Origin of the sequence: Streptomyces sp. NPDC050439 (assembly GCF_040655335.1) — a bacterium.
Classification (GTDB): Bacteria; Actinomycetota; Actinomycetes; order Streptomycetales; family Streptomycetaceae; genus Streptomyces.
This window is the reverse complement of sequence record NZ_JBFAJT010000001.1, coordinates 862,414-920,084: the sequence shown is the minus strand read 5'-3', so window position 1 is coordinate 920,084 and position 57,671 is coordinate 862,414. Positions and strand designations below refer to the sequence as shown.

General features: G+C 71.4%; 41 protein-coding genes (2 of these 41 only partly in view). 31 read left to right on the top strand and 10 right to left on the bottom strand.

Features of this window, described 5'->3' with window-relative positions; genetic code table 11:
* The 3 genes in view from AB0I66_RS04125 to AB0I66_RS04115 are tightly spaced (at most 33 nt apart) and all read right to left on the bottom strand, a layout consistent with a single transcriptional unit that may run on beyond the window.
* Positions 1 to 1,091: the 5' portion of a bifunctional aldolase/short-chain dehydrogenase gene (locus AB0I66_RS04125; protein WP_363206676.1), read on the bottom strand. It extends 949 nt beyond the left edge of the window; the window shows 1,091 of its 2,040 coding nt (coding positions 1–1,091); it begins with the start codon at positions 1,089 to 1,091; its stop codon lies beyond the left edge, outside the window.
* 5 nt (positions 1,092 to 1,096) lie between these two features.
* A complete protein-coding gene (rhaI, locus tag AB0I66_RS04120; protein WP_363206112.1) occupies positions 1,097 to 2,266 on the bottom strand; it encodes an L-rhamnose isomerase in 1,170 nt (389 codons plus the stop codon).
* A gap of 33 nt (positions 2,267 to 2,299) precedes the next feature.
* A complete protein-coding gene (locus tag AB0I66_RS04115; RefSeq protein WP_363206111.1) occupies positions 2,300 to 5,497 on the bottom strand; it encodes an alpha-L-rhamnosidase in 3,198 nt (1,065 codons plus the stop codon).
* A gap of 298 nt (positions 5,498 to 5,795) precedes the next feature.
* Between AB0I66_RS04115 and AB0I66_RS04110 the strand changes: the two genes are divergently transcribed.
* The 8 genes from AB0I66_RS04110 (at position 5,796) to AB0I66_RS04075 (ending at position 14,694) form a co-directional block, all read left to right on the top strand.
* Positions 5,796 to 7,292 carry a sugar ABC transporter ATP-binding protein gene (locus tag AB0I66_RS04110; RefSeq protein ID WP_363206110.1) on the top strand — a complete coding sequence of 499 codons (1,497 nt, stop codon included), beginning with the start codon at positions 5,796 to 5,798 and terminating at the stop codon, positions 7,290 to 7,292.
* Positions 7,289 to 8,329 carry an ABC transporter permease gene (locus AB0I66_RS04105; protein WP_363206109.1) on the top strand — a complete coding sequence of 347 codons (1,041 nt, stop codon included), beginning with the start codon at positions 7,289 to 7,291 and terminating at the stop codon, positions 8,327 to 8,329. The genes AB0I66_RS04110 and AB0I66_RS04105 overlap by 4 nt, the downstream gene beginning before the upstream one ends.
* On the top strand, positions 8,322 to 9,326 hold the full coding sequence (locus AB0I66_RS04100; protein ID WP_363206108.1) for an ABC transporter permease: 1,005 nt from the start codon (positions 8,322 to 8,324) through the stop codon (positions 9,324 to 9,326). The genes AB0I66_RS04105 and AB0I66_RS04100 overlap by 8 nt, the downstream gene beginning before the upstream one ends.
* Before the next feature lie 37 nt (positions 9,327 to 9,363).
* A complete protein-coding gene (gene rhaS, locus AB0I66_RS04095; RefSeq protein ID WP_363206107.1) occupies positions 9,364 to 10,467 on the top strand; it encodes a rhamnose ABC transporter substrate-binding protein in 1,104 nt (367 codons plus the stop codon).
* 57 nt (positions 10,468 to 10,524) lie between these two features.
* Positions 10,525 to 11,541: a LacI family DNA-binding transcriptional regulator gene (locus AB0I66_RS04090; protein ID WP_363206106.1), complete on the top strand. Its 1,017-nt coding sequence runs from the start codon at positions 10,525 to 10,527 to the stop codon at positions 11,539 to 11,541.
* A gap of 87 nt (positions 11,542 to 11,628) precedes the next feature.
* Positions 11,629 to 12,954 (top strand): alpha/beta fold hydrolase, encoded by a 1,326-nt coding sequence (locus AB0I66_RS04085; RefSeq protein WP_363206105.1) that lies wholly within the window; start codon positions 11,629 to 11,631, stop codon positions 12,952 to 12,954.
* A 39-nt stretch (positions 12,955 to 12,993) separates the two neighbouring features.
* Entirely contained in the window at positions 12,994 to 13,746 is a 753-nt protein-coding gene (locus AB0I66_RS04080; RefSeq protein ID WP_363206104.1) for a PIG-L deacetylase family protein, read from the top strand.
* Between the two features lie 111 nt (positions 13,747 to 13,857).
* Complete coding sequence (locus AB0I66_RS04075) at positions 13,858 to 14,694, top strand: enoyl-CoA hydratase/isomerase family protein (protein ID WP_363206103.1); 837 nt, start codon at positions 13,858 to 13,860, stop codon at positions 14,692 to 14,694.
* Between the two features lie 133 nt (positions 14,695 to 14,827).
* Here AB0I66_RS04075 and AB0I66_RS04070 read toward each other — a convergent pair whose 3' ends face one another.
* Entirely contained in the window at positions 14,828 to 15,763 is a 936-nt protein-coding gene (locus AB0I66_RS04070) for an SDR family oxidoreductase (RefSeq protein WP_363206102.1), read from the bottom strand.
* A gap of 161 nt (positions 15,764 to 15,924) precedes the next feature.
* On the opposite strand from AB0I66_RS04070, the gene AB0I66_RS04065 reads away from it, so the two are divergent.
* From AB0I66_RS04065 to AB0I66_RS04010, 12 genes are all read left to right on the top strand, one after another.
* On the top strand, positions 15,925 to 16,542 hold the full coding sequence (locus AB0I66_RS04065) for an XRE family transcriptional regulator (RefSeq protein ID WP_363206101.1): 618 nt from the start codon (positions 15,925 to 15,927) through the stop codon (positions 16,540 to 16,542).
* Between the two features lie 79 nt (positions 16,543 to 16,621).
* Complete coding sequence (locus tag AB0I66_RS04060) at positions 16,622 to 17,590, top strand: NADPH:quinone oxidoreductase family protein (protein ID WP_363206100.1); 969 nt, start codon at positions 16,622 to 16,624, stop codon at positions 17,588 to 17,590.
* Positions 17,587 to 18,768: an acyl-CoA dehydrogenase family protein gene (locus AB0I66_RS04055; RefSeq protein ID WP_363206099.1), complete on the top strand. Its 1,182-nt coding sequence runs from the start codon at positions 17,587 to 17,589 to the stop codon at positions 18,766 to 18,768. Before AB0I66_RS04060 ends, AB0I66_RS04055 begins: the two co-directional genes overlap by 4 nt.
* A complete protein-coding gene (locus tag AB0I66_RS04050; RefSeq protein ID WP_363206098.1) occupies positions 18,765 to 19,892 on the top strand; it encodes an acyl-CoA dehydrogenase family protein in 1,128 nt (375 codons plus the stop codon). Before AB0I66_RS04055 ends, AB0I66_RS04050 begins: the two co-directional genes overlap by 4 nt.
* Positions 19,893 to 20,017: 125 nt before the next feature.
* Positions 20,018 to 21,613, top strand: coding sequence for an ABC transporter substrate-binding protein (locus AB0I66_RS04045; protein ID WP_363206097.1), 1,596 nt, complete (start codon positions 20,018 to 20,020; stop codon positions 21,611 to 21,613).
* Between the two features lie 32 nt (positions 21,614 to 21,645).
* Complete coding sequence (locus tag AB0I66_RS04040) at positions 21,646 to 22,611, top strand: ABC transporter permease (RefSeq protein WP_363206096.1); 966 nt, start codon at positions 21,646 to 21,648, stop codon at positions 22,609 to 22,611.
* Positions 22,604 to 23,482, top strand: a complete 879-nt coding sequence (locus tag AB0I66_RS04035) for an ABC transporter permease (RefSeq protein ID WP_363206095.1) — start codon at positions 22,604 to 22,606, stop codon at positions 23,480 to 23,482. The genes AB0I66_RS04040 and AB0I66_RS04035 overlap by 8 nt, the downstream gene beginning before the upstream one ends.
* A gap of 41 nt (positions 23,483 to 23,523) precedes the next feature.
* Positions 23,524 to 24,438 carry an ABC transporter ATP-binding protein gene (locus AB0I66_RS04030; RefSeq protein ID WP_363206675.1) on the top strand — a complete coding sequence of 305 codons (915 nt, stop codon included), beginning with the start codon at positions 23,524 to 23,526 and terminating at the stop codon, positions 24,436 to 24,438.
* The gene (locus tag AB0I66_RS04025; RefSeq protein WP_363206094.1) at positions 24,431 to 25,117 is read left to right on the top strand and encodes an ATP-binding cassette domain-containing protein; all 687 of its coding nucleotides are present in this window, start codon (positions 24,431 to 24,433) and stop codon (positions 25,115 to 25,117) included. The genes AB0I66_RS04030 and AB0I66_RS04025 overlap by 8 nt, the downstream gene beginning before the upstream one ends.
* A gap of 127 nt (positions 25,118 to 25,244) precedes the next feature.
* A complete protein-coding gene (locus AB0I66_RS04020; RefSeq protein WP_363206093.1) occupies positions 25,245 to 26,102 on the top strand; it encodes a phosphatidylinositol-specific phospholipase C/glycerophosphodiester phosphodiesterase family protein in 858 nt (285 codons plus the stop codon).
* A 135-nt stretch (positions 26,103 to 26,237) separates the two neighbouring features.
* On the top strand, positions 26,238 to 26,432 hold the full coding sequence (locus tag AB0I66_RS04015; RefSeq protein ID WP_363206092.1) for a hypothetical protein: 195 nt from the start codon (positions 26,238 to 26,240) through the stop codon (positions 26,430 to 26,432).
* A gap of 84 nt (positions 26,433 to 26,516) precedes the next feature.
* Positions 26,517 to 28,097 (top strand): hypothetical protein, encoded by a 1,581-nt coding sequence (locus AB0I66_RS04010; RefSeq protein WP_363206091.1) that lies wholly within the window; start codon positions 26,517 to 26,519, stop codon positions 28,095 to 28,097.
* A 30-nt stretch (positions 28,098 to 28,127) separates the two neighbouring features.
* Here AB0I66_RS04010 and AB0I66_RS04005 read toward each other — a convergent pair whose 3' ends face one another.
* From AB0I66_RS04005 to AB0I66_RS03985, 5 genes are all read right to left on the bottom strand, one after another.
* A complete protein-coding gene (locus AB0I66_RS04005; RefSeq protein WP_363206090.1) occupies positions 28,128 to 29,051 on the bottom strand; it encodes a CU044_5270 family protein in 924 nt (307 codons plus the stop codon).
* The gene (locus AB0I66_RS04000; RefSeq protein WP_363206089.1) at positions 29,048 to 29,602 is read right to left on the bottom strand and encodes an RNA polymerase sigma factor; all 555 of its coding nucleotides are present in this window, start codon (positions 29,600 to 29,602) and stop codon (positions 29,048 to 29,050) included. Before AB0I66_RS04000 ends, AB0I66_RS04005 begins: the two co-directional genes overlap by 4 nt.
* A gap of 85 nt (positions 29,603 to 29,687) precedes the next feature.
* Positions 29,688 to 30,905, bottom strand: coding sequence for a phosphodiester glycosidase family protein (locus AB0I66_RS03995; protein WP_363206088.1), 1,218 nt, complete (start codon positions 30,903 to 30,905; stop codon positions 29,688 to 29,690).
* Positions 30,906 to 31,067: 162 nt separating this feature from the next.
* Positions 31,068 to 31,424: a DUF779 domain-containing protein gene (locus AB0I66_RS03990; protein ID WP_363206087.1), complete on the bottom strand. Its 357-nt coding sequence runs from the start codon at positions 31,422 to 31,424 to the stop codon at positions 31,068 to 31,070.
* A gap of 131 nt (positions 31,425 to 31,555) precedes the next feature.
* Positions 31,556 to 31,972: an ATP-binding protein gene (locus AB0I66_RS03985; RefSeq protein ID WP_363206086.1), complete on the bottom strand. Its 417-nt coding sequence runs from the start codon at positions 31,970 to 31,972 to the stop codon at positions 31,556 to 31,558.
* A gap of 238 nt (positions 31,973 to 32,210) precedes the next feature.
* Between AB0I66_RS03985 and AB0I66_RS03980 the strand changes: the two genes are divergently transcribed.
* The gene (locus AB0I66_RS03980) at positions 32,211 to 32,924 is read left to right on the top strand and encodes a TetR/AcrR family transcriptional regulator C-terminal domain-containing protein (RefSeq protein ID WP_363206085.1); all 714 of its coding nucleotides are present in this window, start codon (positions 32,211 to 32,213) and stop codon (positions 32,922 to 32,924) included.
* Positions 32,925 to 32,988: 64 nt separating this feature from the next.
* Positions 32,989 to 34,125, top strand: coding sequence for an NAD(P)/FAD-dependent oxidoreductase (locus AB0I66_RS03975; RefSeq protein ID WP_363206084.1), 1,137 nt, complete (start codon positions 32,989 to 32,991; stop codon positions 34,123 to 34,125).
* 10 nt (positions 34,126 to 34,135) lie between these two features.
* Here the strand turns inward: AB0I66_RS03975 and AB0I66_RS03970 are convergent, their stop codons facing one another.
* Positions 34,136 to 34,921, bottom strand: coding sequence for an SAM-dependent methyltransferase (locus tag AB0I66_RS03970; RefSeq protein WP_363206083.1), 786 nt, complete (start codon positions 34,919 to 34,921; stop codon positions 34,136 to 34,138).
* Positions 34,922 to 35,398: 477 nt separating this feature from the next.
* On the opposite strand from AB0I66_RS03970, the gene AB0I66_RS03965 reads away from it, so the two are divergent.
* From AB0I66_RS03965 to AB0I66_RS03925, 9 genes are all read left to right on the top strand, one after another.
* On the top strand, positions 35,399 to 38,308 hold the full coding sequence (locus tag AB0I66_RS03965) for an AAA family ATPase (RefSeq protein WP_363206082.1): 2,910 nt from the start codon (positions 35,399 to 35,401) through the stop codon (positions 38,306 to 38,308).
* A gap of 344 nt (positions 38,309 to 38,652) precedes the next feature.
* The gene (locus AB0I66_RS03960; protein ID WP_363206081.1) at positions 38,653 to 39,306 is read left to right on the top strand and encodes a response regulator transcription factor; all 654 of its coding nucleotides are present in this window, start codon (positions 38,653 to 38,655) and stop codon (positions 39,304 to 39,306) included.
* Position 39,307: 1 nt separating this feature from the next.
* Positions 39,308 to 40,597, top strand: coding sequence for a HAMP domain-containing sensor histidine kinase (locus AB0I66_RS03955; protein WP_363206080.1), 1,290 nt, complete (start codon positions 39,308 to 39,310; stop codon positions 40,595 to 40,597).
* Between the two features lie 107 nt (positions 40,598 to 40,704).
* The gene (gene aroF, locus AB0I66_RS03950; RefSeq protein ID WP_363206079.1) at positions 40,705 to 41,760 is read left to right on the top strand and encodes a 3-deoxy-7-phosphoheptulonate synthase; all 1,056 of its coding nucleotides are present in this window, start codon (positions 40,705 to 40,707) and stop codon (positions 41,758 to 41,760) included.
* Positions 41,761 to 42,146: 386 nt separating this feature from the next.
* Complete coding sequence (locus AB0I66_RS03945) at positions 42,147 to 43,136, top strand: ParB/RepB/Spo0J family partition protein (protein WP_363206078.1); 990 nt, start codon at positions 42,147 to 42,149, stop codon at positions 43,134 to 43,136.
* Positions 43,137 to 43,440: 304 nt separating this feature from the next.
* Positions 43,441 to 45,345: an ABC transporter ATP-binding protein gene (locus AB0I66_RS03940; protein WP_363206077.1), complete on the top strand. Its 1,905-nt coding sequence runs from the start codon at positions 43,441 to 43,443 to the stop codon at positions 45,343 to 45,345.
* Between the two features lie 24 nt (positions 45,346 to 45,369).
* Positions 45,370 to 51,906, top strand: coding sequence for an amino acid adenylation domain-containing protein (locus AB0I66_RS03935; protein ID WP_363206076.1), 6,537 nt, complete (start codon positions 45,370 to 45,372; stop codon positions 51,904 to 51,906).
* A complete protein-coding gene (locus AB0I66_RS03930) occupies positions 51,903 to 56,546 on the top strand; it encodes an amino acid adenylation domain-containing protein (protein ID WP_363206075.1) in 4,644 nt (1,547 codons plus the stop codon). The genes AB0I66_RS03935 and AB0I66_RS03930 overlap by 4 nt, the downstream gene beginning before the upstream one ends.
* A 117-nt stretch (positions 56,547 to 56,663) precedes the next feature.
* Positions 56,664 to 57,671 carry the 5' portion of an amino acid adenylation domain-containing protein gene (locus AB0I66_RS03925; protein ID WP_363206074.1) on the top strand. Its footprint extends 13,104 nt past the window's final position, so 1,008 of the gene's 14,112 nt are visible here — the first part of the coding sequence; the start codon lies at positions 56,664 to 56,666; the stop codon falls past the right edge of the window.

Sequence of the window (57,671 nt, the reverse complement as noted above, 5' to 3'; positions counted from 1 at the left end):
GTCTGCTTGTCCTTGCCGAAGGAAAACATGCCCACGCCCGGGACGAGGACGATGGCCGGGTCGGCGCCGCGCATGGCGGGAGAGGCCGGGTCGGCGTGGCGGGTGTAGTAGGCCGCGTACTCCTCGCGGTAGGCGGCGTGCAGCTCCTTGAGGCGGGCGACGGCCTCCGGGAGCGGGGCGGTCGGCGGCAGGTCCAGGACCAGGGGCCGGATCTTCGTGCGGAGAAAGTGGTCGGGGCAGGAGGTGCCCAGGGCCGCCAGACGCGGGTGCTCTGTGGCGGCCAGGAAGTCCAGGACGACGTCCGTGTCGGTGAAATGGCCGACCTGGGGACGGTCCTGAGAGGCCAGTGAGCGGATGTGCGGGGCCAGTTCGGCCGCACGGTCGCGGCGGTCGGCCGTGGGGAGCGGGCCATACCCCTCCAGGGCCGGGCCGAACGCCATGGGCCTGCCACGGTCGGCGAGAAACGCCTCCGCCGTGCGGATGATGTGCAGCGAGTTGCGCTCGCACTCCTGTGCCGTGGCGCCCCAGGCCGTGATGCCGTGACCGCCCAGGATGCAACCGATGGCGTCGGGGTTGGCGGCCTGCACGGCGGCGATGTCCAGGCCCAGCTGGAAACCGGGGCGCCGCCAAGGCACCCAGGCCACCGTGGGGCCGAAGCACTCCGCCGTCAGCTTCTCGCCGTCCGCGGCGCAGGCCAGGGCGATGCCCGAGTCCGGGTGCAGATGGTCCACGTGCGGAGCGTCCACCAAGGCGTGCATCGCCGTGTCGATGGAAGGTGCCGCGCCGCCCTTGCCGTGCAGGCAGTAGTCAAAGGCACCGACCATCTCGTCCTCACGGTCCGGGCCCGCGTACACCTCCTTCAGCGCGTGCAGGCGGTCGAGGCGCAGGACCGCCAGGCCTTCCTCGGTGAGGGTGCCCAGGTCGCCGCCCGAGCCCTTGACCCACATCAGGTCCGTGTCCGCGCCCGTGACCGGGTCGGGAGCCGTGCCTTTCGCCGACGCGTTGCCGCCCGCGTAATTGGTGTTGCGCGGGTCGGCGCCCAAGCGGTGCGCGCGGTCGAGGAGTTCGGTGATCCGTTCGTGCCGTGTCATGTCGCTCATGCCCCCCATCCGGCCTGCTCGCCGCCCACGCGGTCCTTGACGATCTGCTCCTGCCAGCCTGACTCCCGATAGGCCCTCATGGGATCAGGGTCGAGCCCCGAGTCCTCCCTGACTTCTGCCAGTAGGGGACGGACGTCGGTGTTGAACGCTTCCATCAAGGCCGCGTTGGCGGCGAGCACGTCGCCGGTCCGCTGCGCCTCGGCCAGCGCGTCCCCGTCGACGAGGAGGGCCTTCGCCGTGGCCTCCTGCACATTCATCACCGAGCGGATGATCGCGGGGATCTTCGCCTCGATGTTGTGGCACTGGTCGAGCATGAACGCGATGTCCGAGTCCAGGCCGCCGCCCCGGACGACCTCGTACATGATCCGGAAGAGCTGGAAGGGGTCCGCGGCGCCCGCCATCAGGTCGTCGTCCGCGTAGAAGCGCGAGTTGAAGTCGAAGCCGCCCAGGCGGCCCTCGCGCAGGAGGGTCGCCACGATGAACTCGATGTTGGTGCCGGGCGCGTGGTGGCCGGTGTCCACGACCACCTGCGCCTTCGGACCGAGTTTCAGGCAGTGCGCGTAGGCAGTGCCCCAGTCCGGGATGTCCGTCGCGTAGAAGGCGGGCTCGAAGAGCTTGTACTCGATGAGCATGCGCTGGTCGTCGCCGAGCCGGTCATAGGTCGTCCGCAGGGCCTCCGCGAGCCGGTCCTGGCGGGCCCCGAGGTCGTCCTGGCCCGGGTAGTTGGTGCCGTCGGAGAACCACAGCTTCAGGTCGCGTGAGCCCGTCGCGTCCATGATGTCCACGCACTCGAGAAGGTGGTCGAGTGCCTTGCGCCGGACCGTCGGGTCCGGGTTGGTGACCGAGCCGAGCTTGTAGTCGTCGTCCTGGAAGACGTTGGCGTTGATCGCGCCGAGCGTCACGCCGTGCTCGGCCGCGTAGTCCGCGAGCGCCGCGTAGTCGTCGACCTTGTCCCAGGGGATGTGCAGGGCGACCCTGGGCGCCACGCCCGTGTGGGCGTGCACGCGGGCGGCGTCGTCCAGCTTCTCCCGGGTCGTGCGGGGGACACCTGGCTGCGCGAAGACCTTGAAGCGCGTACCGGAGTTGCCGTACGCCCAGGACGGGGTTTCCAGGGCCTGGGTGGTGAGTGCCGCTTTCACGGCGTCCTTGCTGGTTCCGGCGGTCATCGCGCAGCCTTCCGAAAGAGCGGTCGAGGTCGGTCAGTTGGAGAATCGGTGCGTGCCGGAGGCGACGGCGAAGACGGCGCAGCCGTCTTCCATCCGCAGGAACTCCGCCGCGTCATGCGTCACTTGTGTGCGCTTGTCGGCGGGGATCCACACCTCCGCCGTGGTGTTGGCGGGCAGGGTCAGGGTGAGACGGAACCCTTCGTCGTCCGTCTTCCAGTGGGTGCTGACCGGGCCGTAGAGCGCGTCGAAGCTGCTTCGGGCCTCGGTCACGCCGCCGCCGGGCCGCGGACGGACGAGGATCTTGCGGAAGCCCGGGTCGGCCGGTGCGATGCCCGCGATGTTGGCGTACATCCACTCGCCCACCGAGCCGTAGGCGTAGTGGTTGAAGGAGTTCATGCCGGCGTCCTGGAAGCTCCCGTCCGGCTTGATGGAGTCCCAGCGCTCCCACATCGTCGTGGCGCCCTTGTCGATCTGGTAGCCCCAGCTGGGGAAGGACTTCTGGACGAGGAGGCGGTAGGCGACGTCCGTGTGGCCGGTCGCCGTCAGGACGGGGAGCAGGCGTGGTGTGCCGAGGAAGCCCGTCGACAGGTGCCAGTCCTTGGACTTGATGAGCTCCACCAGGCGGGCGGCCGCCGGTGCGCGGTCGCCGTCGGTGAGCAGGTCCATGGACAGGGCCAGGACGTACGCGGTCTGCGTGTCGCCCTTCACCCGCCCGCCGCCGGTCACGTATGCCGCACGGAAGGCTTCACGGACGCTCCCGAACAGCTTCTTGTACGGCGCGGGGTCCTTGCCCAGTGCTTCGGCCACCCGCGCCACGAGGTCCGCGCTGTGGGCGAAGTAGGCGGTGCCTATGACGTCCTTGGGGGTCTCGTCCTGGATGTTGAGCCAGTCGCCGTAGCCCTCGGCGGGACGCAGATATCCGGAGCTGTGCTTCTCCAGATAGTCGAGCCACTTCAGCATCGAGGACCAGGACTGCTCCAGGACGCGCTTGTCCCCGTAGGCCTGGTACAGCGCCCAGGGCACGGTCACGCCTGCGTCGCCCCAGCCGGCCACGCCCTTGCCGACGGTGCCGACGAACGGGGCCACATCGGGGAACGCGCCGTCCTCGGGCTGCCCGTCGCGCAGGTCGTCGAGCCACTTCGTGAGGAAGCGCGCCGACTCCATCGTGTAGGCGGCGGTCGGCGCGAAGACGTTGATGTCGCCCGTCCAGCCGAGCCGCTCGTCACGCGCGGGGGTGTCGGTCGGGATGGAGAGGAAGTTGCCGCGCTGGCCCCAGGTGATGTTGCTGTGCAGCTGGTTGAGCATGGGGACGTTCGTCTCGAAGTCCATCGTGAAGGGCGCCGACGTGTGGATGACGCGACCCGTCACGGCGTCGAGCGGTGGCGTGCCCGGGTAGCCCGTCACCTCCACGTAGCGGAAGCCGTGGAAGGTGAACCGCGGCTCGTACGTCTCCTTGCCGCCGCCCTTGAGCGTGTACGTGTCGGTGGCGCGCGCGGACCGCAGATTGGCGGTGTAGAGCGTGCCGTCGGGGTTGAGGACCTCCGCATGACGCAGCTGGACCTTCGTGCCGGCCTTCCCGGAGACCTTCAGCCGGACCGCGCCGACCATGTTCTGACCGAGGTCGAAGACGAAGACACCGGGCTTCGGCTCGCTCACCTTCCGGGCGGAGATCTCGCTCTCCACGCGCGTGTGCCCGTCGATCTGGGCCACGACGGCGGCCTCGACCTTGTCGACGGCGTCAGCGGCGACCCACTTCGAGTCGTCGAACCCGGCACGTGTCCAGCCCGCGGTCTCCAGGCGGGCGTCGTAGTCCTCGCCCGACAGGAGGTCCGCGGCGGTGACCGGGCCCGTGGCGGCGCGCCAGTCGGTGCCGGACAGCACACGGTCGGTGGAGCCGTCGGTGTACGTGACCTCCAACTGGGCCAGGAAAGCCGGGCGTTCGCCGTACTGGTGCGGACCGAACATGCCGACGTTGCCCGCGTACCAGCCGACCGCGACCGTCACACCAAGTGCGTTGGCACCGGTCTTGAGCTGCTTGGTGACGTCGTACGTCTGGTACTGGACCCGCTTGTCGTAGTCGGTCCAGCCGGGCGCCAGACGGTCGTCGCCGACCCGCTCGCCGTTCAGCCAGGCGTCGTAGAGGCCGAGGGCCGTGGAGTACAGCCGGGCCCGGGCGACCTTCTTCCCCGGCCGCAGGCGGAACTCGTGGCGCAACTGGGCGGCGGGGCAATGGTTGGCGGCGACCTTCCCCCAAGGGCCCGCACCCCAGGCCGCGGCGACCTTGGCCGCCGGCCATGAGGCGTCGTCGTATCCCGGAGACTGCCAGTCGCCGGCGGGCTCCTTGTCGGTGGTCCTCCAGGTGGCGTCGGTGGTGAGGGTGCGTACGCCGTCGGCGGTCGTCAGCTCCAGCACACCGAGCAGACCGGCGGGCCCGGTGGTGGCGTTCGTGGCGGACACGGCGATGACCGTGGCGCCCGCGCGGAGTCGGTCGGTCACGTCGACGACCGTGGGGCGGCGCCAGTTGTCGGCGGCGCTGTCCGCTTCGGTGTGCGCCACGCGCGTGCCGTCCACATACGCGGTGTAGCCGTCGTCGGCCGTCATGACCAGCCGCGCGCGGGTCACCCCTTCGGGGACATCGACGCTTCCGCGGAACCACCGGGTGGCGGCCGGAGCGCTGGTCGCGGGGTCGCCCTCGGGGAACCAGATCCAGGAGGCGTCGTCCAGGGCGGGCGCCCCGACGAGGGACGCGGGTGCGCCGATCCACCTCGCCGTCCAGTCCTTCGCCGCCACGAGCCCGGTCTCCCACCAGGAGGCCTCGCTCCAGCCGGAGGCCTTCCCCGCGGTGTCCCAGACGCGGACCGACCAGTAGTAGCGCGTACGGGACTTGAGGTCGGGGCCCGCGTACGGGACCAGGACGGAGTCGCCGGACGCGACCTTGCCGCTGTCCCATACGTCGGGCTCCGGAAGGCGGCTCGCGGCGGTGGCCACGCGCACCTGGTAGGCGCTCTGCGCCTGGCCCTCCTCGGATGACGTCAGGGGCCAACTCAGCCTCGGACGCGGCACGTCGAGACCGAGCGGGTGTCTCACGTACTCCACGGTGGGTCTGGTCACGCGCAGGGCCCGGCCGCCCGCGGAGGGGGCGGCATGGGCCGTCGGAAGGGGGCCGGCGGCCATCGCCGTTCCCAGGGCGGCCGTGGCGGTGGTGCTGAGCAGTCGTCTTCTGCTGATCACAACTCGACTCCGTAACGACTCGACGATGAATCGTTTCACGAGAGGCGAAGCTAGGGAGCGCGCCGTCCGCTGTCAAGAGCCCAGAGCTCCATGCCCCTTGGTGCAACGAGTCTCGACAGGATTTTCAAGTCCTGCCCATTGACGCCGTAGTTGGCACGGGTTTAGCTTCCTCGAAAATTGATTGAAACCTTTCACGCCAAGTGTCCGGCGGGTGACTCCCGATGACCTCCGAGGCCGCCCGACGCCTGAGCCCCCACGCCAGAAGCCGCATGCCCTTCGTGACCGATCGGTGCTACCTATGAGAGAGCCCCCCGTCCTTGCCGTGCAGGGCCTGAGCAAGTCCTTCGGGGCCGTGCGAGCCCTTCACGACGTCTCCCTGGAGCTGCATGCCGGTGAGGCGCACGCCCTCGCGGGCGAGAACGGCGCAGGGAAATCCACCCTCATCAAGACCCTCGCCGGGGTCCACCGGCCGGACGCGGGGGAGCTGTCGCTCGACGGGTCCCCGGTCGTCTTCCACGGACCGGGAGACGCAAGGGACGCGGGCGTCGCCGTCATCTACCAGGAGCCGACGCTCTTCCCCGACCTCTCCGTCGCCGAGAACATCTTCATGGGGCGCCAGCCCCGCCGCTCCTTCGGCCGCGTCGACCACAAGGCCGTGCACGCCGCGGCCGACGCGCTCTTCAAGCGCCTGGCCGTGGACCTCGACCCCGAACAGCCCGCCCGCGGCCTGTCCATCGCCGACCAGCAGATCGTCGAGATCGCCAAGGCGCTCTCCTTCGACGCCCGGGTCCTGATCATGGACGAGCCGACCGCGGCGCTCACCGGCAGCGAGGTGGCCCGCCTCTTCGGCGTCGTCCGCACCCTGCGCGAACAGGGCGCCGCGGTCCTCTTCATCTCGCACCGCCTGGAGGAGATCTTCGAGCTCTGCCAGCGCGTCACCACGCTGCGCGACGGCGGCCTGATCGCGAGCGAGCCGCTCGAAGGCCTCACCGAGGACGACCTCGTGCGCCGCATGGTGGGCCGTGACCTCGACGAGCTCTACCCGAAGCAGGACACACAGGTGGGCGACGTCGCCCTCAGCGTCCGCCGGCTGACCCGCGAGGGCGTCTTCACCGACGTCTCGTTCGACGTGCGGCGCGGAGAGATCGTCGGGCTCGCGGGACTCGTCGGAGCCGGGCGCAGCGAGGTCGCGCGGGCCGTGTTCGGCGTCGACCGGTGGGACGCCGGCACGGTCGAGGTGCAGGGGAAGGAGCTGATCAACGGAGCCCCCAGCACCGCCATGGCGGCCGGGCTCGCGCTCGTCCCCGAGGACCGGCGCGCCCAGGGCCTGGTGATGGACATGTCGATCGAGCGCAACATCGGGCTCACGGGGCTGCGTACGACGGTGCGCGCGGGCCTGATGGACCGCGGCGCCGAGCGCAGCCGCTCGCTCGACTGGGCGGTGCGGCTCCAGGTGAAGTACGCGCGCATCGCCGACGCCGTGGGCACCCTGTCGGGCGGCAACCAGCAGAAGGTCGTCCTCGCCAAGTGGCTCGCCACCCGGCCCCAGGTGCTGATCGTGGACGAACCGACCCGCGGCATCGACGTCGGCACCAAGGCCGAAGTGCACCGCCTGCTGTCCGAACTCGCCGCCGACGGGGTCGCCGTCCTGATGATCTCCTCCGACCTGCCCGAGATCCTCGGCATGGCCGACCGGGTCCTCGTCATGCACGAAGGCCGGCTCACGGCCGAGATCCCGCGCGCGCGGGCCACCGAGGAGTCCGTGATGGCGGCCGCCACCGGGAGGACGGCATGAGCGTGACCACCCAGAGCCCGGCACCCGCCGTGGACCCGGAGAAGGCCGGGGCGACCCGCCTCGTCGACCGCGTCTTCAAGATGCGCGAACTGGCCATCCTGCTGGTCTTCCTGGTGATGATCGGCATCACCCAGGCGGGCAACAGCGAGTTCCTCTCCGAGCAGGGCATCAAGGACCTGCTCCTGAACGCGACCATCCTCGTCCTGGTCGCCACCGGCCAGGCCCTCGTCGTGATCACCCGCAACGTCGACCTGTCGGTCGGCTCGACGCTCGGGATCAGCGCCTTCGCCGCGGGCAACTACCTCCAGGGCGGCGGCAACTCCACGCTCGCGATCCTGCTCGCCGTCGCGCTCGGCGTCGGCTGCGGGCTGCTCAACGGGGCGCTCGTCAGCCTCGGCCAGGTGCCCGCGCTCGTCGTGACCCTCGGCACCCTCTACATCATCCGGGGCATCGACTCCATCTGGGTCGGCTCCCGGCAGATCACCGCGTCCGACCTGCCGGACGGCTTCGTCGACTTCGGCTCCGGCGGCATCTCGGCGGTGCCCTACCTGGGGCTGATCGCGCTCGCCGTCCTGGTCGTGGTCGCGTACTACCTGCGGCACTTCGGCGGCGGACGCGAGCTCTACGCGCTCGGCTCCAACCCGGAGGCCGCACGGCTCGCCGGCATCCCGGTCCGCAAGCGCATCCTCGCCGCCTACACCGCGTGCGGGGCGCTCGCCGGGCTCGCGGGCGCGCTCTACCTGGCCCGCTTCGGCAACGTCGACTCCGCCACCGGCAACGGCTACGAACTCACGGTCGTCAGCGCCGTCGTGGTCGGCGGCGTCGTCTTCACAGGCGGCTCAGGGAGCGTCTACGGAGCGGCGCTCGGCGCCCTGCTCCTGACGTCCATCAACAGCGTGCTCCCCGCGCTCGGCGTGAGCTCCGTGTGGGTGCTCGCCATCAACGGCGTGCTGCTCGTCCTGGCCATCGCCGTCGACCGGATCGTCGCCCTGCGCGTCGCCAAGGCCCTGAAGAAGAGGAACGCTCGCCATGGCTGACTCCAACCGGCTCACTCTCACGCGCGCCATCCGCTGGGACACCGTTGTCGGCGCTCTCCTTGTCGTGCTCCTCCTGATGTCGTTCTCCTTTGTCGACGGTTTCGGGAACGCCCTCAACCTGTCGTTCCTCATCGGCAACACGCTGCCCATCGCGCTGATCGCCCTGCCGATGACGCTTCTCGTCGTCTCCGGAGAGATCGATCTGTCGGTGGCCTCGACGGCGGGGCTCTCCGGAGCGGTGATGGGCGCGCTGTGGAACGGCGGCATGGCCATCGAGACGATCATTCCGCTGGTGCTCCTCATCGGAGTCGTCTGCGGCCTGATCAACGGCCTCCTGGTGACCCGGCTCGGGCTGCCCTCGCTCGCCGTCACCATCGGCACCATGGCCGCCTACCGGGGCATCGCACAGATCGTCCTCGGCTCGGACGCCGTCACCGACTTCCCCACGCAGTACCTGGACTTCGCGGCCGGACGCATCGGCGACACCTTCCTGCCGTACGCGTTCCTGCCCTTCCTCGCGCTGCTCGCGATCGCCGTCCTCGTCCTGCACGCCACGCCCTTCGGGCGCTCGCTCTTCGCCATCGGCGCGAACGAGGAGGCGGCGCGGTTCGCCGGGGTGCGCGTCAAGCGGCACAAGCTGTGGCTGTTCGTCGCCACCGGGCTCATGGCTTCGCTCACGGGCATCTTCTGGGCCCTGCACTACGCGAGCGCCCGCTACGACAACGCCACCGGGCTCGAACTGTCCGTCGTCGCCGCCGTCCTGCTCGGCGGCATCGACTTCGACGGCGGCAAGGGAACGCTCGGCGGGGCCATTGCCGGAGTCTTCCTGCTCGGCGCGCTGCAGAACGCGATGAGCCTGCTGAACGTCTCCGCGCAGTCGCAGATCGTCGTCACCGGAGTGCTGCTCGTGGTGTCCGTGCTCGGGCCGCGCGTGGCCCGCCAGATCGCCGTCGCCAGAGCGGGCCGCCGCGCCGCCGCGGCCGCTCCCGCCCGCTGACCCCTCGTACCGTCCGCACGTCCGAAAGGGACCAACGATGCTCTCTCCCCGCCGATCTCCCCGCCGCTCCGCCCTCACCCGCGCCTGCGTGACCCTGGCAGCCGTGACCTCGCTCGCGCTCACCGCCACCGCCTGCGGAGGCACCACCAAGGAGTCCTCGAAGGACGACGACGCGGCCAAGGCCTCGAACGCCAAGGCCGACCCGAACGCGCCGACCAAGAAGGGCCTCACGGTCGCCTTCCTGCCCAAGCAGGTCAACAACCCGTACTTCACCGTCGCCGACAAGGGCGGCGAGAAGGCGCTCAAGGACCTCGGGTCCTCGTACAAGGAGACGGGCCCCAACAGCGCCACCGACACCAGCGGGCAGGTCTCCTACGTCAACACGCTCACCCAGCAGCAGGTCGACGCCATGGCGGTCTCCGCGCAGGACCCCGGCGCCCTGTGCACCGCCCTCAAGCAGGCCATGAAGAACGACATCAAGGTCGTCACGTACGACTCGGACACCAACCCGGGGTGCCGTGACGTCTTCGTCTCGCAGTCCAGCGCCGAGGCGCTCGGCCGCACCCAAGTGGAGCTGCTCGGCAAGCAGCTCGGCTACAAGGGCGACATCGCGATCCTCTCCGCCGCCCAGACCGCGACGAACCAGAACACCTGGATCCGCTACATGAAGGACGAGCTGAAGAAGCCCAAGTACAAGAACATGAAGCTGGTCAAGACCGCCTACGGCAACGACGACGCCCAGCAGTCCTTCCAGCAGACCCAGGGACTGCTGCAGGAGCACCCGAAGCTGGCCGGGATCATCTCGCCGACGACCGTCGGCATCAAGGCCGCCGCCCAGTACCTCTCCGGATCGAAGTACAAGGGCAAGGTGAGGCTCACCGGCCTGGGGACGCCCAACGACATGCGCCAGTACGTGAAGAACGGCACCGTCGAGGGCTTCGAGCTGTGGGACCCGGCCAAGCTCGGCGCGCTCGCCGCGCACACCGCCGTGGCCCTCAAGTCCGGCCAGATCACCGGCAAGAAGGGCGAGAAGTTCGAGGCCGGCGATCTCGGCAGCTTCACCATCGGTGACAAGGGAGTCGTCGATCTCGGCGAACCGACCGTTTTCGACAAGAAGAACATCGACCAGTACAAATTCTGAGGGGATCGCACGCGTCGGTGCACAATGCACCGCACGCGCAACGGAACAAGGGGACGCATGGTCGGCATCAAAGACGTGGCGAAGCACGCCGGCGTGTCGGTGGGCACCGTGTCGAACGTGATCAACCGTCCGGACGTCGTCTCCGAAGAGACGCGCCACCGGGTGCAGTCCGTCATCGACCGGCTCGGCTACGTCCGCAGCGAGTCCGCACGGCAGCTGCGGGCGGGCCAGAGCCGCATCATGGCGCTGCTCGTGCTCGACATGGGCAACCCCTTCTTCGTGGACGTCGCGCGCGGCGCCGAACGGGCCGCGCGCGACGCGGGGCTGCGCGTCATGATGTGCAACAGCGGACAGAGCCCCTCCGAAGAGGCCGAATACCTGGCGCTCTTCGCCGAACAGCGGGTACGCGGTGTCCTGCTGACCCCGGCCGACGCGACGGGCCGCAACATCGAGGCCTTCCGCAGGCACGACATCCCGTTCGTCCTGGTCGACCGGGTCGCCGAGGGTGCCACCGAGTGCTCCGTCTCCGTCGACGACGTCATGGGCGGGGCCCTCGCGGTGCGCCATCTCCTCGACACGGGGCACCGCAGCATCGCGTACGTGAGCGGCCCGCCCGGACTCAACCAGGTCAAGGACCGCAGGGAAGGGGCGCTGCAAGCCCTCGCCGAGGCGGGTCTGCCCGCCGCGGCGCTGCGGGAACTGCCCACCGAGCGCCTCGACGTGGCCGCCGGGCGTGACGCGGGCGCCCGTGTCCTCGGCCTGGCCGAGCGGCCGACCGCCGTCTTCTGCGCCAACGACCTGCTCGCCCTGGGGGTGCTCCAGGCGATGTACGCGGCAGGGGTGAGCGTGCCCGAGGACATCGCCATCGTCGGCTACGACGACATCGAGTTCGCCGCCGCGGCCGTCGTCCCGCTCACCTCGGTGCGCCAGCCCGCCATCAAGATGGGCGCGATGGCCGCGGAACTCCTCCTGGAGGAGACCGAGTCGGACACCGAAGCCGACGACCATGATCACCGGCGGGTGGTGCTCCAGCCGGAGCTCGTGGTGCGGCGCTCCAGCCTGACGCCTCGCTGAGCGCCTCCGGGGCCCGCTGACCGCCTCTGGGGCGGGTGTGCTGAACTGGGGCGAAGCGTCCCGTTCCGCATCCGCCCTGGAGCTCTCTTGACCCCCGCCGCCAGCGCCACCGCCTCCTACCGTCAGCCCGGCGTCGTCCTCACCGACCACCGCTTCTCCGTGCCCCTCGACCACGACGACCCGGCAGGGGAGCGGATCGAGGTCTTCGCCCGCGAGGCCGTGGCGAGCGCGCGCGGGGACCGCGGTGCCGACCTGCCGTGGCTGGTCTACCTCCAGGGCGGCCCGGGATTCGGGGCCAACCGGTTCGTGGGCAAGGAGGCATGGCTGGGCAGGGCCCTGCAGGACTACCGGGTGCTGCTCCTCGACCAGCGCGGCACCGGCAACTCGACGCCGGCGACGCGCCAGACGCTCCCGCTGCGCGGCGGACCCCGCGAGCAGGCCGACTACCTGACGCACTTCCGCGCCGACTCGATCGTCCGCGACTGCGAGCTGATCCGGCGCGAGCTGACCGGCGGCGCCCCCTGGACCGTACTCGGCCAGAGCTTCGGCGGCTTCTGCGCGACCCACTACCTCTCCGCGGCCCCCGAAGGACTGCACACCGCCCTCATCACCGGCGGTCTGCCCGCACTCGACGGCCACGCGGACGACGTCTACCGCGCCGCGTATCCGCGCATGGAGCGCAAGACCCGCGCCCACTACGCCCGCTACCCCCAGGACGTCGAGCGCGCCCGCCGCATCGCCGCTCACCTCGCCGAGCACGAAACGGTGCTCGACGGCGGCTACCGGCTCACCGTCGAGGCGTTCCAGTCCCTCGGCATGCTGCTCGGCATGAGCGACGGCAGCCACCGCCTCCACTACCTCCTCGAGGACGCCTTCGTGCGCACCCCGGCGGGCCACACGCTCTCCGACGCCTTCCGGGAAGCCGTACAGACCGCCCTCTCGCACCGTGCGCACCCGCTCTTCGCCCTCCTGCACGAGACCATCTACGGCCAGGGGGAGCGGCCCACCGACTGGTCGGCCCAGCGGATGCGCGGCGAGTTCCCGCAGTTCGACCCCGGCAAGGCGCTCGCGGGGGACGCGCCGCTCCTCTTCACCGGGGAAGCCGTCCAGCGCTGGCAGTTCGACTGCGACCCGGCTCTGCGGCCGCTGCGGGAGACCGCCGATCTCCTTGCCGCGCGCACCGGTTGGGCGCCCCTGTACGACACGGCGCGGCTGGCCGCGAACGAGGTGCCGGCCGCCGCCGCCATCTACCACGACGACATGTACGTCGACACCGGCCACTCGCTGCGCACCGCCCGCTCCATCCGCGGCCTGCGGTCCTGGGTCACCGACGAGTACGAGCACGACGGGCTCCGGGTGGGTCCGCCGCGCGTCCTGGACCGGCTCCTCGCCCTCGCGAGGGGCGAGGCCTGAGCCCTCCGCGACGGGGTCCCGCGAAGCTAGGCTGCGGGCATGACAGAGCCGTTGAACGAGAACGACCAGCTCACGCCCATGCCCGAGGACTGGCAGCGGGCCCTCGCCGTCGTCGCCCACCCCGACGACCTGGAGTACGGCTGCTCGGCCGCGATCGCCGGGTGGACGGACGGCGGGCGCGAGGTCGCCTACCTCCTGGCCAGCCGCGGTGAGGCGGGCATCGACACCCTCGACCCCGCCACGTGCGGCCCCCTGCGCGAGCGCGAGCAGCGGGCGAGCGCGGCCGTCGTGGGCGTGTCGACCGTCGAGTTCCTCGACCACAGGGACGGCGTGATCGAGTACGGGATCCAGTTGCGCCGGGACATCGCCGCCGCGGTCCGCAGGCACCGGCCCGAGCTCGTGATCACGCTCAACCACCGCGACACCTGGGGCGGCGTCGCCTGGAACACCCCGGACCACGTCGCCGTCGGCCGCGCCACCCTGGACGCCGTGGCCGACGCGGGCAACCGCTGGATCTTCCCCGAGCTGATCGAGGAGGACGCGCTCGAACCCTGGAACGGCGTGCGCTGGGTGGCCGTCGCCGGTTCCTCGTCGCCCACGCACGCCGCGGACGCCACGGCGGGGCTCGAACGCTCGGTGCGCTCGCTCCTCGAACACCGCACGTACATCGAGGGGTTGACCCAGGAGGACCCCGAGAAGTACTGCCGGGAGTTCCTTACCGGCAACGCACAGAGCGTGGCGCCGCGCTTCGGCGGGAAGCCCGCGGTGTCCTTCGAGGTCTTCAGCCGCTGACGGGTCTTCAGGTGCTGACGAGGTCTTCAGGCGCCGGGCCCCCGCCGCTAAGCTGACGGCGCGTCACATTACTGACGACCCGTCAGAAGTGCAGGCAGGAGCTGGTGCTGGATGATCGACACCATCGGCACGGACATCCCGGAGGGTGAGGAGCGGCTGCGCCTCGACATCGAGGACGGTCTCGGCATCCTCACCCTCTGCCACCCGAAGAAGCTCAACGCGTGGAGCTGGGAGTCCACGCGCCAGCTGGGCATCTTCGCCGACCGGATCCGTTTCGACGACTCGATCAGGGCGGTGCTGCTGCGGGCGGAGGGGCGCGCCTTCTGCGCGGGGATCGACGTCACCGCGCACGTCGGCGGCGCCGTCGAGGGCCGTTCGGGCTCCGAGCGCACGCGCAACTACTACGAGGCCCTGCGCTGGGTCCATGAACGCTTCCGTACCTTCGCCGGCCTTCCGCAGCCCATCGTCGCCGCCGTGCAGGGGTACTGCCTCGGGTTCGGCTTCGAACTCGCGCTGATGGCGGACGTACGGGTCGCGTCCGACGACGCGGTGTTCGCGCTTCCCGAGGCGCAGATCGGTGTCGCGGTGGACGCGGGCGGCGATCTGCGCATCGCGCGCGAGGCCGGTGCGGGCTGGGCCAAGCTGCTCTCGCTCACCGGGCGCCGCATCGACGCGGCCACGGCCGAACGGCTGCGGCTCGTCCAGCTCGTCACGCCCGTGGAGGAGGTGACGAAGACGGCGCGTGAGATCGCCGCGGAAGTCGCGGCGAACGGCCCGCTGGCCGTCCAGGGCATCAAGCGGGGCATCGACGCGTACGCGGACGCGGGGATGGACGCGGCTCTCGACCGGGTCGCGATGAACGCGGCGATCACGCTGACGTCCGAGGACTCGCGTGCCGGATACGCGGCGAAGGGGGCGAGGCGGACAGCGCAGTTCGAGGGCAAGTGACGGCCACGCTGCCGCGAAGGGAGCAGGGCCGAGCAGGGAGTGGGGCCGCAGGGGGCGGGGAGGAGAGGGGCCCCAGCCCGGGCCCCCAGCCCCTCTCGCCGTCACGGGGGAGGGCCCGGGCTGAGAGGGCTCGCTATCCCCCGAATCGGCCTCGCCCCATCTGCTCCCGCACCGTCACCACCTCCGGGCTCACCAACCCCCGCCGCTGCCAGTTCGCGCCGTCGACCACCAGGGTGTGCCCGGTGATGAAGCGGGCGTAGGGCGAGGCCAGGAAGGTCGCGGCCCAGCCCAGTTCGCGCGGGGCGCCGACGCGCAGGGCGGGCTGGTGCGATCCCAACTCCCGCCGCTGAATGCCTGGTTCACGTTCCTCCGTGGTCGCGGCCCGGTCGAGGTTGCCGCGGATGTCGGCGGTCATGTCCTCGTGCGGCATCAGACCCGGGACCAGGCCGTTGACCTGGATTCCGTACGGGCCCCACTCCACCGCCAGGCTCTCGACGAGGCTCTTCACGCCCGCCTTTGCCGCCGCGCTATGCGCGAAGCCGGGGCCGCCCGTCCACGCGTACGACGCCCCGATGTTGATGACGGAGCCGGGCGTGCCCGTCGCGAGATGGCGGCGGGCGAACTCCCGCGTCATGAAGAACGTTCCGTTCAGCGTGATGTCCACGACCGAGCGCCAGGCGTTCGGGGACATGTCCTCGGCGGGCACGGGGAAGTTCGCCGCCGCGTTGTTCACCAGGACGTCGGGCAGGCCGTAGGCCTCCTGTGCGGCGTCGAAGACTTCGGCGACGCGGTCCGGGTCCCGGATGTCGCACGGGGTGGCCGCCACCCGCCCGCCGAGGCCCGCGAGCTCGTCCCGCGCGGCCTTCAGGCGCTCCTCCTTGCGGCCGGCGATGACGAGATCCGCCCCGAGCCGTGCGAACTCCGTGGCGATCGCCTTGCCGAGGCCACTGCCGCCGCCGGTCACGAGGACGACTGATCCGTCGTACGTCCCCTCGGGCAGGGCGCTCGTGCCGGCCGGGGCGGGGGCAGGGAGGCCCGGCAGCATGCTTTCGCTTGCATCGTCCGTCATGGGCGCATCGATACCGCGGAACGCTTCAAAGCTCCATGCCCGTAGGGAGACTTCATGTCGGCGTCCCTCCCGCTTGCTCTCCGTCGTGACCACCTTCATGGAGACCGCCCCGCCGAACCTGCGGGATTGACAATCAAGTTTGCCGATACTGCAATAGAGAGATGACAGCGACAGAGAACGATGACGACGGCGCAAATCTCGACGGCGTGCTCGCCGAGGTGGGCCCCCGCCTGCGGAGAATCCGCAAGGAGCGGGGCGCGACGCTCGCGGGCCTCGCCGAGGTCACCGGGATCTCCGTGAGCACCCTCTCGCGCCTGGAGTCCGGCCGGCGCAAGCCCAGCCTCGAACTTCTGCTCCCCATCGCGCGCGCCCACCAGGTCCCCCTGGACGAGCTGGTCGGCGCCCCGCCCGTCGGCGACCCGCGGGTACGGGCCAAGCCGATCGTCCGGCACGGCCGCACGATGGTCCCGCTGACCCGCCAGCCCGGCGGTCTCCAGGCGTACAAGGTGTTCGAACCCCAGCGGTCCTCGGAGCCCGACCTCAAGACCCACGAGGGATACGAGTGGCTGTATGTGCTGTCCGGCCGGCTGCGGCTCGTGCTCGCCGACCACGACGTGGTCCTCACGGCGGGCGAGGCCGCGGAGTTCGACACCCGGCTGCCGCACTGGTTCGGGTCCACGGGGGAAGGGTCCGCGGAATTCCTCAGCCTGTTCGGGCCGCAGGGCGAGCGGATGCACGTACGGGCGCGGCCCTCCCGGCAGAAGAGCGAAACGGACTGACGAGACGGTTCCCCTGCCTGCAAGCGACCGCTTAGTATGCGACGGAGCCCGGTCTACGAAAGCCCCGTGGAGGCCCCGCATGCAGGCATGGCAAGTGCACCAGAACGGCGAGCCGAGCGCGGTGATGCGCCTCGAAGACGTGGACCGGCCGGTGCCCGGCGAAGGACAGCTGCTCCTCAAGGTCCGCGCCGCCAACATCAACTTCCCGGACGCCCTGCTCTGCCGCGGGCAGTACCAGGTCACGCCCCCGCTGCCGTTCACGCCCGGCGTGGAGATCTGCGGCGAGACCGAGGACGGGCGGCGCGTGATCGCCAACCCCGCCCTTCCGTACGGCGGCTTCGCCGAGTACGCGCTCGCCGACGCCGCGGCCGTACTGCCCGCGCCCGACGCCCTGGACGACGCCGAGGCCGCCGCGCTGCACATCGGCTATCAGACCGGCTGGTTCGGCCTGCACCGCCGCGCGCACCTCCAGGAGGGCGAGACCCTCCTGGTGCACGCGGCCGCAGGCGGCGTCGGCAGCGCCGCCGTCCAGCTCGGCAAGGCGGCGGGCGCCAAGGTCATCGGCGTCGTCGGCGGCGCGGCGAAGGCCGAGGTCGCGCGGGAACTCGGCTGCGACCTGGTCATCGACCGGCGCACGGAGAACGTCATCGGCGCGGTCAAGGAAGCCACCGGCGGCCGTGGCGCCGATGTCGTCTACGACCCCGTGGGCGGTGACGCGTACACACAGTCCACGAAGTGCGTCGCCTTCGAGGGGCGGATCATCGTCGTCGGCTTCGCGAGCGGCGTCATCCCGACGCCCGCGCTCAACCACGCCCTGGTCAAGAACTACGCGGTCCTCGGCCTGCACTGGGGCCTCTACAACACCAAGGACCCCCAGGCGATCCTCCGCTGCCACGAGGAGCTCACCCAGCTCGCGGCCAAGGGCGCCATCAAGCCGCTGATCAGCGAGCGCGTGCCGTTGAGCGACGCGGCCGCCGCCGTCCAGCGGGTCGCGGACGGCGTCACCACGGGCCGGGTGGCCGTGGTCCCCGGGGGAGGCGACGCATGACGGATGCCGACGAACTGCGCAGCCGTACCCAGGAGTTCCTCGCCGCGAATCCTCCCGCCACGACGGAACGCCCGGCCTTCCTGAAGGCCCGCTTCGACGCGGGACTCGCCTGGGTGCACTACCCGGAGGGCCTCGGCGGGATCGGCGCCCCGCGTTCCCTGCAGGCCGTCGTGGACGCCGAGCTGGAGGCCGCGGGCGCGCCCGACAACGACCCGCGCCGCATCGGCATCGGCCTCGGCATGGCCGCGCCGACCATCCTGCGCTTCGGCACCGAGGAGCAGAAGCGCAGCTTCCTGCGTCCGCTGTGGGTCGGCGACGAGGTGTGGTGCCAGCTGTTCAGCGAGCCCGGCGCCGGGTCCGACCTCGCCGCCCTGGGCACACGAGCCGTCCGTGACGGCGACACGTGGGTCGTCAACGGGCAGAAGGTGTGGACGTCCGGCGCGCACGCCGCCCGCTGGGCCATCCTCATCGCCCGCACCGACCCCGAGGTGCCCAAGCACCGCGGCATCACCTACTTCGTCTGCGACATGACCGACCCGGGCGTCGAGGTGCGGCCGCTGCGGCAGATCACCGGCGAGGCCGAGTTCAACGAGGTCTTCCTCACCGACGTACGCATCCCTGACGCGCACCGCCTGGGTGAGATCGGCGACGGCTGGAAGGTCGCGCAGACCACCCTCATGAACGAGCGCGTGTCCATCGGCGGCAGCCGCATCCCGCGGGAGGGCGGCATGATCGGCCCGGTCGTCGAGGCCTGGCGCGACCGCCCCGAGCTGCGCACGCACGATCTGCACCAGCGGCTCCTCAAGCTGTGGGTCGAGGCCGAGGTCGCCCGGGTCACCGGAGAGCGTCTGCGCCAGCAGCTCGTCGCGGGGCAGCCGGGCCCGGAGGGCTCGGGCATGAAGCTCGGGTTCGCCCGTCTGAACCAGGAGATCAGCGGCCTGGAGGTGGAGCTCCTGGGTGAGGAGGGGCTGCTGTACGAGGACTGGACGATGCGGCGGCCCGCGAAGGTCGACTTCGTCGGCCGTGACGCGGGCTACCGCTATCTGCGGGCCAAGGGCAACAGCATCGAGGGCGGCACGAGCGAAGTGCTGCTCAACATCGTCGCCGAGCGCGTGCTCGGACTGCCCTCCGAGCCGCGCACCGACAAGGACGTCGCCTGGAAGGACCTCGCCCGATGAGTACGCAGCCCGCACAGATCTCGCAGCCCGCCCAGCGCGACCTGCTGTACTCCGAAGAGGAGGAGGCGCTGCGCTCGGTGGTGCGCGGCCTGCTGGCCGACCACTGCGACGCCACCGCCGTGCTCGCCCGCACCGAGTCCGCCGAGCCGCACGACCGCGAGCTGTGGAAGGCACTCACGGACGGCATGGGCCTCGCGGGCCTGCTCGTGCCCGAGGCCCTCGGCGGTCAGGGCGCCACGCACCGCGAAGCCGCCGTCGTCCTGGAGGAGTTGGGCCGCGCGGTGGCGCCCGTGCCCTACCTGACCAGCGCCGTCATCGCGACCGAGACGCTGCTGGCCTGCGACGGCGAGGCGGCGGGGGAACTCCTCGGCGCGCTCGCCTCGGGACGCACGGTCGGCGTGCTCGCCGTGCCCCTGACCACCGCTCCCGGCGGCGCCCTGCCCGACGTACGTGTGGCGGGCGGCGCCCTGCACGGGAGTGTCACCGGGGTCGCCGACGCCGTCGCCGCCGACGTGTTTCTCGTCCCGACGGGCGCCGGGCTGTACGCGGTGGACGCGCAAGACGCAGGCGTGAGCGTCGCGCCGCAGACCTCGCTCGACCTGACACGGCCGCTCGCCACGGTCACCTTCGAGGGGGCACGCGCGCGCGTGGTCGGTCCCGAGGCCGGACCCGCGGTACGGCACGGTCTGCGGGCGGGGGCAGGGCTGCTTGCGTCCGAGCAACTGGGCCTCGCCGACTGGTGCTTGACCGAGACGGTCCGTCACACGAAGGAGCGGCACCAGTTCAACCGGCCCGTCGGGTCCTTCCAGGCGCTCAAGCACCGGCTGGCCCAGCTCTGGCTGGAGGTGGTCAACCTCCGCGCCGCCGCCCGCAACGCGGCCGACACCCTCGCCGCCGAGGACGAGGACGCCGATGTCGCGGCGGCTCTCGCGCAGGCCTACGCGTCACCGGCCACGGTGCACATCGCCGAGGAGGCGCTCCAGCTGCACGGCGGCATCGGCATGACGTGGGAGCACCCCGTCCACCTCTACCTCAAGCGGGCCAAGGCCGACTCGATCGCGCTCGGCACGGTGGGGCGCCACCGGGAGGAGCTGGCCGCGCGCGTGCATCTGCCGGCTCCCTGACCCCTCTCGGCGGCCCGCGCACCGTGATCCACTCGGTATGGACCGCACGTTTTACCCACCCATTACATGAGGCATAATTGCGACCCGTTCGCAATAACGTTTGATTTTCAGTAGGGGTGTGGAGCATGAGGGCCCGATCGATACGGGGTACGGGCGCGGTAGCGGCGGCCGCCTCACTGGCGGTCGCCGCATCGGCCTGTTCGGCGCCGGGCGACGGCAAGAACGCGGGCGGCGCCAAGGACTCCGCGGTCGTCGGCATCGCGTACGAGCCGGACACCCTGAGCCCGCTCCTCGGCTACGGCAAGGACGGCAACTCCAAGATCTTCGACGGTCTGCTCACGCACGACGTCGACATGAAGCTGAAGCCGGCCCTCGCGGCCGAGCTGCCCGAGGTCGGCGACGACGGCAAGACCTACACCTTCAAGCTGCGCAAGGGCGTCAAGTTCAGCGACGGCAAGCCCTTCACGTCCAAGGACGTCGTCTTCACGTACGAGACGATCCTCGACAAGAAGACGAACAACGCCGCCAAGACCGAGCTCGACGCCGTCAAGAACGTCGAGGCCAAGGGCGACGACACCGTCGTCTTCCACCTCAAGTACCCCTACGCGCCGTTCGCCGAGCGCACCGTCCTGCCGATCGCGCCCGAGCACATAGCGGGCAAGCAGGACGTCAACACCGGTGAGTTCACCACCGAGCCGGTCGGCACGGGCCCCTACAAGCTCGTGAAGTGGTCCAAGGGCGAGAAGCTCACCTTCAAGGCCAACCCCGGCTACTGGGGCGGCGCGCCGAAGGTCAAGAACTTCACCATGGCGATCATCAAGGACGACGACATCCGCGCCACCCGGCTCGACGCCGGTGAGCTCGACGGCGCGATCCTGCCGCCCAACCTCGCCAAGAAGTATGAGAGCGACGGCAACAAGAAGTCGTACGCCGCCACGACCTTCGACTACCGCGTGGTGACCCTGCCCACCGGCAACAAGGTCGCCGGGGACACCGACATCCGGCGCGCCCTGGACACCGGCGTCGACCGCAAGGCCATGGTCGACTCGATCCTGGACGGCGCGGGCAAGGAGGCCTACGGGCCGGTCCCGACGGACAGCCCGTGGTTCACCAAGGGCACGGAGCGCAAGCACGACCTCGCCCAGGCGAAGAAGATCCTCGACAAGGCGGGCTGGAAGCCGGGCAAGGACGGCATCCGCGAGAAGGACGGCGTCCAGGCGAAGTTCCCGCTCTGGTACCTCTCCGGCGACAAGCTCCGCCAGGACCACGCCCTCGCCTACGCCTCCGACGCCAAGAAGATCGGCATCAAGGTGCAGGTGCAGGCAGGTACGTGGGAGGTCATCCAGCCGCGCATGCCCAAGGACGCGGTCCTCGCGGGCGGCGGCTCCCCGGCCGACCCGGACTTCGACCAGTACACCCTCCTGAAGTCCTCGCTCGCCGGTGACGGCTTCAACAACATGGCCCACTACGACAACCCCAAGGTCGACAAGGCCCTCGACGAGGCCCGCGAGAGCGGCGACCACGCCAAGCGGCAGGCCGCGTACGACACCATCCAGCGCGAGCTGGTGAAGAACCCGGGCTACACCTTCCTCACCCACATCGACCACCTCTACGTCGTCGACAAGCGCTTCGGCGACCTGACCACCCAGATCGAGCCGCACGACCACGGCCTCGCGTCCGGTCCGTGGTGGAACGTCGAGGACTGGCAGCCGAAGCAGTGATCACCGCGCTCCGGAAGCTCCCCTGGGGGCCGATGGCGCGCATGACGGGACGGCGGGCCCTGTTCGCCGTCCCGGTCCTGCTCGCCGTGACCTTCGGCGTCTTCGCCATCGCCGCCGCGTCCCCCTTCGACCCCGTCAAGGCGTACGCGGGCACGGCCGGGCTCACCGCGTCGCAGGAGAACCTCGACCAGCTGCGCCGCAACCTCGGCGTCGACCAGCCGCTCACACAGCGCTGGTGGGACTGGCTGACGTCGGCCGTGCACGGCGACCTCGGCGATTCGAGCACCCTGCGCCAGCCCGTCTCCGACGTCATCGGAGAACGCATCGGCTGGTCCGTGCTGCTCGCCGCCACCGCGTTCCTCCTCGCGATCCTCGTCGGCACCACGCTCGGTGTCCTCGCCGCGCGCCGCCCCGGCGGCTGGCTCGACCGTGCCGTGACCTCGCTCGCATACACCCTCGAAGCCGCCCCGCCGTTCTGGATCGGCCTGCTCGCCGTCTGGCTGTTCGCCCTGAAGCTCGGGGTGCTGCCGTCCGGCGGGCTCACGGACACCGCCAGTTCGGTCGTCACCGCCGGGCAGGTCGCGAGCCATCTCGTGCTGCCCGCCGCCGTCCTGGCTATCTCGCAGCTCCCGTGGTTCGTGCTCTACGTACGCCAAGGGGTCGGCGACGCGCTCGGCGACGACCCCGTCCGCGGCGCACGCGCGCGTGGCCTCGCGGAACGGACCGTCCTGCTCGGGCACGCGCTGCGCTCGGGCATGCTGCCGGTGCTCACACTGATCGGCTCCCGCGTGCCCGAACTGATCACCGGGGCGCTCCTGGTGGAGACCGTCTTCAGCTGGCCCGGCATCGCCGCGGCCACCGTGTCCGCCGCGACCGCCGTGGACTTCCCGCTGCTCGCCGCGCTCACCGTCCTCGCCACGGCCGCGGTGCTCCTCGGCAACCTCCTGGCCGACCTGCTGTACGGCCTCGCCGACCCGAGGGTGGGATTCGATGGCTGAGACGACGACCTGGCGCGCCTCCCTAGGGAGCGCCTCGAAGACTCGCTCCACGCGCGCGTGGCGGGTGCGTTCCTCAGCGGTGATCGTCGCCGCGGTGGTCCTCGCCGTCCTCGTCGTGCCACCGCTGGTCAACCTCGACGAACAGGCCGTCGACCTGGCGGCCAAGCTGCGACCGCCCTCCTGGGAGCACCCCTTCGGCACCGACGACGTGGGCCGCGACCTGCTTCTGCGCTGTGTGTACGGGCTGCGGGTCTCGCTCCTCGTGGGCGTGGTGGCGGCCGTCGTCGCGACCGTCATCGGCACCGCAGTGGGCGCGCTCGCCGCCGCGTCGGGCGGCTGGGTCGACCGGATCGTGATGCGGCTCGTGGACGTCTTCTCGTCCGTGCCGCACCTGCTGCTCGGCATCTTCATCGTGGCGATGTTCCGGCCGGGTGTCTGGCCGGTGGTCGTCTCGGTGGCGCTCACCCACTGGCTGTCCACGGCTCGCATCGTGCGCGCCGAGGTGCTCTCGCTGCGGTCACGCCCGTACGTCGACGCGGCCATCTCCGGCGGTGCGTCGCGGATGCGCGTGACCGTGCGCCACCTGCTGCCCGGCGTACTCCCGCAGGCCGGACTCGCCGCCGTCCTGATGGTGCCGCACGCCATCTGGCACGAGTCCGCGCTGTCCTTCCTCGGCCTCGGACTGCCCACCCACCAGGCGAGCCTGGGCACCCTCGTGCAGAGCGCGCGCGGCTCGCTCCTCGCCGGGGACTGGTGGCCGACACTCTTCCCCGGCCTGTTCATCATCGTGCCCACCCTGGCGATCGCGGGCCTCGCGGGCGCCTGGCGGGAACGGATCAACCCCCGGCGCCGATCGGAGCTGATGCTGTGACTCCCGTGCTCTCCGTGCAGGGCCTTTCTGTACGTTTCCGCATGCGCGGCGACACCTTCGTCTCCGCCGTCACCGACGCCCACTTCGACCTCGCGGCGGGGGAGTGCCTCGCCCTCGTCGGCGAGAGCGGCTGCGGCAAGTCCGTGCTCGCCTCGGCGCTGCTCGGGCTCCTTCCGCAGAACGCGGAGACCGCCGGGTCCGCGCTCATCGGCGACGTCGACCTGCTGACCGCCGACGAGCGCACCCTGGCCCGCACGGTCCGCGGACGGCGCGTAGGCCTCGTGCCGCAGAGCCCGGCCGCGCACCTGACCCCGGTGCGCACCGTCCGCGCCCAGCTGGAGGAGACCCTGCGGGAGCTTGCGGACGTGCGCCGCCCGCAGCTGCGCAAGGCCGCCGAGGACGCCGCCGAGCGCGCAGCGTTCCCCGCCGGACACCTGGACCGCTACCCGCACGAACTCTCCGGCGGGCTCGCCCAGCGCGCCGCCACCGCGCTCGCGCTCATCGGCGACGCGCCGCTGCTGCTCGCCGACGAACCGACGACGGGCCTCGACCGCGACCTCGTCGACCGCACGGTGGACGAACTGCGCAAGCACGTCGGCGAGGACCGCGCGCTGCTCCTGATCACCCACGACCTGGCCGCCGCCGAGCGCATCGCGGACCGCGTCGCCGTGATGTACGCGAGCCGCATCGTCGAACTCGCCGACGCCGAGGACTTCTTCGGCACCCCGGGACCCCGACACCCCTACGCCCGCGGCCTCCTGAACGCTCTCCCCGAGCGGGAGTTCACGCCGATCCCCGGCATGCCGCCCGAACTCTCCGCGCTGCCGCAGGGATGCGCGTTCGCCGCGCGCTGCGCCGGGGCGGACGAGACCTGCGAGACCGTGCCGCGCGCCGTGGCCGGGGTCGCCTGCCACCACCCCCGTACGGCGGCCGTGCTGGAGGCACCCCGTGCTTGAACTCCTGTCGATCACCGCCGGATACGACCGCCGCGCCCCCGTCATGCGCGGCGTGGACCTCACCCTTGAGCCCGGCGCCTCCGTCGGCCTCCTCGGCCCCAGCGGCTGCGGCAAGTCGACCCTGGCCCGGGTTGCCGCGCTGCTGCACAAGCCCGACGCGGGCCGCGTCGTCATCGACGGCGAGCCCGCCCGCGGCTGGCGGCACCGCGCGCCCCGCGCCCAGCGGACCGCCTTCGGTGTCGTCTTCCAGCAGCCCCGCCTCTCCGCCGACCCGCGCCTCACCCTCACGGACCTGATCGCCGAGCCGCTGCGGGCGACCGGGCGTGGAAGCGAAGCCACAGCGCGGGTACGGGAGTTGGCGGCCACCGTCGGCCTCGGCGAGGATCTCCTGGGCCGCAGGCCGCACGAGGTCAGCGACGGCCAGTTGCAGCGTGCCTGCCTGGCCCGCGCTCTGGTGCTCCGCCCCCGCTGGCTGATCTGCGACGAGATGACGGCGATGCTCGACGCCTCGACGACGGCGGCACTCGTGCACGCCGTGGAGGAGTACCGGCGGGAGAACGACGCGGGACTGCTCGCGGTCGGCCACGACCGGGTGCTCCTCGAGCGGTGGTGCGAGCGGACCGTCCACTGGACCGAACTGGTGGGGGAGACCCCACGGGAGGCCCTGCGGGACGCGTGATGCGTTCGCGGTGAACGCGGGGCGTCGATAGCGCCAACTCCCGTCGCCAAGGGGTTTCTTGACGCGAGCATGGCCTCATACTCACTGAGGCCCGCCCGTCGTCCTCATGCCCTTTCCGGGAGTCCTCGTGGCACTCATCACCCGTCGTAGAGCCCTCACCATCGGTGCCGCACTCGCCGGCACCGCGGCTGTCCCCGCGTACGCCCAGGCAAGCGAGCGAGGGCACCACCCCCGCCCTCTGGTCCGCGCCCACGCGCACAACGACTACGAGCACCCCCGGCCTCTGCTCGACGCGCTCGACCACCGCTTCGGCAGCGTCGAGGCCGACATCTACCTCGTCGACGGACAGCTCCTGGTCGCGCACGACCCGATCGACCTCGACCCCGCCCGCACCCTCGAATCGCTCTACCTGGACCCCCTGGCGGCCCGCGTCCGCGCCCACCACGGCTCCGTGTACCGCGGCTACCACCGCACCCCCTTCCAGCTCCTCGTCGACATCAAGACCGAGGGCGCGGCGACCTACCTGGAACTCGACCGGCACCTGCGGCGCTACCGGCACCTGTTCACCACGTACTCCCACGGCAAGGTGCGCCGCGGTCCCGTGACCGCGGTGATATCCGGCGACCGGGCCGCCCGCGCGCCCATGGAGGCCCAGCGCGTGCGCCGCGCCTTCTACGACGGCCGCCTCGCCGACCTGGGCAGCGCGGCGCCCGCCTCGCTCATCCCGCTGATCAGCGACAACTGGACGCTCAACTTCAGCTGGCAGGGCGTGGGCGCGATCCCCGCAGCCGAGCGCGCCAAGCTGCGCGGCATCGTCTCGACCGCGCACAAGCGCGGCCAGCGGGTCCGTTTCTGGGCGACGCCCGACCTGGCGGGTCCGGCGCGCGACGCGGTGTGGGGCGAGCTCCTCGCCGCCGGTGTCGACCACTTGAACACGGACGACCTGGCGGGCCTCGAGGCCTTCCTCGACGCCCACGGGCAGTAGGCCCCGGCCCGGCCGAAGCAACGTCCCGGCACATAACACCCGTTCGGAGGACATGCCGGTCGCCCGGACGGTCCCTCCGCTGCGCCACACTCGGCCCAAAGCCGCGATGTTGACGTGGCGGAGGAGGTTGTCCCCATGGCCGTCTCGGTCTCTGTGGTGCTGCTGCTCGTGATCCTGGCAGTGGTCTTTCTGCGCAACGGCGCACTGAAGTTCTCGCACGCGGTGGTGTGTGCGCTGCTCGGCTTCTATCTGGCGAGTTCGAGCATGGCGCCGACCATCCACAACGGGGTCACGGCGGCCGCGGACATCGTCAGCGGCCTGCAGCCCTGACCGTCCCGCCATGGTCATTGCGTGTTCATGAACAACTGTCACGTTTCCATGGACACTTCAAGGCGCTGCCCCTAGCTTCGGCCCATGCCGCGTCGCAGAACCCTCAGCAGTGCCCTCGCCCTGACCGCTTTCACGGTCTCGGCCGCGTCCTTCGCACCCGCCGCCCAGGCGGACGACATACCGAAGGCGCCGGGCCACCGGCTCGTCGACCAGTACACCGGCGCTCCCGCCGACGCCCGCCCGCTGCCCGGCGAACAGCCGCCCCAGCACCCGTACATGGCCGCCAACGGCCGCAGCGGGATGCACGCGGACGCGGCGGGCAGCGGCACGTACCCCTGGAACGGGCCCCTGGGGAAGAAGCCCCGGGTCAGCAGCGAGAAGATGGCGGCGCTCGGGGGTGAGTGCGCCACCGTCACCTTCGACAAGGCCGGCCGCATCGTCACCGTCTGCGGCACGTTCACCGGCTTCCTGGTCAAGCTGCTCGACCCGGACTCGATGGCCACGCTCGCCGAGTACAAGCTCCCGCAGCGTCCCTCCACCGTCGAGGCCATCACACGCCTGGACTTCTCCAAGATCTTCAAGGACACATCGGGCGGCGCCTACTCCTACCTCGACGACGAGGACCGGCTCGTCCTCGCCGACTCCCGGCAGCACATCATCAGGCTCGCGCACGAGCAGACGGCGGACGGCAGTTGGCGCTTCGTCGTCGACAAGGACTGGGACCTGACGGCACACGTCCCGCATGACTGCGTGTCCTGGTCGAATCTCTACCCGAGCGGCGAATGCGACCCGGTCACGTCGGTGATGCCCGACTGGGAGGGCCGCATCTGGTGGGTGACCCGGCAGGGCCGCGTCGGCACCGTGGACCCCAAGTCCGGTGACGTCCGCTCCGTCCGCCTCGAAGGCGAGGAGATCCAGAACTCCTTCTCCGTCGCCGAGGACGGCGTGTCGATCGTCTCCGACCACGCGCTCTACAGCTTCCGGGCCGCCGCGGACGGCACCCCGAAGGCCGTCTGGCGCCAGACGTACGACCGGGGCACGGGCACCAAGCCCGGCTCGGTCAACCAGGGTTCGGGTACCACCCCCGACCTCTTCGGCCGGGGCGACGACGACTACGTGGCGATCACCGACAACGCCGACGACCGCATGAACGTCCTCGTCTACCGCAGGGGCGCGGACATCGCCGACGACAAGCGGCTCGTCTGCAAGGTCCCCGTCTTCCGCTCCGGCGCGTCCACCACCGACAACTCGCTGATCACCTGGGGCAACAGCCTCGTCGTCGAGAACAACTACGGCTACGAGAACATCACCTCGCTCACCTTCGGGCGCAGCGTCGTCGGCGGCGTCAGCAGGATCGACGTACGCGACGACGGCAGTGGCTGCGACATGGTGTGGGAGAGCGACGTCCGCGCTCCGTCGAACGTGCCCAAACTGTCCACCGCCAACGGACTCCTGTACTTCTACACGAAGGAGCCGAACAGCCTCGGCGTCGACGCCTGGTACCTGACCGCCGTCGACTTCCGCACCGGCGAGACCAAGTGGAAGCGCCTCGCCGGCACGGGCATCGCGTACGACAACAACTGGGCCCCGGTCACCCTGGGCCCGGACGGCACGGCGTACGTGGGCGTGTTCAACGGCCTGGTGGCGGTGCGGGACACCGAGTGAGGGCGTCCCGCACCGGACGGAGGTCCGGGCTCAGCCGACACGGTCTGCCGGGCCCACCTCCAGCCAGGTGTAGCGGGCCGCGGAGCCGCCCTCGCCGTGGTTCTTGTGCGTCGTCTCCAGGAGAAGGCCGGTGTCCGGGTCGACGATGTAGCGGTCCGTCATCCGGTACTTCACGTCCTTGCCGGGACCGGTCGAGAACCCGATGGTCGACCACCTGATCTCGAAGGCGACACCCGCGCGCCCCTTGCTGTCCTTGACGTCACCGATCAGCTTCACGCCGGGGGAGTCCGCGAGGACCCGGAAGAGGGCGGCACGCAGTTCGGGGCTCGCGGGTGAGTCCTCGAGCAGGGCCGTCACCTGGTGGCGGCGGCTCTCGGCGTCCTTGGGAAAGAGCGCGGTGAGCGCCTTCTGGCCCGTGGGCAGCTTGTCGAGCGCGGGCCAGGTCAGCCACTTGCTGCCCACGGGCCACTTCTTGGTCTTGCTCCCCTTGCCGGGACCGTGGACCGTGCCGTTCGCGTCCACCGTCCAGATGCGGCCCGCCCGGTCAAAGTAGGTGGTCGTCGTCGCCTCCCCGTCGTCCTGGTTCACCGTCTCCATGCGGACCTTCCAGTAGGGGGACGTGGCAGCGGCCGGTGACTGCGCCGCGACGCCCGCCATGTCGTCCAGGAACTGGGCCGCCGACGCGGTGGCCGCCGGGCTTCCGCCCACATCGAGGGCCGGGTACGCCACGGCGCCCGCGGTGATCACGGCCACCGCGGCCGCAGCGACCAGCAGCCTGCGGCGGCGCGGGACGGCGCGGTCGCGCAGTGGGACCACGGCCCTCTCGCGCCGCGCTGCCCTGGCCACCGCTGCGCGGGACGCCGCCACCACCTCGGGAGCGGGCGGCGCCACCTCACCCGCCGCGATCAGCTCTTCGGCACCAGGAAAGTCGAGAAGGTCACCGCGTTCGGTCATGACAGGTCTCCAGTCAGCTTCAGGGGGGCGCTCGCGCGCAGCCGGGTACGGGCGCGGTGCAGCCGTGAGCGGGCCGTCCCCGCGGGGATGCCGACGACCGCGGCGGCCTCGCCGGGCGTGAGCTGCTCCCAGGCGACCAGGAGCAGCAACTCCCGTTCCTCCGCCGGAAGTCCGGCCAGCAGATCGCGCAGGTGCGGCGCGACCGCCGCCGCGTCGAGGCGCGCGTCCACCGCCTCCCACGGGTCGTCGTCACCGCCGACGCCCGGCGGGCCGGTGCGCTGCCGGTCGAGCCGCCGCCAGTGCGCCGACAGCACGTTGCGGGCGACACCGAACAGCCAGGCCCGCGCGGGCCCGCGGTCCGGGTCGAAGCCGTGCCGGGCCGCGTACGCCTGGAGCCAGAGCTCGGCGACCAGATCGTCCGCGGCAGCGGGTGCCCGGCGGGCGAAGTAGCCGTGGAGAGCCGCTGAGTGGCGCACCACCAGCGGTTCGAAGGCCGCCGGGTCCCGCGCGGTGCGGGCCAGCAGCTCGTCGTCGTCCAGGTCCGTGGTCACGGGACCTCCGTATCCGTACCGCCGGTCGGCGGTCTCACCCCCTACTTGTCGAGCACCCGCATCTGCGTTCGCGCCCCGGCGCCGGTCAGCCCGAGAAGACGCCGATGCCGTTCGGGACCGGGCGTTCCACGCCGCCGCTGGGGTTGTTGCGTACGGTCACTTCGTCCGCGCCCGGGAGCTTCGCGACCAGCGTCGCGGAGGAGACCAGGGTGGAGGAACCGCCGCCGTCCAGGCTGAAGCCGTCCTGGGCGCCCAACGCCCGCAAGGTGTCGGCGACTTCGGCGATGGTCAGTCCCGTACGGAACTCGGGGGAGCCGTCCAGGGACAGGAGCAGGAGGCGCCGGCCGTCGTCGGAGATCCCGGCGGCCGTCCGCACGGCCGAGGTGGCGGTGTCGAGGCCGGGCAGCGGGGCGCCGTCGCGCAGGACGGGGAAGCCGCCGAGCGCGAAGCGGAACGGGCTGCGTGACTCGGCCGCCACCAGCCGGTGCTTGACGCCGACCCGGTCGCCGACGGAGAGCTTGCGCAGCTCCTGGGCGCCCGCCTCGCGCCCGACGAGAACCGTGGTGCCGCCGGCCACCGGACCGCTGCCCGGTGTCGCCGCGGACGCCACCACGCGGCCGCCGCGCACCGTCACCTCATGGGTGTCCGTGCTGCAGGGAGCGCCGCGGTTGGTGTCGGTGCCGCAGGTGGAGCGCACCCGCGAGGTGCTGCCCCAGTCGCTGGTGAACGCGCCGACGGAACCCACGGGCAGGGCGTACTGGTTGAGCCCGCCGAGCGGCAGCCGGGTCTGCTGGGTGCGTACTTCACCTTCCAGGCGGAGGCTGTCCAGGCGGGCCCGCCGGTCGTAGCCCACGCCGAGCACGGCCTGGGTGGTCATACCAGGAGGCATCGCGGGGCCGAAGCGCTGCCCGTTCGGCACCGCCGCCTTGAGGGCCCGGCCGCGTGCGACCGCGGGTCCGACCGGCGCGCCGGTGGCCTCGACGCCCGGATGCTGGGTCTCGGAGATGTTGAAGAAGTCGCCGTTGATCCCGCCGACCGCCCCCGCCCCGTCCGCGAGCGCGGAGACGACGGAACGGGCGCCCACCGCGCCCGGATAGAGCAGGCCGACGCTCGTGCTCTTGTTCCGCAGATCGACGTCCAGGACATGCGCGCGAGCCTTGCCGTGCGACGCCGCGATGTCGAACTGCCGGTACTCCACGCCCGGCGCGATCCGCGAGGCGGCCGTCTTCCCGTCCGCCTCCACGCCGCCGGCCGGTGCCGCTCCCAGCAGAGCCGCACCGGCCAGCGTGCCGAGTGCCGTCATGGCCGAGAGCGCCGCTCTCGCCGTTCTGAACCGTCCCAAGATGTGCCGGTGTCGTGCTGCCACCCATGCCCCCTGAAGTCTCCTGCCGACCAATCGCACCAGTCTGAGGGTCGGTCAGAAAGTGCACCAGAGGGCAGCGCCGGACGGGTGCAGGGCCAGTGGCTAGGTGCCGACCAAACGGGAACGGATGAGGAAACGTACGCCTTCGGGGGCTTCGAGGGAGAAGCCGCTGCCACGGCCGGGCACGACGTCCACGATCAGCCGAGTGTGGCTCCACACGTCGTACTGGCTGCGCGACATCCAGAAGGCGACCGGTTCCGCCACGCCCTCGACGGCCAGCGAGGCCAGGCGCACATCGGAGCCGCCGGTACGGAACTCGCCCTCCGGATAGCACATGGGTGCACTGCCGTCGCAGCAGCCGCCGGACTGATGGAACATCAGCGGACCGTGCAGGTCCCGCAGCCGCCGCACCAGATCGGCCGCGGCAGGGGTCAGCTCCACGCGTGGAGTATCGGTCATGGGCTGCCGCTCCTCGGTCACCGTCGCCGTCACTGTCACTGTCACTGCCGCCCAGTCAACTGCGGGCGACGTTGCGAGGACGTTGCGGTCGCGGACGGATGCGGATGCGGCCGGCGGCACCGTGCCCTGCGTCAGGCGAGAACCGCTCGGACCGCCTTGCCGCGCCTGCCGCTGCCGACGACCTCGAGCCGCGCCGCGAGGTGACGCACCATCGCGAGGCCACGCCCGCTGTCCCGTTCGGTGCTCGGTGCGAGCACGCGTGGGCCGTCGGGGCTCGCGTCGTGCACCTCGACGGTCACATGGTGGTCGGATACCTCGAGGCGCAGACGGCAGGGACTGCGTCCGTGCTCGGTGGCGTTGGCGACGAGTTCGGACACGATCAGCGTGGCATCGTCCACCCGTTCGGCATCCACTTCCGTCAGCTGCCGGCGGGGCCTGGTGAGGAACGCGGAGGTCAGCTTCCGCGCCCGGCCGGCCGATGCGGCTTCCTGCGGCAATGCGTACTCAACGCGGGCGACGTGCCGATGGGCGCGCTGGTGCGCACGCATGGCAACTCACTTCCCTCCCCTGGGACGACCGGCGTACTCGCGGCGACTTCCGCTCGCCGGGGCCACGCCCTGTCATGCGCGGCCGGTGCTGTCCACGCTCATGCCCGCCTCTGCTGATCGCCAACCAAGTGCCTGGGCGTGGGGCTGGTACCGGGCCCTCAAAGGCTGTGACCTGCTACTCGACGAACATGTTCGCTCCGAACGTGCTCGTAACGAACATGTTCGTTACACTGGTCGTATGACAGCTCATTCCGACGCCCCGCGCAGCCGCCGCGAGCGCCCCGCGAAGCCCGCCCTCTCCCGGGCCGGGATCGTGGCCACCGCGGTGGAGATCATGCGCGTCGAGGGCCTGGGCAAGGTGACCATGCGCCGCCTCGCCCAGGAGCTCGACACCGGGCCCGCCTCCCTGTACGTCTACGTCCGCAACACCGCCGAGCTGCACGCGGCGATCCTGGACGAACTCCTCGGGGCGGTCGAGGCACCGCCGGTCGGGGGCGACTGGCGGGAGCGCCTGGAGGGGGTCCTCACCTCCTGCACGGCGGTGCTCTTCCGTCATCGCGGCCTCGCGAAGGCCGCGCTCGTGGCACGGCCCCGGGGTGAGCACTACCTGCGCCTCGTCGACACCCTGCTCGCCCTGCTGGACGAGGGCGGGGTCCCGCCCGGCCAGGCCGCCTGGGGCGTCGACCTGCTGCTGCAGTACGCCACCGCGACCGCCGCCGAGCATTCCCCCGCCGAGCATTCCCCGGCCGACCGGGCCGCCGAGGCCAAGGAGGAGTGGGACGCGCTCGCCGGAGCCCTGCGGGACGCGTCGGACCGGACGCACCCGCACGTCGCCCGGCTCGCCGGCGATCTCGTGTCAGGCCGGCCGGAGGAGCGGATCTCCTGGGGCTTCCGGGCGCTGATCAACGGAATCGTCGGCACGCCCGTCCCGGTCGACGGAGCCCAGGGCTGAGCCCTCCCGCAGTCGAGACCCGACAGCACGACCACCGCCCGCACCACGCACGAGGAGCACCACCATGACCACACACCACCCCATAGCCATCATCGGCGCGGGCCTCGGAGGCCTCACGCTCGCCCGCGTCCTGCACGTCAACGGCGTCGAGGCGGCCCTGTTCGACCTGGAGGCCTCACCGGCCGCCCGTGGCCAGGGCGGCATGCTCGACATCCACGAGGAGTCCGGACAGGCCGCCCTGCGCGCCGCCGGTCTGTACGAGGAGTTCCGCGCGCTCGTCCACCCCGGTGGCGAGGCCGTGCGCGTCCTCGACAAGGACGCCGCGGTCCGCATGGAGGAGGCGGACGACGGCGACGGCGGCCGCCCCGAGGTCGACCGCGGCCACCTGCGTGACCTGCTGCTCGGCTCGCTGCCCGACGGTGCCGTGCACTGGGGCGCGAAGACCACCGGGGCGCGCCCGCTCGGTGGCGGCCGCCACGAGGTGACCCTCGCCGACGGCTCCGCCTTCACCACCGACCTGCTGATCGGGGCGGACGGTGCCTGGTCCCGCATCCGCCCGCTGGTCTCGGACGCCGTGCCCGCCTACACCGGCATCTCGTTCGTCGAGGTGGACCTCCTGGACGCCGACGTACGCCACCCGGACAGCGCCGCGGTCGTGGGCGGCGGCATGCTCTTCGCGCTCGGCGAGGACAAGGGCTTCCTCGGTCACCGGGAGTCCGACGGCAGCCTGCACATCTACACCGCGCTCAGGGCCCCCGAGGAGTGGATCTCCACCATCGACTTCACCGCCGACGACACGAGCCTCGCCAAGGCCTGCGTGCTGGAGCACTTCGCCGACTGGGACAAGAGCCTGCAGGCGCTGGTCGCCGACGCCGACGGAGCGCTGATCCCCCGGCGCATCCACGCCCTGCCGATCGGCCACCGCTGGGACGGCGTCCCGGGCGTCACGCTGCTCGGCGACGCGGCGCACCTCATGTCCCCCTTCGCGGGGGAGGGCGCCAACCTCGCCATGCTCGACGGTGCCGAACTCGGGGCGGCCCTCGCGGAGCACCCCGGAGACGTCGAAGCGGCACTGGCCTCCTACGAAGAGGCGCTGTTCCCGCGCAGCGAGAAGACCGCCGCCGAGTCCGCCGACGGTCTTGTCCGCTGCTTCCGCCAGGACGCCCCCCAGGGCCTGCTCGACCTGTTCGCCGGCAAGTGACCCTGCTGCGTCACCGGACGCGTGCCACCGCCGCGTAGATTCCGCTGTCCTCGGCCTCCGGGCGTGCGTCGCCCCTGAACCACTCCGTGGCCGTCACCAGGCCGGGGTCGACGAGGTCGAGACCGTCGAAGAAGCGGGCCACCTCGGCCCGGTTGCGGAAGCCGAGCTTGATGCCGCCCTTCGCGTACTCGGCCGTGACCTGCTCGGCAAGCTCCGGGAAGATGTCCGACGAGGCGTGCGAGAGCACCAGGTGGCTGCCGGAGGGCAGGGCGTCCACCAGCGTGCGCACGATGCCGTACGGGTCCTGGTCGTCGGGCAGGAAGTGCATGAGCGCGATGAGGGAGAGGGCGATCGGACGGTCGAAGTCGAGGAGCCCGCGGGCGTGTCCGAGGATCTCCAGCGGGTCGCGGACGTCCGCCTGGATGTAGTCGGTCATCCCCTCGGGGCTGCTGACCAACAGGGCCTCCGCGTGGGCCAGCACGATGGGGTCGTTGTCGGTGTAGACGACCCGTGCCGACGGCACCGCCTTCTGGACGATCTGGTGCAGGTTCGGCGCGGTGGGGATGCCGGTGCCGATGTCGAGGAACTGGTCCACGCCCTCGGCGGCGAGCCAGGCGGTCGCACGATTCATGAACGCGCGGTTCTGCCGCGCGGCGTCCTTCGCCTCGGGCGGCAGCTTCTCGCCCACGGCCTCGTCGACGGGGTAGTTGTCCTTGCCGCCGAGCAACCAGTCGTAGACACGCGCGGGATGCGGCTTGCTGGTGTCGATCGTCGGCTTGGGCGCACCTGCGGTCATGACGTACTCCGTTGCTGCGAGACGCTTGGATCGCCGCAGTCTGCCACAGCAACATCACCTTGAGCATGGGGTGTTGGGGTCGGGCGCGCGAGGGCGATGAATCAGTCACACCCCGCGCGGCCGAGCCGTGCCGTTCGCGCCATTCGTCCCGTCGGTTCAGCTGTCACGGGTGTGCGCGGCCGCCTCTGCCGTCTCTTCGCGCGGCCCCTGGAGAACCTTCCGAATTTCCATTGGTTTCCGCATCATCGGCAATACCGTGCGCGTTTCCCGGCGATATGGAACAGGGAAGTCCGGTCTTCGGCCAAGTGGCGCGTTCGCGACGGTTATTCGACATCATTGAGTCAAATGGCGCTGGTGGTTGATTTTCAGATATGGCAGAGTATTCAAGCAAGTGGCCGGGCAAGTCGAAAGGGGCGATCCGGCTGACCGTCCGGCCGCTCTGGGATCAGCCGTCAGGCGCGGGGGAGAAGTCGGCACATGGACTTGGTGGACCGTAGGGAAGAATTCACGATCATGGACGGCATGCTCAACGCCTCTTTGGCGGGGCATGGCGGAGTGCTATTGGTGAGCGGCGCGGTGGCCAGCGGGAAAACCGCCCTGCTGCAGGCTTTCGGTGAACGGGCAACTGCTGCCGGGGCGTTGTTCCTGCAGGCCACGGCGTCGGAGGCGGAGAGTGACCTGCCTCTTGGCGTAATGGGACAGTTGCTGCTCGGCGCGGATCTGCCGGGGGCCGACGCCAAGCGGGCGGCCCGCCTCGTGGACCTGATGGCGGTGGCCGCGCAGATTCGGCGGGCCGAGGGGGTGCTGCCCGCCGTCGTGATGAATGAGGTTCCCAAGCTCTGTGGGATTGTCCTGGAACAGGCCAGGGAAAGGCCGGTGGTTCTCAGCATCGACGACGTGCACCATGCCGACAGCCACTCCCTGGAATGCGTCCTGTACCTGGCGCGCCGGCTCGACGCCAGCCGCATTCTGGTGGTCCTGGGAGAGAACAGCGGATTTCTGGCCGGCAATCCGCGATTACACGTTGATTTGCTGCGCCTTCCGGGCTGCCGCAATATCAGGCTCGGACCGCTCGAGCGGCACGGAGTGGCCGAGATGATCTTCGGGTTCGGTGGCGAGGGGTGGGGGACGCGCCGGCTCGTCTCCCAGCTCCACCGGGTGGGCGGCGGAAACCCCCTCCTGACCCGCGCGTTGATCGAGGACCACCGTGCCTCGCAGGACGGCGGGTTCGGCGCCGCGGGTCCGGTGCCGGGCGAAGCCTTCGCCCAGGCCGTCGCCACGGGCCTGTACCGCAGTGACGTGTCGACGCGGCACACGGCGTGGGCGCTGGCCGTGGTCGGCCAGGACGTGCCGCTCGCCGAGCTGGTGGAAGTCCTGGGAACCAGCCGGGAGTCGGTCCACCGCAGCCTGCGCGCCCTGAACGACGCCGGACTGCTCGACTCCGGCTGGTTCCGCCACGAAGCGGGCAGGGCCGCGGTCCTGCGGAGCATGGAGCCCGCACATCGCGCCCGCCTCGAGGCCCGCGTCGCCCAAGTGCTGCACGAGCACGGCGAAGCGGCGACCGTGGTGGTCCAGCATCTGATCGCGGCCGAGCCCATCGACGCCCCGTGGGCGCTCGGCACACTCCTGGAGGCGGCCGAGCGGGCGCTCGCCGACGACGAGGCCGAACTGGCCCTCACCTGCCTGCGTGCCGCCCGCGACACCTGCACCGACCCCCGCGGGTCCACGGCCATCAGGGAGGCACTGACCCGGGCCGGCTGGCGGCTCAACCCGGCCAGCGTCGCCCGGCACCTGGCGGAGCTCACCGGCGACGCGCTCGACGGCGGACTCGGCGACCGGCAGACCGCCGAACTCGTCGGCCACCTGCTCTGGTTCGGTCAGACCGGCCCGGCCCTGGAGATACTCGACGCCGCCGAACGGGACGGCACGGGCGCCGAGGCCTGCGGGCAGCCGTCCGCGGAAGCCGGGCGTCCGATCGACTGCGTCCGGTCCTGGACGGCGTACGCATATCCGGGGCTCCCCGGCTCCCCGCGCGCCCGCGCCCGGCACGGCGATTCCGAGCGGTGCGCGCGAACGCCCGCGCGCAGTCCCCATCAGCGCGCGGCCACCCTGATGAGAGCGGTGCTCGACGGGGCGGGCGACGACGTCGTGGTCCGGGCGGAGCAGATCCTGCAGAGCACACGCCTCGACGACAACACGCTGACCGCGCTCGTCGTCGCGCTGAACTCCCTTGTCCTCGCCGACCGGCTGGACACCGCGGCCCTCTGGTGCGAGACCCTGTGCGCGGAAGCCGCCGAACGGCACGCACCCATGTGGCAGGCCCTGCTCACCGCCACCAAGGCGCGCGTCGAGCTCAGGATCGGCGCACTCGCCGCCGCGGAGGAGTCGGCACACTCGGCCCTCACGATGGTCCCGCCCGAGGGCTGGGGTGTCGCGGTCGCCTCGCCGCTCGCCACCGCGGTGTTCGCCAAGACCGCCATGGGCCGTCTCGACGAGGCAGCGGCCCAACTCGCCGTCCCCGTGCCCGAGCCGGCGTTCCACACCCCCGACGGACTGCTCCACCTCCGGGCGCGCGGCCACTACTACCTCGCCGCCGGGCGCCCGTACGCCGCGCTCGACGACTTCCACACCTGCGGCGACCTCATGACCCGGTGGGGGTTCGATCTGCCCGCCCTGGTCCCCTGGCGCACGGACGCGGCCGAGGCCCATCTGCTGCTCGGTGACGACGACCGGGCAAGGACGCTCGCCCAGGAGCAACTGGCCCTCGTCGACGCCACGAGCGCGGGGCACGCCGGGACGCGCGGTGTCTCGCTGCGGGTCCTCGCCAGCGCGCTCAGCCCCGGACGACGTCTCGTGCTCCTGGGCGAGGCCATCGACATCCTGCGGGAGCGCGGCCACCGCGTGGAGCTGGCCCGCGCGACGGACGAACTGGCCCGCGCCCACCGCGAGCTCGGCAACAGCGGTCAGGCACGGTCCCTGGCCCGCAAGGCGCAGCAACTGGGACGGGAGTGCGGGGTGCCCGTCCCCAGGGTGCTGCCGGTGGCCGACACCGCGCGCTCGCACCCCGCCGATCAGCAGTGGTCCTCCGGCCCCCGCCGCAAGGCCGACGACCTCAGCGACGCGGAGCTGCGCGTGGCGACGCTCGCGGCCCGCGGCCACACCAACCGGCAGATCGCCGACAAGCTGTTCATCACGATCAGCACCGTCGAGCAGCACCTCACGCGCGCCTACCGCAAGCTCGCCGTCCAGCGCCGGGCCGACCTGGCGGCGAAACTCAGCCCCGTTCCCGTACCGGTCGCGGGCCCCGGCAGGCGGGAGGGCGGACGGGAAGGGCGCCGGGATGGCCGGAACGACAGCGGGGCCCACAACCGGCTGCGCGTGGTGTAGACGGTGCCGGAGGTGCAGGTCGTCGCGCGGGCTCATGACCACGGCCTGCATCTCCTCTCCCGGACCAGGTGCTCCGCATGCGGTTCATGCGCTCTCCGTTTCTACGCGGCGGCCGGTCACACTGCGGTCCGTGAAGCTGTGACCGGAGGATCCGCCACCGCGGCGGTACGCTTTCGGCAGCAGCAGGTCGGACACGAGAGCGCGTCGACGGGGGGTCGTCGCCGGAGCTGTGACCGGTGCGTGACGTGGGATCGGGCAACGTGGTGCCGCATGATCAGCCTCTGCCGCGGCCCGGCCCGCGATCCCTCCCCTCCGTTCGTGACGCGCCCTGCGAGGGGTGGGCGATGAGGGTACTGGTGGTCGAGGACCACGCCGAGCTGGCGCATTCGGTGGCGCGCGTGCTCCGCCGCGAGGGCATGGCGGTCGACGTCGTCTACGACGGCTCGGACGCGCTGGAACGCACGACGGTCGTCGAGTACGACGTGGTCGTGCTCGACCGGGACCTCCCCGGAGTCCACGGGGACCAGGTCTGCGTCGCCCTGGCCGCCCAGCCCATGCACGCCCGGGTGCTGATGCTCACCGCGTCCGGCACGATCGCCCACCGGGTGGAGGGGTTCAGCCTCGGCGCGGACGACTACCTCCCCAAGCCCTTCGCGTACGCCGAACTGGTCGCCCGCATCCGGGCGCTGGCCCGGCGCTCGCAGCCCGCGCTGCCGCCGGTCCTCGTCCAGGGAGACCTGCGGTTGGACCCGGCGCAGCGGATGGCCTCGCGCGCAGGCGTGCGTCTGGCGCTGACTCCCAAGGAGTTCGCGGTACTCGAGTACCTGCTCGCGGCCCAGGGCCGAGTGGTCTCGGCGGAGGAACTCCTGGAACGGGTGTGGGACGAGGCGGCCGACCCGTTCACCACGACGGTCAAGGCCACGATCAACCGTCTGCGCCCGAAGCTCGGCGACCCGCCCGTGATCGAGACCGTTCCCCGTGGCGGCTACCGGATTTGAGATGCCCATGCGCCTGCTCACGCCCTTCGCCCTGGCACCGGGACTCACCCGCCGGCTGCTGCCGCGCCGGGTACGCGTCCGCCTGACACTCCTCTACGGAGTGCTGTTCGTCGCCTCGGGCGTGGTGCTGCTCGCCATCACCAATCTGCTCGTGGCCCGCTCACCGGCGAACCTCGTCCTCGTCAAGAACCGGGGCGGCGAACCCGTGCTCGAACCGGGCGCCGACGGCCGCCTCTACCTCGGCTACCCCGAGTCCAACTCCTCCGTGCAGCTCAACGACATCACCCAGCAGCTGCGCGACCAGGCGATCCGGCAGCACGAGATCGAGATGGACCACCTGCTGGTCCAGTCCGGCATCGCGCTGGCCATCATGGCCGTGATCGCGATCGGCCTCGGCTGGGTGGTCGCGGGGCGCGTCCTGCGACCGCTGCGCACGATGACGGGCTCCATCCAGCGCATCTCGGCCCGCAACATGCACGAGCGCCTCGCCGTCGTCGGCCCCGCCGACGAACTGAAGGACCTGGCCGACACCGTCGACGGCCTCCTCGGCCGCCTGGAGACGGCCCTCGACTCCCACAAGCGTTTCGTCGCCAACGCGGCGCACGAACTGCGCACCCCGCTCACCCTGGAGCACGCGCTCCTGGAGGAGTCCCTCATCGACCGCGATGCCACCCGCGAGTCGTTCCGCTCCAACTTCGAGCGGCTCCTGGACATCAGCAAGCAGCAGGCCCGGCTGCTCGAATCGCTGCTCACCCTGTCCAGCAGTGAGCGGGGCCTGGACCATCGTGAGCCGCTCGACCTCGCGGTCATCGCCGAGGAGGTCGTGGAGGCCTCGCGCACCGAGACGGGGCGGCGGGAGCTGCGCGTCGAGACCACGATCGGGCCCGCCGACACCTCGGGCGACTCCGCGCTCGTCCAGCGTCTGGTGGCCAACCTCATCGACAACGCCACCGACTACAACACCCCCGGCGGCCACGTGGAGGTCACCACCCGCACCGATGCCGGGCGGGCCGTCGTCACCGTGGCCAACACCGGACCCGAGGTGCCGCCCGAGCAGGTGGAGCAGCTCTTCGAACCCTTCCAGCGGCTCGGCCGCACCGCAGGCGACGGCCATCACGGGCTCGGCCTCTCCATCGTCCGCGCCATCGCCGTCGCCCACGACGCCGTGATCAGCGCGCACGCCCGCCCCGGCGGCGGCCTCGTGGTGGAGGTCTCCTTCCCGCCCCGGTCGCCGGTTTCCCGACCTGCCCCGAACGCTGCGCAGTTGGACGATGCCCCGGCCATCCGTTGAGGGGCGGACCGCGAACTCCTACCGTTGGTGCGGCGCCTGCCGGATCCCCCCGTCCGCATGAGCCGCCGGACATGGCGAAGCCGTCCCCAGCAACGGGAGGAAACCCAATGGTCGTCGTGATGGCCCCCGGGGCCACACAGCAGGACGTGGACACGGTCGTCGAACTGGTGAGGGCGGCGGGCGGCGACGCGTTCGTCAGCCGCGGCGTGACCCGCACCATCGTCGGTCTGGTGGGAGACGTGGAGGCGTTCGACGCCCTCAACCTGTCCGACCGCCGGGGCGTCCTGGACGTCGTACGGATCTCGGTCCCGTACAAGCTGGTCAGCCGCGAGCACCACCCCGACCGGTCCGTGATCAGGGTGGGCGGCGTGCCCATCGGACCGGACACCCTCACGGTGATCGCGGGCCCGTGCGCGGTGGAGAGCCCCGAACAGACCCTGGCCGCCGCGCACCTGGCCAAGGCGGCCGGGGCCTCCCTGCTGCGCGGCGGAGCCTTCAAACCGCGCACCTCCCCGTACGCCTACCAAGGGCTCGGCGAGGAGGGGCTGCGGATACTCGCCGACGTCAGGGACGAGACCGGACTGCCGGTGGTCACCGAGGTCATCGACCCGGCCAGCGTCGAACTGGTCGCCCCCTACGCGGACATGCTGCAGATCGGCACCCGCAACATGCACAACTTCGCGCTCCTGCAGGCGGTGGGCGCGGCCGGCCGACCCGTTCTCCTCAAGCGCGGCTTCGGCGCCACGGTCGAGGAGTGGCTGATGGCCGCGGAGTACATCGCGCAGCGCGGCAACCTGGACATCGTGCTCTGCGAACGCGGCATCCGCACCTTCGAGACCGCCACCCGCAACACCCTGGACATCAGCGCGGTGCCGGTCGTCCAGCGCCTCTCCCACCTGCCGGTGATCGTGGACCCCTCGCACTCGGGAGGCCGCCGCGACCTCGTCGCCCCCCTCACCCGTGCCGCCATCGCCGTCGGAGCCGACGGCGTCATGATCGACGTGCATCCCGACCCCAGGACGGCGCTCTGCGACGGCAAACAAGCCGTCACGCGGGCGGAGATCGGAGAGCTCGCCGACACCGCCGCGGTCCTGTCTCCGCTGATGGGCCGCACCCTCACGCAGCCGCCGGCGCGGGCCGGGGCGGGACCTGGTGCCCGATAGGGGTGAATAGGGGTTTCCCGCCCTAGATCAATTCTGCTAGTGAGGGGTACCAGGCCCATAAGCGCGTTGTTAGGGTGAACGTGGTTCGGCCAGCGGGATTCCGCTCCACTCTCAGAAACGGAACGGAACCCCGACGGAGGGGAAGTGGCGCCACGTGCGGGTGCAGTTCCGCGATTCGACGAGAGATGTGCGGCTCGGGCTCGTCACCGCATGACGGTGACGTATTTCCGCGCACCTCGTTCATCGCCCGGACATCGGGCGAACCAGTCTTCTCGGCGCGCCACACCTTTCACTTCATGGTCGATCTCTCCCGGAAACTGCGCCGCTCCTGACCAGCGGGTGGTCGAGCGAGCACGGGAGACATCAGATCACTAGGGGGATTTCAGTTGGCAATACCCGGGCATGCGCAGATCGACCAACTCATGGTCGTCGAAGTGGAGATCAACGCACTGTCGACGGCCGACTCACCGCGAATCTCCGGAATGGACCAGGAACACGTGGAGGCGCTCGCAGTGGTGCAGAGCCCGCTGCCGCCCATCACCGTGCACCGCCCGACCATGCGCGTCATCGACGGACTGCACCGCGTGCGGGCCGCCGAGCTGCGGGGCCGGCGCAAGATCGCGGTGCGGTTCTTCGAAGGGGACACGGCCGACGCCTTCGTGCTGGCCGTCGAGTCCAACGTCACGCACGGCCTGCCGCTGACCACGGCCGACCGGAAGCGTGCCGCCGGGCGCATCATCGCCTCGCACCCGCAGTGGTCGGACCGGATGATCGCCTCCGTCAGCGGCCTCGCCCCGGGAACCGTGGCGGAGATCCGCAGACGGGACCCGGCCGACCGGGCCGGCGAAGCGAGCAGGATCGGCCACGACGGGCGGGTGCGCCCGGTCGACGGGACCGAGGGACGCAGGGTGGCCAGCGAACTCATCGCCGAGAACCCCCAGTTGTCCCTGCGGCAGATCGCACGCGTCGCGGCCATCTCCCCGGAGACGGTCCGCGACGTACGCAACCGGATGATGCGGGGCGAGGACCCGCTGCCGCGGCGCGGGAAACGCGGTGCCGGCGACGGCCTCACGAGCGCCCCCATGAGCGGCCAGGGGCCGGGGCCCACCGCCGTGCCCGACCGCGACGCGACCCAGGACCGCACCGCGGTCCTCAAGCGACTCAGCGCGGACCCGGCGCTGCGCTTCAGCGAGACCGGCCGCATCCTGCTGCGGCTGCTCAACATCCACACGATCAGCGCGGAGGAGTGGGACGAGATCATCGACAGGACCCCGCCCCACTGCGGCCGGATCGTGGCCCATCTGGCCAACGAGTGCGCGGAGATGTGGGCGGAGGTCGCCGTGCGCGTCCAGCGCAAGGTCGCCGAGACCGCATAGGACAGGCGACGGCCCTGGCGTCCAACCGAGCAGATTGCCCGGTTGGACGCCGAACTCGCGCCGCAACGCGCCCAATACGGTGCCCAATTGCGGGCCTGGATGGCAGGAATCCCGAAAGGTATCGTCCTGCGGGTGAGTGAATTGCGTGCCATATCAGCGGACTTAATTCCGTAACGCCGAAGCAGGAGGATTCCGTCGCGTGTTGATCACCCAAGGACCTGGTGGACCTACCGTCGGAGGGCCGCAATCCGGGGCCCAGAAGCAATCGCTCCGGCCGGGATCAGTACGCCGGGCAATGTCCTACATGAAGCCGCACAAAATCGCGTTCGCCTTTCTCCTTGTGACCACCGTGGTGGATTCCGTCATCGTCGTGTCGACACCCTTGCTGCTCAAAAAGATCATCGACGACGGAATACTCAAGGACGACTCGTCGGTCATTGTCGCCGTCGCCCTCGTCGTGGCCGGACTCGCCGTCGTCGACGCGGTCGCACAACTCGTGCAGAGCTATTTCTCCGGGCGCATCGGACAGGGCATCAGCCACGACCTGCGGGTCGAGGCCTTCAAGCACGTACAGCGGCAGCCGATGGCGTTCTTCACCCGGACCCAGACGGGGCTGCTCGCCAGCCGCCTCAACGGCGACGTCATGCTCGCCCAGCAGGCCCTCACCACGATGCTGGTCTCCGCGACCAGCGTGCTGACCGTGCTCCTGGTCCTCACCGAGATGTTCTACCTGTCCTGGCTCATCAGCCTGATCGCCGTCGCCATGCTGCCGCTGTTCATCGTGCCCGGCATCTACGTCGGCCGGCGCCTGCAGCACTACTCCCGGGCACAGATGCAGGCCAACGGCGAGCTGGGCGGCATCATCAACGAGCGCTTCAACGTCGGCGGGGCGATGCTCGCCAAGCTCTTCGGGCGCCCCCGCGAGGAAGCGGCCGCGTTCGAGACACGGGCGGGCGAGGTGCGCCAGGTCGGTGTCGTCTGGACCGTCTACAGCAGGCTCTCCTTCATCTTCATGGCACTGATCGCGTCCCTGGCGACCGCCCTCGTCTACGGCATCGGCGGCCGTCTCGTGCTCGACGACGTGTTCCGCATCGGCACACTGGTCGCCCTGGCCGCGCTCCTCGGCCGGCTCTACGGGCCCATCACGCAACTGTCCGCCCTGCAGTCCAACGCGCTGACCGCGATGATCAGCTTCGACCGGATCTTCGAGGTGCTCGACCTCAAGCCCCTCATCGAGGAGAAGCCGGACCCGGTCGCGCTCCCCGCACCCGGCAGTGGCCCCGCACCGGAGATCGAGTTCGACCAGGTGTCCTTCCGGTACCCGCGCGCCAGCGACGTCTCCCTGGCCTCGCTCGAATCCAACGCCCTGTCGGCGGCCGAGCGGGCCAAGGAGACCGCGGAGGTCCTCCACGGGATGACCTTCCGGGTGCCCGCGGGCAAGCTCACGGCCCTCGTCGGCCCGTCGGGCGGCGGCAAGACCACCACCACCCACCTGGTGTCCCGGCTCTACGACCCGACGTCGGGAAGTGTCCGCGTCGACGGCCACGACCTCCGCGACGTCAGCCTCGACTCACTGCGCGACGTCGTCGGAGTGGTCAGCCAGGACGCGCACTTCTACCACGACACGATCCGCGTGAACCTGTCCTACGCCCGCCCCGACGCCACCCAGCGCGACCTGCTCCGGGCGTGCGACGCGGCCCAGATCGGCGACCTGATCCGCTCCCTGCCCAGCGGCCTCGACACCGTGGTCGGCGACCGCGGTTACCGGCTCTCCGGCGGCGAGAAACAACGCCTCGCCCTGGCCAGGCTGCTCCTGAAGGCGCCCTCCGTCGTGGTGCTGGACGAGGCCACCGCCCACCTGGACTCCGAGTCCGAGGCGGCCATCCAGCAGGCGCTGACCACCGCGTTACGCGACAGGACCTCGCTGGTGATCGCCCACCGTCTGTCCACCATCCGCGAGGCGGACCAGATCCTCGTCATCGACGAGGGCGAGGTCCGCGAGAGCGGCACGCACGACGAACTCCTCGCGGCAGGAGGGCTCTACGCCGAGCTGTACCACACGCAGTTCAACCGCCCCGGCACCAACGGAGCGGCGCCGGACGCCCACAAGGAGCGGGTGCTGCACGGGCCGGTCCTCGGCGGCGGCCCGCCGCCCGCGGTGGGCGCCGAGCACATCCTGCGCCTCGGCGCCGATCCGGACGAGCGCTGAGCGCCTGCCTTGAGGGGGAACGTGGTGGAGTCGTCGGTGGTGGCGGAGCTGATCGCCGCGCGGGTGGAGTCGTCTTCCGCCGCGGTGGCGATCGAGGGCGAACGGACGCTCTCGTACGGGGAGTTGTGGGCGGAGTCGGGGCAGTGGGCGGCGTACCTGACCGCGCTGGGTGTCGGCCGCAGTGACCGTGTCGCGGTGGTGATGGAGCGGTCGCCGGACTTGGTGGCGCTGCTCCTGGGGGTGTGGCGGGCGGGCGCCGCCTACGTCCCCGTCGACGCGGGCTCCCCGCCAGGACGCGTCGCCTTTGTCGTCGCGGACGCCGCTCCCGCGGTGGTGCTGTGCACGGCGGAGAGCCGGAGCGTGCTCCCGGAGAGCGCGGCCGTGCAGGTGGTGGACGACCCGCGGGTGCGGGCGGCGGTCACTGCCTGCGAGGGCCGGGACGCCCGTGTGCCGGTGGACGGGCAGGACGTGGCGTACGTGATGTACACGTCGGGCTCGACCGGCACGCCCAAGGGCGTGGCGGTACCGCACGCGAGCGTGGCGGCTCTGGTGGCTCCGACGAGTCCGGAGGGTGAGGACGGCTGGGCGGCCGGCCCGCACGAGGCGGTCCTCATGCACGCCCCGCACTCCTTCGACGTCACGCTGTTCGAGGTGTGGGTGCCGCTCGCCGCAGGTGGCCGCGTGATGATCGCGGGGCCGGGCGTGGTGGACGGCCGCCGGGTGCGCGAGCACGTGCGGAGCGGCGTGACCGCCCTGCACGTGACAGCCGGTTCGTTCCGCGTCATGGCCGAGGAGACCCCGGACTGTTTCACCGGTCTACGGGAAGTGCTCACCGGCGGGGACGTGGTGCCGCCCAGGTCCGTGGCCCGCGTGCGCGAGGCCTGCCCGGACGTGACCGTCCGCCACCTGTACGGGCCGACCGAGACGACGCTGTGCGCGACCTGGCATGTGCTGCGGCCGGGCGAGACGGCGGGGCGCGTGCTCCCGATCGGCCGCCCGCTGCCCCACCGCCGGGCCTTCGTCCTGGACACGGCTCTCCGGCCGGTGCCCACCGGCACCGTCGGGGAGCTGTACGTGGCGGGACCGAGCCTGGCGCAGGGCTACTGGAACCGGTCGGGACAGACCGCCGAGCGGTTCGTGGCCTGCCCGTACACGCCGGGGGAGCGGATGTACCGCACCGGCGACCTGGTGCGCGAGACCGCCTCCGGTGAGCTGCTCTTCGCCGGCCGCGCGGACGCGCAGGTGAAGATCCGGGGCTACCGGGTGGAGTTGGGCGAGGTGGAGGCGGCCCTGGCCGCGCACCCCGACGTGGCCCAGGCTGTCGTCGTCGCCCGTGAGGACCGGCACGGCGAGCGCCGCCTGGTCGGTCACGTGGTGGCCGAGGGGCCGGAAGTCCTGGACACCCGGGCCGTACGCGCCCATCTCGCAAGCACGCTGCCCGAGTACATGGTCCCCGCCGCCGTACTCACCCTGGACACCCTCCCCATGACCCGCAACGGCAAGGTCGACCGCGACGCCCTGCCCGCGCCCGACTTCGCGGCGAAGGTCACCGGGCGCACACCGCGCACCGAGGCCGAAGCGCTCCTGTGCGACCTGATGGCCGAGCTGCTCGGCCTGGAACGGGTCGGCACGGACGACAGCTTCTTCGAGCTGGGCGGCGACTCGATCATGTCGATGCAGTTGGCCGCACGGGCTCGCCGCGCCCACCTGTTCTTCAGGGCGGAGGAGGTCTTCGAGCACACGACACCCGCGGCACTGGCCGCGGTCGCCCGGCTCGGGAAGCCGAAAGAGCCGCAGGAACCGCACGAGCCGACTGGCGGGGAGCGCTTCGGCGGCTCGCTCGTGGATGACCTCACGCAGGCCGAGGCCGGTCGGCTGCGGGCCGAGGTGCCCGGCATGGCCGACGTATGGCCGCTGTCGCCCTTGCAAGAAGGGATGCTCTTCCACGCGAGCTTCACCGAGGGTGGTCCGGACGTGTACGCGAGCCAGCGGACCCTGGCCCTGGACGGCCCCCTCGACGTCAACCGGCTGCGCACGTCATGGCAGACGCTGCTCGCCCGGCACGCCGTGCTGCGCGCGAGCTTCCACCAGCGCGACTCCGGCAGGACGGTGCAAGTCATCGCGGCCGGGACCGAGTTGCCCTGGAGCGAGGCCGACCTCTCGATGCTGCCGGAGGGCGACGTGCCCGCGGAGGTGGCACGCCTCGCCCGGGCCGAACGAGCCGAGAAGTTCGATCTCCGGGCGGCTCCCTTGCTCCGGCTGCTGCTCGTACGTCTGGGCGCCGGACGGCATCGCCAGATCGTCACCGTCCACCACTCGCTGGTCGACGGCTGGTCCACCGACGTCCTTTTCGCGGAGCTGTCCGAGGTGTACGCGGCGGGCGGCGACGGCGGAGCGCTGCCCGCCACGACGTCGTACGGCGAGTACCTGTCCTGGCTCGACCGGCAGGACAAGGAAGCGGCCGGTGAAGCCTGGCGCGCCGCGTTCGCCGGGACGGACGAGCCGACGCTGATGGCGCCCGAGCAGCAGCCGGGCGCGGCACAGGTCGTGCCGGACCCGGTGCCCTTCGAGCTGAGCGAGGAACTCACGCGCGGAGTCACGCAGTTGGCCCGCTCTCAAGGTGTGACCGTCAACACCGTGGTGCAGGGCGCCTGGGCGCTGCTCCTCGCCCGGCTCGTGGGGCGCACCGACGTCGTGTTCGGCACTCCGGTGGCGGGCCGGACCGCGGAGCTGCCGGGGGTCGAGTCGGCGGTCGGCCTCTTCCTCAACACCGTGCCCGTACGCGTCAGCCTGACGGCGGACCAGCCGGTCGCCGGGATGCTCGCGGACCTGCGGGAGCAACAGGTCTCGCTGATGGCGTGGCAGCACCTGGGGCTGCGCGAGATCCGTCAACTGGTCGGACCTGGCGCGGACTTCGACACGCTCGTGGTGTTCGAGAACCTCCCCCGTACGCCGGCCGGGACCGGCGGCGACACCGTCCTGTCCATCAAGCCCTTCGGGGAGCCCGAGGACAGGGGCCACTACCCGATGGCGCTGATCGTGGTCCCCGACACCCGGCTGCGGGGGCTTCTCGTGCATCGCCCGGACGTGGTGGCACGCGACCGGGCGGAGGCCGTGATCGCCTCGCTGCACCGCGTCCTCGGGCAGCTGGTGGCGGACCCCGCGACGCCGGTGGGACGGATCGACACCTCTCCCGAGTCCGCTCTCAGTCCCGACCTCCCGCCCGCATCCCGGCACGAGCCCGAAAGCGCCCCCGGCAGGACCGCACCGGAACTCTTCGCCGAGCAGGCCGCGGCCACGCCCGCCGCGGTGGCGGTGGTGGACGGCGAGCGTTCGCTGACGTACGGCGAACTGGCAGCCCAAGCCAAGGCTTTGGCGCGGCACTTGACGCTCATGGGCGTGAGCTCGGAGACACGGGTGGCCGTCCTGGCGGAACGCTCGGCGGAACTCGTGACCGCGCTTCTGGCGGTGTCCGCCGCGGGCGGTGTCTACGTCCCCGTGGATCCGGGCCTGCCCGCCGCGCGGCTGCGCACACTGCTCGACGACGTGGCACCGCCGGTCCTGGTCTGCCTGCGGGAGAGCCGACGCGCGGTGCCGGACGACTACACCGGTCAACTGCTGGTCCTGGACGATCCGTTGCCCTCCCGGGCCTTGGCCGCGGATGCGGACGGGCCACCACAGGACGCGCAGCGGCACACACCACTGAGCGCGTCCCACGCGGCGTACGTGATCTACACATCCGGATCGACCGGCGTCCCGAAGGGCGCGATCGTGCCCCACCGGGGCCTGCGCAACCTCGTCGCCGACCGCATCCAGCGCTACCGGATCGGCGCCGACAGCGCCGTGCTCCAACTCGTCTCGCCGAGCTTCGACGTCTCCATGTCGGACATCTGGCCCGTCCTGTGCGCGGGCGGCCGACTGGTCCTGGCACCACCCGCCCGGCGCCGCGCGTCCGGCGAGGAACTGGTCCACCTGATGCGCGCGCAGCGCGTGACGCACGTCGCGATGACCCCGACCCTCCTCGCCCAACTGCCGCCCGAGGAACTGCCCGCCCTGCGCGTGCTGGTCATCGGCGGCGAACCCGCCTCCGACGAACTGCGCGCCCAGTGGTCGGCGAACCGCGAGATCTACAGCGAGTACGGGGTCACCGAGGCGTCGGTCGCCTCGACCGTGAGCCACGCCCTGGGCGCGCACGACGAGCCGTCGATCGGCCGCCCGGTCGCCAACACCTCCGCCCACGTCCTCGACGCGTTTCTGCGGCCGGTGCCCGCGGGCACGGTGGGCGAGCTGTATGTGGCGGGCGCCGGCCTGGCGCGCGGATACCTGCGGCGGACGAGGCTGACGGCGCGGCGCTTCGTGGCCAGCCCGTTCGCCCACGGCGAGCGCATGTACCGGACCGGGGACCTGGTGCGCAGGACCGGCACCGGAGACCTCGTCTACACCGGACGGGCCGACGCCCAGGTGAAAGTGCGCGGTTTCCGCGTGGAGCTGGGCGAGATCGAGGCGGCGCTCACCGGACATCCCGCCGTCGACCGGGCCGTGGTGATCCTCAAGCAGGACCGGCGAGGGGAACGCCGCCTGGTCGGCTACGTGGTGGGCACCGGCTCCCGGGCCGGTTCCCGGACCCGCGGCCAGGCGGTGGACGGGCCATCCGTACGCGAGTACGTGGCCAAAGCGTTGCCCGACTACATGGTGCCCGCTGCCGTGCTCGCCCTCGACGCGCTGCCGGTCACCCCGAACGGCAAGATCGACGTGCCCGCGCTGCCCGCCCCCGACTTCGCCGACCACGCCGTCGGCCGGGCGCCGCGAGGCGACGCGGAGGAAACCCTGTGCGCGCTCTTTGCCGAGGTCCTCGGCCTGGATCGGGTCGGCGCCGACGACAACTTCTTCCGGCTCGGCGGAGACTCGATCAGCTCGATGCAGCTCGTGAGCCGTGCCCGCGGGGCGGGTGCCTTCTTCAGCGCCCAGGACGTGTTCGAGCACGGGTCGCCGGAAGGCCTCGCCCGGGTGGTCAGGTTCGATGCGGGGCGCGCCTCGGGGCCTGACGTGGGCGAGGGCGAAGTGGCCTGGACGCCCGTGATGCGGGCCCTGGGCGAGCGGGCCCTCGGCGGTGCCTTCACCCAGTGGGTGGTGATGGGGACTCCCGCGGGTCTCGGCGCCGAAACCCTGGCGGCGGGTCTGGACGCCGTACTGGACACCCATGACATGCTGCGCGCCCACGCCGTGCACGACGACGACACGCGGCCACGCCTGGTGGTCCGCCGGCGCTCCACCGTGGACGCGGCGGACCTCATCACCCGAATCGACGCGACACAGGCGGCGACCGGCGACCTGGACATGCTCGCGGGGCACGCGGCGCGCGACGCGGTTCAGCGCCTGAACCCCTTCGCGGGAGTCATGGTCCAGGCCGTGTGGCTGGACGCGGGCCCGGAGCGCGTCGGCCGACTGGCCCTGGTGATCCACCACTTGGCGGTGGACGGCGTCTCGTGGCGCATCCTGGCCCCTGACCTGCGCACGGCGTGCGAGGCGGCGGCCACCGGGGGGAAGCCGGAACTCGACCCCGCGGGGACGTCCTTCAGGCGCTGGGCCGGCCTCCTGGTCGAAGAGGCGAACGGCGGGCACCGCACGGCGGAACTCGACGACTGGATCACCCTCCTCGGCGACCGTCCGGACCCACTGCTCGGCGTACGGCCCCTGGACCCCGCACGGGACACGGCGGCCGGCATGCGCCACCGCACCTGGACAGTGCCGCCCCAGCAGGCGGCCACGCTCGCGGGACCGACACCGGCGCTCTTCCACTGCGGTGTGCACGAGGTGCTCCTCGCCACGCTGGCCGGAGCGGTCGTCCGAGCCCGGCGAGGCACCGACGGCACGCTCCTGATCGACGTCGAGGGACATGGACGCAAGCCGGTCGGTGACGCGGATCTGCTGCGCACCGTCGGATGGTTCACCAGCGTGCACCCCATCCGCCTCGACCTGTCCGACGTCTACCTGTCCGGCATGGACGCCACCGGCGCGGCAGCCGGAGGCCCGGCCGCCGGCACGCTCCTCAAGGCTGTCAAGGAGCAGGCGCGCGCGGTGCCGGGCGACGGCCTCGGATACGGGCTCCTGCGTCACCTGAACCCCGGGACGCGACCGGTGCTCGCCGCACTGCCGAGCCCGCAGATCGGCTTCAACTACATGGGCCGCTTTCCCGCGGCCACCGGGACGGACGCCGTAACGCCCTGGCAGCCGGCGGGCGAAGAGGCGATAGGAAGCTCCACCGCCGACACCATGCCCGCGACGCACACCCTCGAGGCCGGTGCCACCATCCGCGATGCCGCCCAGGGACCCGAGCTGACCCTCTCCCTGAGCTGGCACAGGGCGCTGCTCGACGACGCGGCAGCGGAACGCATCGGCGAGCTCTGGCTCGACCTGCTCGCGGGCCTCGCCGCACACACCACCGATCCGACGGCGGGCGGCCACACCCCGTCCGACTTCCCCCTCGTCGAGCTCGCCCAGGACGAGGTCGAGCAGTTCGAAGCGATGGCAGCAGAGCTCGAAGGAGGGCATTCGCTGTGAAGACACCCACCCCCGCCACGGGGCACGCGCCCGCCGCCCGCCCGTCGGCACCCCGGGCCAAGGGCTCGGCGCTGGCGGAGGTCTGGCCGCTGTCGCCGCTCCAGGAAGGGCTCCTGTTCCACGCCGACTTCAACGGCCAGGGCCCCGACGTCTACACCGTGCAGAACATCCTGGCGGTCGACGGTCCTCTCGACGCGGACCGCTTCCGCACCTCCTGGGAGGCGCTGCTGACCCGGCACGCGGCGCTGCGGGCGAGCTTCCAGCGGCGCAAGACGGGCGAGGCCGTACAGCTCATCACCCGCGAGGTCGTCCTGCCATGGAGCGAGGCCGACGTCTCTGACCTCCCCGAGGCCGCGGCGCAGGCCGAGACGGAACGCCTGGCCGAAGACGAGCGCGCACACCGGATCGATCCGGCGGCCGCGCCACTGATGCGTCTGCTCCTGATCCGTACGGGCGAGCGCACGCATCGCCTGGTGATGACGAGCCATCACATCCTGATGGACGGCTGGTCGGCCCCGGTCCTGCTCAATGAACTCGCCGAGATCTACGCGGCCGGCGGCGACGCCTCGGGCCTCACGCCCGTCACGTCCTACCGCGAGTACCTGGCCTGGCTCTCCCGCCAGGACAAGGAAGCCGCACGCGCCGCCTGGAAGGCGGAGCTGGCTGGAGCGGACGAACCGACGCTGGTAGTGGGCCCCACACACCCGGCCCACGGCGACACTCCTGTGCAGAAACGCTCCTCCCACCTCACCGGGGAGACGACCGAGGCGCTCGCGGCCCTGACGCGCGCTCACGGCCTGACGATGAACACCGTGGTGCAGGGCGCGTGGGCGATGGTTCTGGCCCGGCTCGCCGGACGCACGGACGTGGTGTTCGGCGCGACGGTGGCGGGACGCCCCCCGGAGCTGCCGGGCGCGGATTCCATGATCGGCCTGTTCATCAACACGCTGCCCGTACGGGTCCGGCTCGACGGTTCGCAGCCGCTGCTCGACATGCTGCACGCGTTGCAGGAACGCCGGTCAGCGCTCCTTGCCCACCAACACCTCGGCCTCCCGGAAATCCAGCAACTGGCCGGTCCCGGAGCCGGTTTCGACACCCTGCTCGTGTACGAGAACTACCCTCGGCCGCCCGGAGAGGCCCCCGCACCCGACGCGCTCACCCTCGCCACAGTGGAGTCACGCCAGGCGACCCACTACCCGCTGTCGATCGGTATCGCCCCCGGTGAGCGCCTTCGGGTGGACGTGACCTATCAACCCGGCCTGGTGGACGCGGCGGTGGGCGACGCGCTGGGCGGATTGCTGACGCGCGTGCTGGAACGCATGGTGACGGATCCGTCGGCGACGGTCGGCCGCATCGGCGTGACGAGCGCGCTGCCCGTACGCGGGCCTGAGGCACCTGCGGCGGTTGCTGTGCCGACCTCCTCGGCGGTTCTCTCGACGGGTACGTCGATGCCGCAGCTGATCGCGGACCGGGTGGCGCAAGCACCGGGCGCGGTGGCGGTCGAGGGTCAACAATCAATGACCTACGCGGAGGTATGGGATCGATCGGGGCGCTGGGCGGCGTATCTGAAGTCCCGGGGTGTGCGACGGGGTGACCGTGTCGCGGTGGTGATGGAACGGTCCGCGGACCTGGCGGCCGTACTCCTGGGCGTCTGGCGGGCGGGTGCCGCATATGTGCCGGTGGACGTGAGCTCACCCGTTGATCGGGTGGCCTTCGTACTGGCGGACGCGGCTCCGGCGGTGGTGGTGTGCACGTCGGACAGCCGGCGCGTGCTCCCGGCTGCGGGGCGGCTGGTGGTGGCAGATGACCCACAGGTCGTCGCGGCGCTGGCGGCCGTGGGAGACACGGAGTTCGCCGCGCCGATGGACGCGCGGGACGTGGCGTACGTGATGTACACGTCCGGATCGACCGGTGCGCCCAAGGGCGTGGCCGTGCCGCACGGAAGCGTCGCGTCGCTGGTGGGGGAGCGGGGCTGGGCGGTCGGCCCGGGGGACGCGGTGCTGATGCATGCCCCGCATGCCTTCGATGTATCGCTCTTCGAACTGTGGGTCCCGCTGGCGGCCGGTGGTCGCGTGGTGATTGCCGGGCCCGGCGTCGTCGATGCCCAACAAGTGCGCGAGTACGTTCACGATGGCGTCACGGCGGTGCACCTGACCGCGGGTTTGTTCCGGGTGCTCGCGGAGGAGTCGCCGGAAACATTCGCTGGGTTGCGTGAGGTGCTGACCGGCGGGGATGTCGTCCCGGCCGCGTCGGTGGCCCGGGTGCGGGAGGCTTGCCCGGACGTCACTGTCCGGCACATGTACGGGCCGACGGAGACGACGTTGTGCGCGACATGGCACCTACTGGAGCCGGGCGATGCGATGCACGACGTACTGCCGATCGGAAGCCCGTTGCCACACCGCTGGGCATTCGTCCTGGACGCGTTCCTCAGGCCGCTGCCGCCGGGGGTGACCGGCGAGCTCTACGTGGCGGGTGCTGGGTTGGCGCAGGGCTACTGGGGCGGCTCGGGCTTGACCGCTGAGCGGTTCGTGGCGTGCCCGTACGCGCCGGGAGAGCGGATGTACCGCACCGGCGACCTCGTGCGCGAGACCTTGGACGGGGAGCTGGTCTTCGTCGGGCGGGCGGACGCCCAGGTGAAGATCCGTGGTTTCCGGGTGGAGCTGGGCGAGGTGGAGGTGGCTCTGGCATCCCACCCGGACGTCGCCCAGGCCGTGGTCGTCGCGCGTGAGGACGGGCCGGGTGAGCGGCGGCTTGTCGGCTATGTCGTCGCGGACGGTCGGACACTTGACCCCCTGGCCCTCCGTGAGGACATCGCCCGGACGCTGCCCGACTACATGGTGCCTGCCGTCGTGCTCGTCCTGGACGCCTTGCCGGTGACCCGCAACGGCAAGGTCGACCGCGCCGCCTTGCCTGCCCCCGAATTCGCCGAACGGGTCTCGGCCCGCGAGCCGCAGAGCGCGGCGGAGGAGACGCTGTGCGCGTTGTTCGCCGAGGTGCTCGGTCTGGAGCGGGTCGGCGTGGAGGACAGCTTCTTCGAGCTGGGCGGCGACTCGATCATGTCGATGCAGCTTGCCGCGCGGGCCCGCCGCGCCGACCTGCTCTTCAAGGCGCAGGATGTCTTCGAGCACGAGACACCTGCCGGGCTCGCGGCCGTGTGCCTGCTCACGGGCGAGGCACCGTCGTCGCCGGACGTGGGCGTGGGCGATGTGCCCTGGACGCCGGTGATGCGGGACCTCGGTGAGCATGCCGTACGCCCGAGGTTCGCCCAGTGGGCGATCGTCAGCGCTCCGTCGGGGCTCGAACGGCACGTCCTGACCGCCGCGTTGAGCGCCGTCGTGGACACCCATGACGTACTCCGCTCCCGGGTGCTCATGGACGGGACGGGGCCACGGCTGCACGTCGACGAGCAGGGATCGCTGGATGCCGGTGCGCTGATCACCCGCGTGAACGCGACCTACGCGGTGGCAGGCACCCTCGACGACATCGCGGACGAGGCAGCACAGGAGGCCACGGAGCGCCTCGACCCGTCGGCGGGCGTGATGCTGCAGGTGGCTTGGGTGGACGCGGGGCCGGGTCGAGTCGGTCGTCTCGTTCTTGTGGTGCATCACTTGGTGGTGGACGGGGTTTCGTGGCGGGTTTTGCTGCCGGATCTGAGGGTGGCGTGTGAGGCGGTGGCTGCGGGTGGGGAGCCGCGGCTGGATGCGGTGGGGACGTCTTTCAGGCGTTGGTCGCGTTCGTTGGTGGCGGAGGCGGCTGGTGAGGGGCGGGTTGCTGAACTCGGGGCGTGGGTGCGGCTGTTGGAGGGTGCTGAAACGCCTCTCGGTGGGCGGGAGTTGGACCCGGGTCGTGATACCGCCGCGTCGATGGGGCGTCGTTCGTGGGTGGTGAGGGCTGAGCTTGCGGCGACCTTGGTGGGTCGGACGCCGGTGGTCTTTCACTGTGGTGTGCATGAGGTGTTGTTGTCGGCGTTGGCTGGTGCGGTGGCCCAATGGCGACCGGAGGTGGCTCCAAACGTCTTGGTGGATGTGGAGGGGCACGGTCGCCGATCCGACGGTGGGGTGGATTTGTCGCGGACGGTGGGCTGGTTCACGAGCGTGCATCCGGTCCGGCTGGATGTGGGCGGTATTGCTGTGGGTGAGGTGGTGGCCGGTGGGCCGGCTGCCGGGGTGTTGTTGAAGCGGGTCAAGGAGCAGGCTCGGGCGGTGCCGGGGGATGGGCTCGGTTTTGGTCTGTTGCGGCATCTCAATCCCGACACCGCACCGGTTCTGGCCGCGTTGCCTCGGCCGCAGATCGGCTTCAACTACCTGGGCCGCTTCACCGCCGACACGGCGGGCACCTCGATCGGCGGCTCGCTCGACCCCGCCATGCCCGCCACCCACACCATCGAGGCGGGCGCGCGCATCGTCGACACGGCCACGGGGCCCAGGCTGACCCTCACGCTGAGCTGGGCCGCCGCGCTCCTCGACGAGGCGGCGGCGGAACGCCTCGGCCGGCTCTGGCTCGACGTGCTCGGCGGTCTGGCCGCCCACACGGCCGATCCCGGCTCGGGTGGCCACACGACCTCCGACTTCCCGCTCCTGGACCTCGCGCAGGACGAGGTCGACGAGCTCGAAGCCGGTTTCGCCGACAACATCACGTAGCCGCCAAGTCCCGGCCCTGCATTCGGCCCCCACCCCTCCAACTCTGTCCCTGTCTCTGCCCTTGCGCCGGTTTGGCCCTGATCTCGTACGCAGCAACTCGCTCTGAGGAGAGAAGCGATGACCCGATCCCTTGTCGAGGACGTGTGGCCGCTGTCGCCACTGCAGGAAGGGCTGCTCTTCCATGCCGCCTTCGACAGCGACGGGCCCGACGTCTATCAAGGGCAGCGGGTACTCGAACTGGACGGCCCGCTGGACGCGGACCGGCTGCGGGCCTCCTGGCAGGCGCTCCTCGCCCGGCACGCAGCCCTGCGGGCGAGCTTCCGCAGGCGGAAGACGGGCGAGGCCGTGCAGGTCATCGCGCGTGACGTCGAGCTGCCGTGGCGTACGGCCGATCTCACCGGGCTCGCGGAAGCCGACACGGCGGAAGCGGCGGCCGAGGCGGACCGGCTCGTGGGCCAGGAGCGGGCCGAGCGCTTCGACCTGGCGGCGGCCCCGCTGCTGCGGCTGCTGCTGATCAGGCTCGGCGCGGAGCAGCACCGCCTGGTGGTCACCAGTCACCACGTCCTGATGGACGGCTGGTCCATGCCGGTGCTGCTCGACGAACTCACGGCGACTTACGCGGCGGGCGGCGGCACTTCAGGGCTCAAGCCAGTGACCTCGTACCGGGAGTACCTGGCCTGGCTCGGCCGGCAGGACAAGGACGCGGCGCGAGCCGCCTGGCAGGCGGAATTCGCCGGGGCGGACGGGCCGACGCTGGTCGCACCCGAGGCCGCGGGACGCTCACCGCTGCCCCCGGAAAGTCTGATCGACGAATTTCCCGCGCCGCTGGCCGAGGGCCTGGTGCGGTTCGCCCGAGGCCACGGCCTGACGGTGAACACCGTGGTGCAGGGCGCCTGGGCGATGGTTCTGGCCCGGCTCGCTGGGCGTACGGACGTGGTGTTCGGTGCCACCGTGGCCGGGCGGCCGATGGAACTTCCGGGCGTCGAGTCGATGGTCGGCCTGTTCATCAACACGCTGCCGGTGCGCGTCCGGCTCGACGCCGGGCAGCCGGTGGCCCGCATGCTGGCCGAACTTCAGGAGCGCCAGGCGTGCTTGATGGAACATCAGCACATCGTCCTGCCCGAG

Excerpts from the sequence above, each read along its gene's own strand:
- AB0I66_RS03995 (WP_363206088.1), bottom strand. The coding sequence starts at position 30,905 with ATGACGGCACTCGGCACGCTGGCCGGTGCGGCTCTGCTGGGAGCGGCA.
- AB0I66_RS04045 (WP_363206097.1), top strand. The coding sequence starts at position 20,018 with ATGAGGGCCCGATCGATACGGGGTACGGGCGCGGTAGCGGCGGCCGCC.
- AB0I66_RS04055 (WP_363206099.1), top strand. The coding sequence starts at position 17,587 with ATGACGGATGCCGACGAACTGCGCAGCCGTACCCAGGAGTTCCTCGCC.
- rhaS (WP_363206107.1), top strand. The coding sequence starts at position 9,364 with ATGCTCTCTCCCCGCCGATCTCCCCGCCGCTCCGCCCTCACCCGCGCC.
- AB0I66_RS04080 (WP_363206104.1), top strand. The coding sequence starts at position 12,994 with ATGACAGAGCCGTTGAACGAGAACGACCAGCTCACGCCCATGCCCGAG.
- AB0I66_RS03975 (WP_363206084.1), top strand. The coding sequence starts at position 32,989 with ATGACCACACACCACCCCATAGCCATCATCGGCGCGGGCCTCGGAGGC.
- AB0I66_RS04065 (WP_363206101.1), top strand. The coding sequence starts at position 15,925 with ATGACAGCGACAGAGAACGATGACGACGGCGCAAATCTCGACGGCGTG.
- AB0I66_RS03990 (WP_363206087.1), bottom strand. The coding sequence starts at position 31,424 with ATGACCGATACTCCACGCGTGGAGCTGACCCCTGCCGCGGCCGATCTG.
- rhaI (WP_363206112.1), bottom strand. The coding sequence starts at position 2,266 with ATGACCGCCGGAACCAGCAAGGACGCCGTGAAAGCGGCACTCACCACC.
- AB0I66_RS04070 (WP_363206102.1), bottom strand. The coding sequence starts at position 15,763 with ATGACGGACGATGCAAGCGAAAGCATGCTGCCGGGCCTCCCTGCCCCC.
- AB0I66_RS04030 (WP_363206675.1), top strand. The coding sequence starts at position 23,524 with ATGCGCGGCGACACCTTCGTCTCCGCCGTCACCGACGCCCACTTCGAC.
- AB0I66_RS04010 (WP_363206091.1), top strand. The coding sequence starts at position 26,517 with ATGCCGCGTCGCAGAACCCTCAGCAGTGCCCTCGCCCTGACCGCTTTC.
- AB0I66_RS03985 (WP_363206086.1), bottom strand. The coding sequence starts at position 31,972 with ATGCGTGCGCACCAGCGCGCCCATCGGCACGTCGCCCGCGTTGAGTAC.
- aroF (WP_363206079.1), top strand. The coding sequence starts at position 40,705 with ATGGTCGTCGTGATGGCCCCCGGGGCCACACAGCAGGACGTGGACACG.
- AB0I66_RS03980 (WP_363206085.1), top strand. The coding sequence starts at position 32,211 with ATGACAGCTCATTCCGACGCCCCGCGCAGCCGCCGCGAGCGCCCCGCG.
- AB0I66_RS04060 (WP_363206100.1), top strand. The coding sequence starts at position 16,622 with ATGCAGGCATGGCAAGTGCACCAGAACGGCGAGCCGAGCGCGGTGATG.
- AB0I66_RS04110 (WP_363206110.1), top strand. The coding sequence starts at position 5,796 with ATGAGAGAGCCCCCCGTCCTTGCCGTGCAGGGCCTGAGCAAGTCCTTC.
- AB0I66_RS04050 (WP_363206098.1), top strand. The coding sequence starts at position 18,765 with ATGAGTACGCAGCCCGCACAGATCTCGCAGCCCGCCCAGCGCGACCTG.
- AB0I66_RS04005 (WP_363206090.1), bottom strand. The coding sequence starts at position 29,051 with ATGACCGAACGCGGTGACCTTCTCGACTTTCCTGGTGCCGAAGAGCTG.
- AB0I66_RS03955 (WP_363206080.1), top strand. The coding sequence starts at position 39,308 with ATGCCCATGCGCCTGCTCACGCCCTTCGCCCTGGCACCGGGACTCACC.
- AB0I66_RS04040 (WP_363206096.1), top strand. The coding sequence starts at position 21,646 with ATGGCGCGCATGACGGGACGGCGGGCCCTGTTCGCCGTCCCGGTCCTG.
- AB0I66_RS03960 (WP_363206081.1), top strand. The coding sequence starts at position 38,653 with ATGAGGGTACTGGTGGTCGAGGACCACGCCGAGCTGGCGCATTCGGTG.
- AB0I66_RS04035 (WP_363206095.1), top strand. The coding sequence starts at position 22,604 with ATGGCTGAGACGACGACCTGGCGCGCCTCCCTAGGGAGCGCCTCGAAG.
- AB0I66_RS04090 (WP_363206106.1), top strand. The coding sequence starts at position 10,525 with ATGGTCGGCATCAAAGACGTGGCGAAGCACGCCGGCGTGTCGGTGGGC.
- AB0I66_RS03965 (WP_363206082.1), top strand. The coding sequence starts at position 35,399 with ATGGACTTGGTGGACCGTAGGGAAGAATTCACGATCATGGACGGCATG.
- AB0I66_RS04100 (WP_363206108.1), top strand. The coding sequence starts at position 8,322 with ATGGCTGACTCCAACCGGCTCACTCTCACGCGCGCCATCCGCTGGGAC.
- AB0I66_RS03940 (WP_363206077.1), top strand. The coding sequence starts at position 43,441 with ATGAAGCCGCACAAAATCGCGTTCGCCTTTCTCCTTGTGACCACCGTG.
- AB0I66_RS04105 (WP_363206109.1), top strand. The coding sequence starts at position 7,289 with ATGAGCGTGACCACCCAGAGCCCGGCACCCGCCGTGGACCCGGAGAAG.
- AB0I66_RS04075 (WP_363206103.1), top strand. The coding sequence starts at position 13,858 with ATGATCGACACCATCGGCACGGACATCCCGGAGGGTGAGGAGCGGCTG.
- AB0I66_RS03970 (WP_363206083.1), bottom strand. The coding sequence starts at position 34,921 with ATGACCGCAGGTGCGCCCAAGCCGACGATCGACACCAGCAAGCCGCAT.
- AB0I66_RS04015 (WP_363206092.1), top strand. The coding sequence starts at position 26,238 with ATGGCCGTCTCGGTCTCTGTGGTGCTGCTGCTCGTGATCCTGGCAGTG.